41 protein-coding genes (1 of these 41 only partly in view) are annotated in these 57,671 nt (G+C 72.2%); 19 read left to right on the top strand and 22 right to left on the bottom strand.

Annotated elements, in window-relative coordinates; translation table 11 throughout:
• Positions 1 to 271 precede the first annotated feature (271 nt).
• Genes ACWCPW_RS26630 through ACWCPW_RS26650 form a run of 5 tightly spaced genes read right to left on the bottom strand, consistent with a single transcriptional unit; the run spans position 272 to position 7,454 of the window.
• A complete protein-coding gene (locus ACWCPW_RS26630) occupies positions 272 to 466 on the bottom strand; it encodes a hypothetical protein (RefSeq protein WP_449764106.1) in 195 nt (64 codons plus the stop codon).
• 2 nt (positions 467 to 468) lie between these two features.
• Positions 469 to 1,194 (bottom strand): respiratory nitrate reductase subunit gamma, encoded by a 726-nt coding sequence (gene narI, locus ACWCPW_RS26635; RefSeq protein ID WP_449764107.1) that lies wholly within the window; start codon positions 1,192 to 1,194, stop codon positions 469 to 471.
• Positions 1,191 to 1,862, bottom strand: coding sequence for a nitrate reductase molybdenum cofactor assembly chaperone (gene narJ, locus ACWCPW_RS26640; protein WP_449764108.1), 672 nt, complete (start codon positions 1,860 to 1,862; stop codon positions 1,191 to 1,193). Before narJ ends, narI begins: the two co-directional genes overlap by 4 nt.
• Entirely contained in the window at positions 1,859 to 3,544 is a 1,686-nt protein-coding gene (gene narH, locus ACWCPW_RS26645) for a nitrate reductase subunit beta (protein WP_449764109.1), read from the bottom strand. Before narH ends, narJ begins: the two co-directional genes overlap by 4 nt.
• A 1-nt stretch (position 3,545) precedes the next feature.
• Positions 3,546 to 7,454: a nitrate reductase subunit alpha gene (locus tag ACWCPW_RS26650; protein ID WP_449764110.1), complete on the bottom strand. Its 3,909-nt coding sequence runs from the start codon at positions 7,452 to 7,454 to the stop codon at positions 3,546 to 3,548.
• Positions 7,455 to 7,548: 94 nt separating this feature from the next.
• Here ACWCPW_RS26650 and ACWCPW_RS26655 point away from each other — a divergent pair, with 94 nt between their 5' ends.
• Positions 7,549 to 8,844, top strand: coding sequence for an MFS transporter (locus tag ACWCPW_RS26655; RefSeq protein ID WP_449764111.1), 1,296 nt, complete (start codon positions 7,549 to 7,551; stop codon positions 8,842 to 8,844).
• A 67-nt stretch (positions 8,845 to 8,911) separates the two neighbouring features.
• On the opposite strand, the gene ACWCPW_RS26660 is transcribed toward ACWCPW_RS26655, so the two are convergent.
• A complete protein-coding gene (locus tag ACWCPW_RS26660; protein WP_449764112.1) occupies positions 8,912 to 9,859 on the bottom strand; it encodes an EamA family transporter in 948 nt (315 codons plus the stop codon).
• Positions 9,860 to 9,928: 69 nt separating this feature from the next.
• On the opposite strand from ACWCPW_RS26660, the gene ACWCPW_RS26665 reads away from it, so the two are divergent.
• The 3 genes from ACWCPW_RS26665 to ACWCPW_RS26675 all read left to right on the top strand — a co-directional run bounded on the left by ACWCPW_RS26665 (position 9,929) and on the right by ACWCPW_RS26675 (position 13,847).
• Positions 9,929 to 10,831 carry a LysR family transcriptional regulator gene (locus tag ACWCPW_RS26665; protein WP_449764113.1) on the top strand — a complete coding sequence of 301 codons (903 nt, stop codon included), beginning with the start codon at positions 9,929 to 9,931 and terminating at the stop codon, positions 10,829 to 10,831.
• A gap of 259 nt (positions 10,832 to 11,090) precedes the next feature.
• The gene (locus ACWCPW_RS26670; RefSeq protein ID WP_449764114.1) at positions 11,091 to 12,305 is read left to right on the top strand and encodes a serine hydrolase domain-containing protein; all 1,215 of its coding nucleotides are present in this window, start codon (positions 11,091 to 11,093) and stop codon (positions 12,303 to 12,305) included.
• Between the two features lie 276 nt (positions 12,306 to 12,581).
• Positions 12,582 to 13,847, top strand: a complete 1,266-nt coding sequence (locus ACWCPW_RS26675) for an APC family permease (RefSeq protein WP_449764115.1) — start codon at positions 12,582 to 12,584, stop codon at positions 13,845 to 13,847.
• Between the two features lie 37 nt (positions 13,848 to 13,884).
• Here the strand turns inward: ACWCPW_RS26675 and ACWCPW_RS26680 are convergent, their stop codons facing one another.
• Positions 13,885 to 14,175, bottom strand: a complete 291-nt coding sequence (locus ACWCPW_RS26680; protein WP_449764116.1) for a PadR family transcriptional regulator — start codon at positions 14,173 to 14,175, stop codon at positions 13,885 to 13,887.
• 414 nt (positions 14,176 to 14,589) lie between these two features.
• On the opposite strand from ACWCPW_RS26680, the gene ACWCPW_RS26685 reads away from it, so the two are divergent.
• From ACWCPW_RS26685 to ACWCPW_RS26700, 4 genes are all read left to right on the top strand, one after another.
• Positions 14,590 to 14,991, top strand: coding sequence for an SSI family serine proteinase inhibitor (locus ACWCPW_RS26685; protein WP_449764117.1), 402 nt, complete (start codon positions 14,590 to 14,592; stop codon positions 14,989 to 14,991).
• A 296-nt stretch (positions 14,992 to 15,287) separates the two neighbouring features.
• Positions 15,288 to 15,716, top strand: coding sequence for a hypothetical protein (locus ACWCPW_RS26690; RefSeq protein WP_449764118.1), 429 nt, complete (start codon positions 15,288 to 15,290; stop codon positions 15,714 to 15,716).
• Between the two features lie 320 nt (positions 15,717 to 16,036).
• Positions 16,037 to 17,044 carry an NAD(P)/FAD-dependent oxidoreductase gene (locus ACWCPW_RS26695; protein ID WP_449764119.1) on the top strand — a complete coding sequence of 336 codons (1,008 nt, stop codon included), beginning with the start codon at positions 16,037 to 16,039 and terminating at the stop codon, positions 17,042 to 17,044.
• Positions 17,045 to 17,473: 429 nt separating this feature from the next.
• Entirely contained in the window at positions 17,474 to 18,523 is a 1,050-nt protein-coding gene (locus ACWCPW_RS26700; RefSeq protein WP_449764120.1) for a phosphotransferase enzyme family protein, read from the top strand.
• A 99-nt stretch (positions 18,524 to 18,622) separates the two neighbouring features.
• Here ACWCPW_RS26700 and ACWCPW_RS26705 read toward each other — a convergent pair whose 3' ends face one another.
• A complete protein-coding gene (locus ACWCPW_RS26705) occupies positions 18,623 to 19,819 on the bottom strand; it encodes an FAD-dependent oxidoreductase (RefSeq protein ID WP_449764121.1) in 1,197 nt (398 codons plus the stop codon).
• 104 nt (positions 19,820 to 19,923) lie between these two features.
• Here ACWCPW_RS26705 and ACWCPW_RS26710 point away from each other — a divergent pair, with 104 nt between their 5' ends.
• The gene (locus tag ACWCPW_RS26710; protein WP_449764122.1) at positions 19,924 to 20,547 is read left to right on the top strand and encodes a TetR/AcrR family transcriptional regulator; all 624 of its coding nucleotides are present in this window, start codon (positions 19,924 to 19,926) and stop codon (positions 20,545 to 20,547) included.
• A 64-nt stretch (positions 20,548 to 20,611) separates the two neighbouring features.
• Here the strand turns inward: ACWCPW_RS26710 and ACWCPW_RS26715 are convergent, their stop codons facing one another.
• Positions 20,612 to 21,253, bottom strand: coding sequence for a TetR/AcrR family transcriptional regulator (locus tag ACWCPW_RS26715; protein ID WP_449764123.1), 642 nt, complete (start codon positions 21,251 to 21,253; stop codon positions 20,612 to 20,614).
• A gap of 70 nt (positions 21,254 to 21,323) precedes the next feature.
• On the opposite strand from ACWCPW_RS26715, the gene ACWCPW_RS26720 reads away from it, so the two are divergent.
• Positions 21,324 to 22,124, top strand: coding sequence for a TauD/TfdA dioxygenase family protein (locus tag ACWCPW_RS26720; RefSeq protein WP_449764124.1), 801 nt, complete (start codon positions 21,324 to 21,326; stop codon positions 22,122 to 22,124).
• Positions 22,125 to 22,260: 136 nt separating this feature from the next.
• On the opposite strand, the gene ACWCPW_RS26725 is transcribed toward ACWCPW_RS26720, so the two are convergent.
• The 3 genes from ACWCPW_RS26725 to ACWCPW_RS26735 form a co-directional block, all read right to left on the bottom strand.
• Positions 22,261 to 23,670, bottom strand: coding sequence for a GH39 family glycosyl hydrolase (locus ACWCPW_RS26725; RefSeq protein WP_449764125.1), 1,410 nt, complete (start codon positions 23,668 to 23,670; stop codon positions 22,261 to 22,263).
• Between the two features lie 379 nt (positions 23,671 to 24,049).
• Complete coding sequence (locus ACWCPW_RS26730; RefSeq protein WP_449764126.1) at positions 24,050 to 25,054, bottom strand: hypothetical protein; 1,005 nt, start codon at positions 25,052 to 25,054, stop codon at positions 24,050 to 24,052.
• Between the two features lie 123 nt (positions 25,055 to 25,177).
• Complete coding sequence (locus ACWCPW_RS26735) at positions 25,178 to 25,615, bottom strand: Fur family transcriptional regulator (RefSeq protein ID WP_449764127.1); 438 nt, start codon at positions 25,613 to 25,615, stop codon at positions 25,178 to 25,180.
• Positions 25,616 to 26,206: 591 nt separating this feature from the next.
• Here ACWCPW_RS26735 and katG point away from each other — a divergent pair.
• Complete coding sequence (katG, locus tag ACWCPW_RS26740; protein WP_449764128.1) at positions 26,207 to 28,438, top strand: catalase/peroxidase HPI; 2,232 nt, start codon at positions 26,207 to 26,209, stop codon at positions 28,436 to 28,438.
• Between the two features lie 102 nt (positions 28,439 to 28,540).
• Here the strand turns inward: katG and ACWCPW_RS26745 are convergent, their stop codons facing one another.
• Positions 28,541 to 30,391 (bottom strand): hypothetical protein, encoded by a 1,851-nt coding sequence (locus tag ACWCPW_RS26745; protein WP_449764129.1) that lies wholly within the window; start codon positions 30,389 to 30,391, stop codon positions 28,541 to 28,543.
• Positions 30,392 to 31,346: 955 nt separating this feature from the next.
• Between ACWCPW_RS26745 and ACWCPW_RS26750 the strand changes: the two genes are divergently transcribed.
• Together ACWCPW_RS26750 and ACWCPW_RS26755 are read left to right on the top strand one after the other, a co-directional pair.
• On the top strand, positions 31,347 to 34,049 hold the full coding sequence (locus ACWCPW_RS26750; protein ID WP_449764130.1) for an immune inhibitor A domain-containing protein: 2,703 nt from the start codon (positions 31,347 to 31,349) through the stop codon (positions 34,047 to 34,049).
• Between the two features lie 220 nt (positions 34,050 to 34,269).
• A complete protein-coding gene (locus ACWCPW_RS26755) occupies positions 34,270 to 37,026 on the top strand; it encodes a SpoIIE family protein phosphatase (RefSeq protein ID WP_449764131.1) in 2,757 nt (918 codons plus the stop codon).
• A gap of 108 nt (positions 37,027 to 37,134) precedes the next feature.
• Here the strand turns inward: ACWCPW_RS26755 and ACWCPW_RS26760 are convergent, their stop codons facing one another.
• The 9 genes from ACWCPW_RS26760 to ACWCPW_RS26800 form a co-directional block, all read right to left on the bottom strand.
• Positions 37,135 to 38,172 carry a trypsin-like serine peptidase gene (locus ACWCPW_RS26760; protein ID WP_449764132.1) on the bottom strand — a complete coding sequence of 346 codons (1,038 nt, stop codon included), beginning with the start codon at positions 38,170 to 38,172 and terminating at the stop codon, positions 37,135 to 37,137.
• Positions 38,151 to 39,545 carry a JmjC domain-containing protein gene (locus ACWCPW_RS26765; RefSeq protein WP_449764133.1) on the bottom strand — a complete coding sequence of 465 codons (1,395 nt, stop codon included), beginning with the start codon at positions 39,543 to 39,545 and terminating at the stop codon, positions 38,151 to 38,153. The genes ACWCPW_RS26760 and ACWCPW_RS26765 overlap by 22 nt, the downstream gene beginning before the upstream one ends.
• A complete protein-coding gene (locus ACWCPW_RS26770) occupies positions 39,542 to 40,102 on the bottom strand; it encodes an HD domain-containing protein (RefSeq protein WP_449764134.1) in 561 nt (186 codons plus the stop codon). The genes ACWCPW_RS26765 and ACWCPW_RS26770 overlap by 4 nt, the downstream gene beginning before the upstream one ends.
• Positions 40,103 to 40,111: 9 nt before the next feature.
• Positions 40,112 to 41,701, bottom strand: coding sequence for a YcaO-like family protein (locus ACWCPW_RS26775; protein WP_449764135.1), 1,590 nt, complete (start codon positions 41,699 to 41,701; stop codon positions 40,112 to 40,114).
• Positions 41,698 to 43,323, bottom strand: a complete 1,626-nt coding sequence (locus ACWCPW_RS26780; RefSeq protein ID WP_449764136.1) for a radical SAM protein — start codon at positions 43,321 to 43,323, stop codon at positions 41,698 to 41,700. The genes ACWCPW_RS26775 and ACWCPW_RS26780 overlap by 4 nt, the downstream gene beginning before the upstream one ends.
• On the bottom strand, positions 43,320 to 45,278 hold the full coding sequence (locus tag ACWCPW_RS26785) for a RiPP maturation radical SAM C-methyltransferase (RefSeq protein WP_449764137.1): 1,959 nt from the start codon (positions 45,276 to 45,278) through the stop codon (positions 43,320 to 43,322). The genes ACWCPW_RS26780 and ACWCPW_RS26785 overlap by 4 nt, the downstream gene beginning before the upstream one ends.
• 11 nt (positions 45,279 to 45,289) lie before the next feature.
• Positions 45,290 to 45,961: a hypothetical protein gene (locus tag ACWCPW_RS26790; protein ID WP_449764138.1), complete on the bottom strand. Its 672-nt coding sequence runs from the start codon at positions 45,959 to 45,961 to the stop codon at positions 45,290 to 45,292.
• A 378-nt stretch (positions 45,962 to 46,339) separates the two neighbouring features.
• On the bottom strand, positions 46,340 to 47,935 hold the full coding sequence (locus ACWCPW_RS26795; RefSeq protein ID WP_449764139.1) for an amidase: 1,596 nt from the start codon (positions 47,933 to 47,935) through the stop codon (positions 46,340 to 46,342).
• Between the two features lie 169 nt (positions 47,936 to 48,104).
• A complete protein-coding gene (locus tag ACWCPW_RS26800; RefSeq protein ID WP_449764140.1) occupies positions 48,105 to 49,538 on the bottom strand; it encodes a PucR family transcriptional regulator in 1,434 nt (477 codons plus the stop codon).
• 88 nt (positions 49,539 to 49,626) lie between these two features.
• On the opposite strand from ACWCPW_RS26800, the gene ACWCPW_RS26805 reads away from it, so the two are divergent.
• The 6 genes from ACWCPW_RS26805 to ACWCPW_RS26830 all read left to right on the top strand — a co-directional run.
• Entirely contained in the window at positions 49,627 to 50,664 is a 1,038-nt protein-coding gene (locus ACWCPW_RS26805; protein ID WP_449764141.1) for a DUF917 domain-containing protein, read from the top strand.
• Entirely contained in the window at positions 50,661 to 52,013 is a 1,353-nt protein-coding gene (locus tag ACWCPW_RS26810) for a hydantoinase/oxoprolinase N-terminal domain-containing protein (RefSeq protein ID WP_449764142.1), read from the top strand. Before ACWCPW_RS26805 ends, ACWCPW_RS26810 begins: the two co-directional genes overlap by 4 nt.
• Positions 52,014 to 52,214: 201 nt before the next feature.
• The gene (locus tag ACWCPW_RS26815) at positions 52,215 to 53,660 is read left to right on the top strand and encodes a purine-cytosine permease family protein (protein WP_449764143.1); all 1,446 of its coding nucleotides are present in this window, start codon (positions 52,215 to 52,217) and stop codon (positions 53,658 to 53,660) included.
• 39 nt (positions 53,661 to 53,699) lie between these two features.
• A complete protein-coding gene (locus tag ACWCPW_RS26820) occupies positions 53,700 to 55,526 on the top strand; it encodes a hydantoinase/oxoprolinase N-terminal domain-containing protein (protein ID WP_449764144.1) in 1,827 nt (608 codons plus the stop codon).
• The gene (locus ACWCPW_RS26825) at positions 55,519 to 56,595 is read left to right on the top strand and encodes a DUF917 domain-containing protein (protein WP_449764145.1); all 1,077 of its coding nucleotides are present in this window, start codon (positions 55,519 to 55,521) and stop codon (positions 56,593 to 56,595) included. Before ACWCPW_RS26820 ends, ACWCPW_RS26825 begins: the two co-directional genes overlap by 8 nt.
• 9 nt (positions 56,596 to 56,604) lie before the next feature.
• Positions 56,605 to 57,671 carry the 5' portion of a hypothetical protein gene (locus ACWCPW_RS26830; protein WP_449764146.1) on the top strand. The gene runs 433 nt beyond the window's last position, so the window shows 1,067 of its 1,500 coding nt (coding positions 1-1,067); it begins with the start codon at positions 56,605 to 56,607; its stop codon lies off the right edge, out of view.

A 57,671-nucleotide genomic window follows, 5' to 3' on the forward strand; every position in this document is an offset into this window, starting at 1 on the left:
CTCGGCGCTCCCTGCCGAAGTACCACCTCCGGCCAGGCCCCCGAGTCGCCCGCAGCCCGCCCGACCACGCGTGTGGGTGTGTTGCCCGAGACGCCGATCGATGTCGTCCGTCGTCCCTCGGGCAGCCTGTCGCATGCGCCCGATGGTGCCAAGTGATGCAGCCCCAGGATCGGTTGGTGTACGGGTCACGACGTCTGGGCCTGCGTCGATCCGCGTCGGCGGCGCCGAGCACGCGGGGACCGCGCGCGCTCGGCACACGCCGGGCGGCCGCCTATGTGACGTAGAGCGCGACGTAGCCCGGGAGGATGTCGTACGGACGCTTCCAGGTCGAGAAGCCCTCACGCTGGTACTGCCGGCCGGCGTCCACACACTTGTTCCGGGTCGTGGAGCAGTCGATGAACAGCCGACCGACCGGCCGCCGCCTGGGCCGGGCCCGACGCCACGGCCCCGCGAAGTCCGGGCCCACCGCTACCGGTCGACCCGCTCCCAGCCGTGTCGGGGTTGCGTCGCGCCCGGCGAGCGGGAGTCGCGGCTGCGGTAGACGACGTACGGGCGGAAGAGGTAGCCCAGCGGCGCGCTGAAGGCGTGCACGAGGCGGGTGAACGGGAACAGCGCGAACAGCAGCATCGCGAGCACGACGTGTACCTGGTAGGTGGTCGGCGCCTCGGCCATCAGCTCCGTGTTCGGTCGCAGGTAGGACAGGCTGCGGAACCACGGGGCGATGGTCTCGCGGTAGTTGTGCTCGTGCGGGCCCACCGTGTTCCACAACGTCGCGGCGGTGCCCGCGAGGATGGTGCCGGCGAGGAAGACGTACATCAGTTTGTCGTTGCGGGTGGTGGCCGAGAACACCGGGCCGACGGTGCGCCGGCGCCGGATCAGCAGCACGATGCCGGTGATCGTCATCAGCGCCGCGACCAGCCCCAGGGCGGTGGCCGCGACGTGGTAGCTGTGTTCGCCGATGCCTGCCGCGTCCGTCCAGGACTGCGGGATCAACAGGCCCACGACGTGACCGGCGATCACGAACAGCAGCCCGTAGTGGAACAGCGGACTGCCGATCCGCAGCAGTCGCGACTCGTACAACTGGGACGAGCGGGTGGTCCAGCCGAACTTGTCGTAGCGGTGGCGCCAGACGGTCCCGCCGACGAGGACGACCAGGGCGAGATACGGCAGCACCGCCCACACCATGGTGTTCATCGCTCGACTCCGCCCGCTCGATAGCCGTCCAGGCCGACGTCCTCGCGCGGCGGCCCGGTGTGCGCGAGCGCGCGGGCCTGGGCGCGGTCCGCGGGGGAGGCACCGGGCAGCGTCGCGCACACCGCCTCCAGGACACCCGCGTACGGCGTCCCCGCGTCGAGCAACGCGAAGCGCAACAACTCGATGCCGGGGCGGTGTTCGCCCAGCAGCGCCTCCCCGGCCGCGGCCGGTCCCGGACCGCCGGTGGCGGCGAACTCCAACACCGCGGGCAGGAAGTCCGGCAGTTCCTCGCCGGTGAACTCCAGGCCGTGCTCGCGATAGATGCGCTTGAAGGTCACCAGTGCCTCGCCGCGCCGTCGGGTGTCCCCCTCGCGCCACCAACTCAGGTACAGGCTGCGCCGGTTGCGCAGATCGAAGACGGTCACGTAGTGCGCGGCGAGCTCGGCCGCCGGCCACGCGCACACCTCGTCGAGGAAGTCCGTCAGCAGTGTGCCGGCCGGCCTCGGACCGATCTGTGCCAGCGCGCCGCGCACCAGCGGCACCCGGGAGTGGAAGATCTCGTCCGGGTAGTGCAGGCACAGCGCGGCGGCCTGGCGGATCACCGCCGTCGAGTACCGGTCGTCGAACCGGGCCGCCTTGGCCCGGAACCGCTTGGTGAGCGATCTCATCGGTGCGTGTTCCCCTCTTCGCGTTCGGGGAACAGCCCGGCCGGTCGACCGTTGCCGTCCCAGTTGAGCAGGTTCACTCGGGCGCCGGGGCCCGAGGTGTCCGCGGGCCGGTCGGCGGTGCCGCGGTCGCGCAGGGCGTGGAAGTTCTCCACGCTCACCGGTACCGGTCTCCCGGACGCCTCGCCGAAGGGCCCGGAGCCGCCCATGCCCGGCCCGCCGTCGAAGTCCAGGCTGCATCCGTCGGGCAGTGCGGATTCCTCCAGGCGGCGGGCCTCGCCGATCGCCGCGGTGGGGATCACGTAGCGCTCGTCGTACTTGGCGATCGCCAACAGGCGGTACAGGTCCCGGACTTTCCGCCCGGTGAGGCCGGCCCGTGCGGCCACGGCCTCGTCCGGTTCCTCGTCGAGGTTGATCGCCCGCATATAGGAGCGCATGGCCGCGAGCCGTTCCAGCGCGGCGCGTACCGGCGCGGTGTCGCCGGCGGTGAACAACTCGGCGAGGTACTCGAGCGGGACGCGCAGGGAGTCGATCGCGCCGAAGAGGTTGCCGGCCTCCTCGCCGTCGAAGCCGGTCGAGGTCAGCGCGTCGACCACCGGTGACAGGGGCGGGATGTACCAGACCATCGGCATGGTCCGGAACTCCGGGTGCAGGGGCAGGGCGACCCGGTACTCGGCGATCAGCGCGTGTACCGGTGAGCGGCGGGCCGCCTCGATCCAGGCGCGGGTGATGCCGGCCTCCTCGGCCGCGCGCCGCACGGCGGGGTCCGCGGGGTCGAGGAACACGCCCAGTTGGGCTCGGTACAGGTCCTTGTCGTCCTCGACGGAGGCGGCCGCCAGTACCGCGTCCGCGTCGTAGAGGACGACACCGAGGTAGCGCAGGCGGCCCACGCAGGTCTCCGAGCACACGGTCGGCAGCCCCACCTCGATCCGGGGGTAACACATCGTGCACTTCTCGGCCTTGCCGGTCTTGTGGTTGAAGTAGACCTTCTTGTACGGGCAGGCGGTGACGCACATGCGCCAGCCGCGGCAGTCGTCCTGATCGACCAGGACGATGCCGTCCTCGGCGCGCTTGTACATCGCGCCGGACGGGCAGGCGGACACGCACGAGGGGTTGAGGCAGTGTTCGCAGATCCTGGGCAGATAGAACATGAAGGTCTGTTCGAACTCGAAGCGGACCTTGTCGGCGACCTTCTCCCGGGTCTTGGCCACCATCGGGTCCAGGTGCCCGAGTTCGGCCGTGCCACCGAGGTTGTCGTCCCAGTTGGAACTCCAGGTGATCTCCATCGGCTCGCCGCTGAGCAGCGAGCGCGGACGGGCGACCGGGATGTCGTCGCCGAGCGGGGCGTCGGTGAGGTTGCGGTAGTCGTAGGTCCAGGGCTCGTAGTAGTCCGCGATGGTCGGCATTCTCGGGTTGGAGAAGATCCGCGAGAGTCGGTGCAGCCGTCCGCCGGAAGCCAGTCCCAGCCTTCCGCGCCTGTTGCGCCGCCAACCTCCCTGCCACTGCCGTTGGTCCTCGTAGCGGCGCGGGTAGCCCTGGCCGGGGCGGGTCTCGACGTTGTTGAACCACGCGTATTCGACGCCGCCGCGGTTGGTCCAGGTCTGTTTGCAGGTGACGGAACAGGTATGGCAGCCGATGCACTTGTCGAGATTCATCACCATGGCGATCTGGGCCATCACGCGCATCTCAGTACTCCACGTCCTGCGAGCGGCGGCGGATCACGGTGACCTCGTCGCGTTGGTTGCCGGTCGGACCCAGGTAGTTGAACGCCCAGCTCAGTTGCGCGTATCCGCCGATCAGATGGGTGGGTTTGAGCAGGACCCGGGTGAGGGTGTTGTGGATGCCGCCGCGTTTGCCGGTGCTCTGCGCCTTGGGCACACCCACGGTGCGGTCCTGGGCGTGGTGCATGTAGACGGTGCCGGTGGGCATCCGGTGCGAGACCACCGCGCGGGCGGTGACCACGCCGTTGCGGTTGACCGCCTCGATCCAGTCGTTGTCGCGGACCCCGATCGCCCGCGCGTCGGCGGTGCTCAGCCAGATGCCCTGTCCGCCGCGCGAGAGCGAGAGCATGAACAGGTTGTCCTGGTATTCGGAGTGGATCGACCACTTGTTGTGCGGGGTCAGGTAGCGGACCGTCACCTCGTGGTTGCCGTCCGGGCCCAGGCGGGGTTCGCCGAACAGGCGGTGCATGTCCAGCGGCGGCCGGTAGACCGGCAGCGCCTCGCCGAGTTCGTGCATCCAGTCGTGGTCGAGGAAGAAGTGCTGGCGGCCGGTGAGGGTGTGCCAGGGTTTGAGGTGTTCGGTGTTGAGGGTGAACGCGGTGTAGCGACGGCCGCCTGCCTCGCTGCCGGACCACTCCGGCGAGGTGATCACCGGCTCGGGCCGGGCCTGGGTGTCCGCGTAGCCGATGCGCTTGCCCTCGTGTTCGGCGGCCAGGTGCGCCATCGGTTGTCCGGTGCGCGCCTCCAGGGTGCGGAATCCTTGAACGGCCAACCTGCCGTTGGTCGTTCCGGACAGGGTCAGGATCGCGTCGCAGGCCCGTACGGCGGTGTCGACGAGCGGGCGGCCGTCGGCGACCCCGCCGCGCGCGGTGCCGTTGAGCCGGCGCAGGTCCTCGACCTCGGCCCGCACGTCGAAGGTGATGCCCTTGACCGGCAGGCCCAGCGTCTCGGCGAGCGGTCCCAGGGTCGCCATCTTGGCGGCCACCGCGGTGTAGTCGCGTTCGACCACGGTCAGGTTCGGCATGGTCCGGCCCGGTACCGGCGGGCACCGACCGGCACGCCAGTCCAGCGCGATCCCGCCGGGTTGGGCGATCTCGCCGGGGGTGTCGTGCTGGAGCGCGGTGGCCACCAGGTCGCGGCGGGTGCCCAGGTGTTCGCGCGCCAGTTCGCTGAAGCGCGCGGCGATCGCGTGGAACGTGTCGAAGTCGGTGCGGGCCTGCCACGGCGGGTCGATCGCGGGGGTGAACGCGTGCACGAAGGGGTGCATGTCGGTCGAGGACAGGTCGTGCTTCTCGTACCAGGTCGCCGCCGGCAGCACCACGTCCGACATCAGCGTCGTGGACGTCATTCGGAAGTCCAGTGACAGCAGCAGGTCGAGCTTGCCCTCCGGGGCCTGTTCGCGCCAACGTACGCTCCGCGGCCGGGCGTTCGCCGGCGCCTGCTCGGCGCGCAGCGAACTGTCGGTGCCCAGCAGGTGTTTGGTGAAGTACTCGGCGCCCTTGGCGGAGGAGCCGAGCAGGTTGGAGCGCCACACGGTGAGCACTCGCGGCCAGTTCCGCGGCGCGTCCGGGTCCTCGCACGCGAAGCCGAGTCTCCCGCCGCGCAGGGCCTCGACCGTGTGCTCGACGGGGTCGGCGCCGGCCCGGTCGGCCTCGTCGACCAGGTCCAGCGGGTTGCGGTCGAAGGTGGGGTACGAGGGCATCCAGCCCAGCCGGGCCGACGTCGCCAGGCAGTCCGCGCCGGTCATCCCGGTCAGGTCGCCCGCACCCAGCGGCGAGGCCAGCACGTCGGCGGTGAAGCCGTCGTAGCGCCACTGGTCGGTGTTGAGGTACCAGAACGCGGTGCCGATCATCTGCCGCGGCGGCCGGGACCAGTCGTTGGCGCTCGCGAGGGTGGCCCACCCGGTGGCCGGCCGGCACTTCTCCTGACCCACGTAGTGCGCCCAGCCGCCGCCGTTGCGGCCCTGGCAGCCGGTGAGTTGCAGCAGGGCCAGGAAGGTGCGGTAGATCGTCTCGGAATGGAACCAGTGGTTGGTGCCGGCGCCCATCAGGATCATGCAGCGGCCCTTGGACCGCTCGGCGGTGTCGGCGAACTCGCGGGCGATCTTGACCGTGCGCGCGGCCGGCACCGAGGTGAGCGTTTCCTGCCACGCGGGTGTGCCCGGTTGGGTCGCGTCCTCGTAGCCGGTGGGCCAGGTGCCCGGCAGGCCCTCGCGAGGCACTCCGTACTGGGCGAGGAGCAGGTCGAACACGGTGGTGACCAGGGGACCGTCGGGGGTGAGTCGACGGGCCGGTACACCCCGGCGCAGCACCTCGCCGCGCCCTTGGCCGTGGGCGCCGCCCTCGGTGTCGAAGCGGGGCAGCAGCACCTCGACGCCGTGTGCGCCCGGATCCCGGTGCAGGGTCAGTCGCGGGCGGACGCCGGCCAGGTCGAGGTTCCAGCGGCCCTTGCCGGACTCGGTCCAGCGGAAGCCGATCGAGCCGCCGGGGACGACCGGTTCGCCGGTGCGCTCGTCCAGGAGCACGGTCTTCCAGTCCGCGCCCTCGTCCGCCGGGCCGGCCCGCCCGCCCGGGTGCGCGCCCGCCGCGATCGGGTCGGCGAGATCGGCGGCGCGCAGGAACTTGGCGGGGGTGTACGCGCCGGGCTCGTCGGCGCGTTCGGTCAGGGTGACCAGGAACGGCAGGTCGGTGAACTGCTTGACGTAGCCGTCGAAGAACTCGACGGTCCGGTCGACGAAGCACTCCTTGAGGATCACGTGGCCCATCGCCATCGCCAGTGCGGCGTCGGTGCCCGGGTGCGGGTGCAGCCATTCGTCGGCGAACTTCGCGTTGTCCGCGTAGTCCGGCGCGACCACCACCACCTTCTGCCCGCGATAGCGCGCCTCGGCCATCCAGTGCGCGTCGGGCGTACGGGTGACGGGCACGTTGGAGCCCCACATGAACAGGTATGCCGCGTCCCACCAGTCGCCCGACTCGGGCACGTCGGTCTGGTCGCCGAACACCTGCGGCGAGGCCACCGGGAGGTCGGCGTACCAGTCGTAGAAGGACAACATCGGCGCGCCGATCAGGCTCATGAAGCGCGCGCCGGCCGCGTGCGAGACCATCGACATCGCCGGGATCGGCGAGAACCCGGCGACCCGGTCGGGGCCGTGGGTCTTGATGGTGTGCACGTGCGCGGCGGCGACCATCTCGACCGCCTCGTCCCAGGTCGCCCGGACCAGACCGCCCCGGCCCCGGGCGCGTTGGTAGCGCCGGCGGCGTTCGGGGTCGCCGACCACGTCGGCCCAGGCCAGGACCGGGTCGCCCAGGCGCTGTTCGGCCTCGCGGTACATCCGGAGGAGCACTCCGCGCACGTAGGGGAAGCGCACCCGGGTGGGGGAGTAGGTGTACCAGGAGAACGCGGCACCGCGCGGGCAGCCGCGCGGTTCGTACTCGGGGCGGTCGGGACCGACCGAGGGATAGTCGGTGGCCTGGGTCTCCCAGGTGATCACGCCGTCCTTGACGTACACCTTCCAGCGGCACGAGCCGGTGCAGTTGACGCCGTGGGTGGAGTTGACGACCTTGTCGTGGCTCCATCGCTCGCGGTAGAAGACGTCGCCCTGTCTGCCGCCTTGAAGGTATTGGGTGCGCAGGTCCGGCGAGACCACCGCGTTGCGCCGGAAGAACCGGCCGGTGCGCAGGAGCAGGTCGCTCGCGGGACCGTCCAGGCCGGGTGTCGGGGGCGGGTCGAAGGGCGGTGGGCCGATCGGCGGCGGGTGTGCGGGCGGGGCGTCCCAGGATGGCGGGTCTGCGGGCGATCGGTTTGCGGGCGGGGGCGAACCGTTGTCCATGACGACCCTTCGAGGCGACTGCTCCACGTCCTGAATGCGAGTCAATGTCCTATATATAACGGTTCAGTCATGGGATTCGGGTGCATAGCTCACCGTGTCCGGCCACCTGGGCGCAGAACACGCGAAGGGACCATCACACGTGGAGCAGACTCGGCCCGCGGCTCGGGCGACGGGTGCCCGGGTGCCCCGCGCCGCCTGGGTCAACCTCGCGGTCGCCACCTTCGGCATCCTGATCAACTTCTGGGCCTGGGGCCTGATCAGCCCGCTCGGACCCACCTACAAGGAGGACCTCGGGCTGAGTTCGTTCCAACAGTCGTTCCTGGTCGCGGTGCCGGTCCTGGTCGGCGCGCTCGGACGGATCCCGGCCGGCGCGCTGACCGACCGCTACGGCGCGCGGATGATGGTGCCCGCGATCAGCTTCCTGACCGTGCTGCCGGTGCTGGCGCTGAGCGTGTTCGACTCGTTCGCGATGCTGCTGGTGGTCGGGTTCGTGCTCGGCGTCGGCGGCAGCTTCTTCGCGGTCGGCGTGCCCTACGTCAACGCGTGGTTTCCGCCGGACAAGCGCGGCACCGCGATCGGTGTCTTCGGCATCGGCACCGGCGGCACCGCGATCGCCGCGTTCTTCACGCCCAGGCTGCTGCGCTGGGTGGACGACCCGAACTTCCAGTTCTACCTGGTCGCGTGCGTCCTGGCCGGGTACGGCCTGATCGCCGCCCTGGTGGTGCGGGACGCCCCCGGGCGCACCGTGCCCGATCAACTGTTCGGTCCGCGCTTCACCGCCGCGCTCGAGCAGCCCTCGACGCTGCCGATGGCGCTGCTGTACGCGGTGTCCTTCGGCGGGTTCGTCGCGTTCGGCGTGTACCTGCCGACGTACCTGCGCGAGGTGTACGCGCTGAGCCAGGACTCGGCGTCCACCCGCGCGGCGGGCTTCACCGTGGTCGCGGTGTTGTGTCGGCCGATCGGCGGCGCGCTGTCCGACCGGATCGGGCCGGCGAAGGTGCTGATCGGTTCGTACGCGGTGCTCGGCGTCGCGGCCGTGTGGCAGGCCTTCACCCCGGGCCTGATGCCGCAGGCCACGATCGCCTTCCTGGTGATGGCCGGCATGCTCGGCGCGGGCAGCGGCGCGGTGTTCGCGCTGGTCGCCAACCTGACCCCGAAGGACAAGGTCGGCACGGTCACCGGTCTGGTCGGTGCGGCGGGCGGTCTCGGCGGCTTCGTGCCACCCCTGATCATGGGCTCGGTCTACAGCGGGACCGGCTCGTACGCGATCGGCCTGATGCTGCTGTCCGACGCGGCCTTCGCGGCCATGGTGTACTGCGCGGCGCGGCTGTTGGGGCACGATCGTCGACCCGCCGAATCGACCGAGTCGACCGAATCGACGGAGTCGGGGAAGTCGGCGCAGTGGCGGGCGGGGACGGGCGCCGAGACCCGCTAGCTTCCGGATCCGGCTCGGCGCGCGCGGATCGCCGAACGTGCGCCCGCCGGCCGGTGGTTCGGCCCGCTCAGCACGCCTCCCGGGCGACGGGGCACGGATGTGGCGGGTCGGGCTGCGGGGCCTGGGGTTCGGGGCCGGTACGGGCGCCCGTGCGGGTGGCGCCGATGCCGGCGATCACCACGAAGACGACGCCCGCCGCGGGCACCGGACCGGGTATCTGGTCGAGCACCAGCAGGCCCATCAGGAGCGCGATGGCCGGCTCCAGGCTCATCAGCGTGCCGAAGGCGGACGCGGTGAGTCGGCGCAATGCGAGGAATTCGAGGGTGAACGGCAGTACGGCGCTCATCGCGGCCAGCCCCAGCATGGCCGCGAGCAGGGGCCAGGTCAAGCCGCCGAACCCGGTGGGAGCGGCGACGAGGACGGCGAGAAGGCCGGCCACGGACATCGAGACGGCCAGCCCGTTCAGCCCGGTGACCCGATCGCCGATGTGTTGGGTCAGCAGGATGTACGCCGCCCAACAGGCCGCGGCGGCCAACGCGAAGCCCACACCGACGAGGTCGGTGCCCGCGTGCCAGGGTTCGGTCAGCAGGAGCACGCCCGCGCCGGCCATGGCCGTCCAGCGCCTGCGTCCGCCTCCCGATCCGTACAGGGAGACGGCCAGCGGCCCGAGGAACTCCAACGCACTCGCGGTGCCGAGCGGCAGGCGGGCCACGGCGAGCATGAAGAAGAGCATCATGCCGCCGCTCACCGCGCCGAGCACGACGCACGCCCACAGGTCCCGACCGGTGAAGTCGCGACGGCGCGGGCGGACGAGGACCAGCAGCAGCACGCCGGCCCACGCCAGGCGCAGGCCGGCCGTTCCCAGCGCGCCGAGCCGGTCGATCAGCGGTACCGAGAGCGCCAGCCCCAGTTGCACGGTGGACATGGAGACCACGGCCATCAGGGCTCCGGTCGCCGGGTCGGGCAGGCGCGGCCGGGCGATCGCGAGTCGGGTGCGTGATTGCGGCGTGCTCATGGGATCAAGTAGATGACCTCGACATCGTTCGTGTCCACGTGCCGATTCGAAACATATCGTTCGTGAATCGTGGACAATGAAGGGGTGGAGACCCGACGGCTGCAGATACTGGTGGAACTGGCCCGGCTCGGATCCATGCGCGCGGTCGCGGACATGCTGGAAACCACCACCTCGACGGTCTCGCAGCAGATCGCCGCGCTGGCCCGTGACATGGGCGCCGCCCTGATCGAACCGCAGGGGCGCCGGGTCCGGCTCACTCCGGCGGGGCGTCGACTGGCCGAACACGCCGTGACCATCCTCGCCGCGGTCGAGGCGGCGCGGCACGACCTCTCGCCCGGCGCGGAGCCCAACGGCACCGTGCGCGTCGCCGGGTTCGCCACCGCCATCCGGACCCGCCTACTGCCCGTGGTCACCGACCTCGCCGTCGCCCACCCGCGGGTCCGGGTCCTGATCCGCGAGCACGAACCCGCCGAGGCACTGGAACTGCTGGCGGAGGACGGCACGGACCTGGCGCTGACCTACGACTACAACCTGGCGCCGGCGGCCGAGGATCCGAGCGTGCGGGCCACCGCGCTGTGGACCGCGCGATGGGGGCTGGGCGTCCCGGCGCACGGCGACACCGGCGAGGGGAGGGCAGCGGAGGTGTTCGCCCGCTTCCACACCCACTCCTGGATCGTCAACTCCCGCAACACCGCGGACGAGACCGTCATCCGCACGCTGGCTTCGACGGCTGGGTTCACCCCGCACATCACGCACCAGGCCGACAGCCTCGACCTGGTGCAGGGCATGATCGTCGCCGGTCTCGGGGTGGGTCTGCTCCCTATGGACACCGTGCCGTTGCCGGGTGTGCGGCTGGTCCCGCTCGCCGGCCCCGAGGTGGAACAGCGCGTCTTCGCAATCGCCCGCCACGGTCGGCTGAACTGGCCCCCGCTCGCCTTGGTGACCGACCTGCTCCTGCGGCGGACCGGGTGAGGCGGCTTCCGGCGGACCGGGCGGAGTGTCCTCCGGTGGGGCGAGACGCCCGTTCCGGCGACGCGTGACGCGCGTTCCCGGTCGCGCGTGACGCCTCGTCCGGTGGACCGCGTGACGTCCGCGCCGCCGCCGGCGGGGGCCGGTGCGGCCGTACGGGTGGAATCGCCGGGGCGTGTTCGTGGGCGCGGGGGCCGGGACCGGAGCGGATGGTGATCCTGGCCGGACAAGGTCCCCGTACTCCCGGAAGAGACATCCCGCCATGCGTCGTGCCCCCGCCCGCCGACTCGTCACCGCACTGTGCGCCCTCACCGCGCTGGTCCCGCTCGCCCTGACCGCGCCCGCGGCCCAGGCCTCGCCGCCGACGGCCGCCGTGGTCGCCGCGGACCCGCACAACGACGACCGCCCGCCGCACCACGATCTCGACCCGGCACTCGTGGCCCGCCTCGACGAGGCGATCGAGCGCACCCGCCAGGAGGCCGGCGTGCCCGGCGTGACCGTCGGGTTGTGGCTGCCCGGACGTGGCAATTACGTCCGGTCCACCGGCGTGGCCGACAAGGCGACCGGCGCGCCGATGACGCCCGACCTCAACATGCGGATCGGCAGCGAGACCAAGACCTTCACCATCACCGCCCTGCTGGAACTGGTCGACGACGGACTGGTCGGGCTGGACGACCCGATCTCCGACTACATCGACGGCGTCCCCGACGGCGAACACATCACCATCCGGCAGATGGCGGAGATGCGCAGCGGCCTGTTCTCGTACACCTTCGACGAGGAGTTCGTGACCACCCTGCTGAGTGACCCGACCCGCCCGTTCACCCCGCAGGAACTGCTGGCGTACGCCTTCCGCCACCCGAACGTCTTCGCCCCGGGCACGCAGTTCCAGTACTCCAACACCAACACCGTCCTGCTCGGTCTCGTCGTGGAGAAGCTCGGCGGGATGCCGCTCGCCGACTTCATCCACCGACGCGTCACCGGCCCGGCGAAGCTGCGCCACACCCTGTTCCCGGAGGGCGCCGAGTTCCCGTCGCCGCACGCGCACGGGTACACCGACCAGACGCTGTCCGGCGAGGTCGTCGACGCGACCGACTGGAACCCGAGTTGGGGCTGGGCGGCGGGCGCGATGATCTCCGACCTGCATGACCTGCGCCGCTGGGCCAAGGTGGTGGCCACCGGCACGCTGCTCTCCCCGGCCACCCAGGCGGAGCGGGAGAAGTTCATTCCGGTACCGAACTTCGACGACGCCGGGTACGGCCTGGGCCTGTTCCGGACCCACGGCTGGGTCGGGCACAACGGCTCGCTGCCGGGCTACGAGAGCGTGACGATGTACCTGCCGGAGCAGGACGCCACCATGGTGATCCTGCTCAACACCGACATCCTGCACGACGGTTCCGAGCCGAGCACGCTCTTCGCCAAGGCGATCACGTCCATCATCACTCCGGACCACGTCTACGATCTGCCGCCTCAGGGCTGATCGCGGCGCGGTGGGTGCGACGTGGTGGGTGCGACGCGGTGCGGTGAAGTGCACCGCGACGCAACCCGATGCGCCACGGCGCATCGCACCGCACGGTTCGCACGGCAGCGTGTGCCGCGAGTCGCCCGGATCCGGGGGCTCGTGGCCGCGCCGCCGGCCGCGTTTCGAGGTTCGCACCGCTGTTCGGGCTTTCTCGGTGGCCCGACGGCGCGGTCCTATATCGTGATCCGATATCGGGGTCCGTAATGGATGTGAACCGCGGTGGGGGAGCGAGCGATGGGGATGTCGGCGGCGTCTGCCGAGGCGGGGGAGCTGAAGCGCCATCTGGGCGTTTTCGACGCCGTGGTGATCGGGCTCGGGTCGATGATCGGCGCCGGCATCTTCGCGGCGCTCGCGCCGGCCGCGGGCGCGGCGGGGTCGGGTCTGCTGCCGGCCCTCGCGCTGGCCGCGGTGGTGGCCTACTGCAACGCCACCTCCTCGGCCCGGCTGGCGGCCCGCTACCCGCAGTCCGGCGGCACGTACGTGTACGGACGCGAGCGCCTCGGCGACTTCTGGGGCTACCTGGCCGGCTGGGGCTTCGTGGTCGGCAAGACCGCCTCGTGCGCGGCCATGGCGCTGACCGTCGGCTCCTACGCGTGGCCGGGCCAGGCGCACGCGGTCGCCGTGGCCGCGGTGGTGGCGCTGACCGCGGTCAACTATGTCGGGGTACAAAAGGCCGCGTGGCTGACCCGGGGGATCGTCGCGGTCGTACTCGCGGTGCTCGCCGCCGTGGTCACCGCCTGCCTCGCCGGCGACACCGCGGACGACGCGCACCTGCGGATCGGCGCGGACGCCACGTTCGGCGGGGTGCTCCAGGCGGCCGGTCTGCTGTTCTTCGCGTTCGCCGGCTACGCGCGCATCGCCACCCTCGGCGAGGAGGTCCGCGACCCGAAGCGGACCATCCCCCGAGCGATCCCGACCGCGCTGGGCATCACCCTGGTGGTGTACGCAGCGGTCGCCGCGGCCGTGCTCGCGGTGCTGGGACCCGACCGCCTCGCGCACACCGCCGACCCGCTCGCCGAGGCCGTACGCGCGGCCGGCGTCCCCGAACTCGCCCCGTTGGTACGCGTCGGGGCGGTCGTCGCGGCGCTCGGTTCGTTGCTGGCGCTGATCCTGGGCGTCTCCCGGACCACGCTGGCGATGGCCCGCGACCGGCATCTGCCGCACGTCCTGGCCGCCGTGCATCCGCGCTTCAAGGTGCCGCACCGCGCCGAGCTCGCGGTCGGCGCGGTGGTGGCCGTACTGGCCGGCACGACGGACGTGCGCGGCGCGATCGGGTTCTCCTCGTTCGGCGTGCTGGCCTACTACGCCATCGCCAACGCCAGTGCCTGGACGCTCACTTCGGCCGAGGGCCGCCCGCCGCGGATCGTGCCGATCCTCGGCACGGCCGGTTGCCTGGTGCTGGCCTTCGCGCTGCCCGTGGCCTCGGTGGTGTGGGGGGCCGCGGTGCTCGCGGCGGGCGCGGCCGGCTATGGCCTGCGCAGGAGGTTCGCCCGCGTCTGACGGGTCGTCGGGTCGCCAAGGGCGAACGGCCCGCCGGCTACAGGCGGGACCGGTCCGCTTCGGGCAGCACCTCGCGGGCCAGTTCCGCCAGTGCCCGCCGGTCCTCGGCCAGCGCGGCCCGGCCCGCGTCGGTCGCCCGATACACGCGGCGAGTGCGGCCCTCGACCACCCGCTGCTCCGAGGTCAGCAGTCCGTCCGCCTCCATGCGGTGCAGCGTCGGGTAGAGCGTGCCCGGGCTGATCCGGTAGCCGTGACCGGCCAGTTCCTCGGCCATCCACGCACCGTGGATCTCGTCCTCGGCCGCGTGGTGGAGGATGTGCAGCCGCACCGCACCTCGTTGGAACTCCCGCACCCGTCGACCACCCCTTCCCGGGTCACCCGCCAGGTGACGCATCCGATATCGAACTCCGATACTACGGGCGGTCGGTGGCGGTGTGCGTCGGGTCGTTCGCGTCGCCGTTCGGCCCGGTTTCGGGAGGGGTCGGGCGGGTGCGGCGGCGACTTTCGGCCGGGCCCGGACGCGGTGGTGTGCTTCCGGTTGCGTGGGAACCGTGAAATCCGATTACTCGACGTGTGCGATCGACTACGTTGAGGACATGGGTGGATCCGGAGCGACTCCGGAGCCGCGCGCCTGGGCCGCGTCGGTCGAGGCGGGCCCGTCGGATCCAACCCATCCGTTCGTCGTTTTCCTCACCCTTTCGACCCGCGCGCGATGCCGCGCGCCCCATCCCGGGAGCAGCCCGTGTTGATCCGTCGCCTCGTCGTCGCCGCAGTCGTGGTCGTCGCCGTGCAATGCCCGATTCCCTCCGCCGTCGCGCGCACGGTGGACCACCTCACCGTGACGGTGGCCGACAACCCCGAAGGGGTGATCACGTACACCCTGGCGTGTCACCCCGCGGGCGGCAGCCATCCCGAGCCGCGGGCGGCCTGCGATCGACTGGACGCCACGACCACCGGCGGCCGCGACCCGTTCGCGCCGGTCCCGGCCGGCGCGCACTGCACGATGATCCACGGCGGACCCGCCACCGCGCGCGTCACCGGCACCTGGGCGGGCCGTTCGATCGACGCCACCTTCAACCGTGCCGACGGATGCGAGATCTCCCGCTGGGACAACCTCGTCCCGGTCCTGCCCGAGGCTCGTTGATCCCGCCGCACGCGCGCCCCCGGCCGATCCCGCCCGCCTGCCTCGGGGCATCCGTCGTCCGAACGAACTCCGCGACCGCATAGGAGTGGTGCGCGCCGGCGACGCCCGCGCGGCGGTCGTCTCGGCCTGGGGGAATGCGGCATTAGTGGCAATGTCGCCGCCCGTTCGGCGCGCTCCGGGCGCGCCGGCGGCCGGGGCGTGGTGGAGTCGACGGCGAGCCGGGTCGTGGGCGCGAGGACGAACGCGCCCACGATCCGGACGAAGCGTCGGCGTGACAGGCCCGGACAGGAGCGGTGATGACTCCCGACATCCACATCGAGGACCAGGAGGACCGGGGCGGACGGTGTCCGTTGGGCACATGCTCGTCGCACGCGTGCGGTGGACCCACCGACGAGCGCGGCGTGCCGATGCTCGGCCGGGTGCCCGGGATCGCCGAGGTCGACGACAGTCCGCCCGGGTGCGGCGTGCATCTGGGGGAGGCCCTGGTCACGCGGGACCCGGAGTTGTGGGTCGGCCTGGTGTTCGAGACGCCCGCCGGTGACACCGATCCGGACCGGGACGCGCGGTCGGCGGTGACGGAGTTCGCCGAACACGTCGCCCTGGACGTCCTGGACCAGCGTGCCGAGGCGGTCGAGGACCCGGACGAGGCGGTGCTGCGGCCGGTGGACGCGGACGAACTCGCGCGGGCCGTGGAGTACGCCCTGGCCGCGGTCGGCGTCGCGTAGGACACGTCACCGGCATGTCGAGCGCGTGGTTCCGGGTCGGACCGGGCCTGCCGGCGCCCCGTTCCGGAGCGTCCAGGGGCCCGATCCTCGCCCTGGCCCACCGGTCGCTTCCCCACACCCGGTGATCACACCCGCCCAACGAGCCGGCGACCGGACGGTGACGGGTCGAGGTGGTTCGCGGCCGTGCCCGTGCGCGCGCCCACGCGTGACCGGCGGCCGGTCGGAAGCGCAGGCCTGTGCACGATGGCCGTTGCTGAATTGGCAACGAACTTTGCTGTTCTGCCGGTCGTGGACGCACGCTCGGGGTGGAGGTGATCGCCTTGAGCGATACGACGAACGATGTGCGCGCCACCTTGACCGGCGACGACGATGTGTACGACGTGGTGATCGTGGGTGCGGGTGCGGCGGGGCTGAGTGCGGCCCTCGTGCTGGGTCGGTCCCGCCGCCGGGTGGCGGTGGTCGGCGCGGGCGAGCCGCGCAACGCTCCCGCGGCGCACATGCACGGATTCCTGTCCCGGGACGGGATGGCGCCGGCCGAGCTGTTGGCGGTGGGTCGGGCCGAGGTCGCCGGTTACGGGGTGGACCTGTTCGAGGGCCGGGTGGATCGCGTCGACCCCGGTTTCGTGGTCGGGCTGGACGGCGGCGCGGTGTTGAAGACCCGCCGGGTGGTGGTGGCCACCGGGCTGCGGGACGAGCTCCCCGAACTCCCCGGCGTACGGGAACGGTGGGGCAGGGACGTGCTGTTCTGCCCGTACTGCCACGCGTACGAGGTACGTGACGCGCCCATCGGCGTGCTGGGTACCCACCCGGGGGCGGTGCGGCACGCCTTGTTGTTGCGGCAGTGGTCGCACGACGTCGTCCTCTTCGCGCACACCCTGGACCTCGTCGCGCAAGAGCGCGAACGGTTGGCCGCGCGCGGCGTCACCGTCGTCGAGGGGGCGATCAAGCGCCTGGTGGTGCGGGAGGACCGGGTGCGCGGCGTCGAGTCGGTCGACGGCCGGGTCTTCCCCCGAGGCGCGGTCTTCGTGGTCCCGCGGATGGTGCCGCACGACACGCTGCTCACCGAACTGGGCTGCGCGCGGGACGAGAACGGCTGGGTGAGCACGGACGACGCGGGCCGGACCAGTGTGTTCGGAGTGTGGGCGGTCGGCAACGTCCGCGACCCGAAGGCGCTGGCGATCACCGCCGCGGGGCAGGGCGCGGCAGCCGCGTTCGCCCTCAACCTCGACCTGGTCGCCGAGGACGTCGAGCGCGCCGTGGCGGACCACGCCCCCGCCGAGCACCGGGACCGCTCACACCCGGCTCCCCAACCCGCCCTGTCCGACTGAACATCGGGCGGCGGTGCGCGTGCCGCCGGAGTTCGCGGCAACGCCCGTCATTCCGGTGGAGCCTCTGGTCCACCGGGGAAGTCGCGGCCCCGCACCGGTAGTCGGACCCAGGTCACGGCGTCGGGAGCGGTGCGATGTCGGGTGGGTGGAGTGGCGGTGTCGGTGGTCGCGTACGCCGGCACCGGCGTCTCGGGAGAAGGGGCCTTCGTGACGTGAGGGTGGCGCGGCCGAGAGCCCGGCAAGGGCAATGCTCTTCCCGGAGCGGCGGCCGGGTGCCGGGCAGGAGCCGACACGCCGGAGGCGGCTCGGGCGCCGCGGGCACGGGTGGAGCAGGGCGAGCGTCGATGGTGAACCGCGTCGTCGGGTCGGTGGCGTCCGCTGCCGAGGGCGGCGCGGGCCGCGGTATGCCGGGCGTGATCCAATATGGCGGTGACGACGCACGATGGCACACCCGGCCGTTTCGAGGATGTCGTGGCGGATCGGCTCGTGCGGGCGTACGGCCTCGATGTGGCTGTCGTGGAGCGTGTCCCGTTCGGAGCGGAGACCGACAACTTCTCGGTCCGACTGACGGACGGCGGTCGGGTCTTCGCCAAGGTCTACCGGGACGGCGACGACCTCGATCGGCACGCGGTGCGCCTGGAATCCACGCAATTCGCCCGTACACAGGGCGTACCCACTCCGGCCGTCGTCCCCGACCGCGCCGGACGCACGCTCTCCCGTGAGCCCGGACCCGCCCTGTCCGTCTGGGAGTTCGTCGCCGCGAAGACGTCCACGCGACCCTGGTCCCCGCGGCTCGCCGAGGACCTCGGTCTGACGCTGGGGCGCCTGCATCGCGCCTTCGCCCGGCACCCCGTGGCCCGCCGACTCGTCGCGGTCCGACCACTGTGGTGGGAGCGGGACCCCGCACGCGCGCTCGACATCGCGGACGCGCTGCTGCGCCGTATCGGCGAGCCCCGCACGCAGGCCGACGCCGCGCGACGCGACCAGGTCGCGGTACGCCGGGCGGACCTGGCGGCGCACGCTCCCGGGTTGACCGCGGGACTGCCCCCGGTGTCGACGCAGCCGGTGCACTACGACTTCACCCGTCCGAACGTGCTCGTCGGCCTCGACGACACGGTCGCCGCCGTCATCGACCTGCACGACTGCATCGCCCCACCGGCGTGGGAACTGGGCCGGATCGCGTTCGACCCGCTCACCGTGGCCACCACCGACGACTGGCCCGGCACCGCGCTGACCCTGGTCGCCGCCTACCGCTCGGAGAACCCCGACCTGCCCGCCGACCAGGTCGTCGCGTGCGCGCGGATGGCCCTGCTCCAGGCCATGCAATCGTTCTACGGCGTCCGGGAGCACTACGAACGACCCGATCCCGTGCACCAGAGGGACCTCGACGGCTACTGGCACCGCCGTTGGCAGATGACCCGCCGCCTGCTCGACACCCTGCCCGACATCGAGACCGCACTCCGGACATCCATCCACTGAACGCGACCGTCGCGCACGGCGTGTTCGTCACGTCCGGCGGCTCCCCACCGGCGTCGGCGGCGGCGGACGCGCTCCGGCGGGCGATCCGAACGGCGCGGGTCAGGTGGTGGGTCGGGGGAGGGCGCCGCAGTCGTGGGTGTAGAGCCAGGAAGTGGCTCGGCCGTGGAAGAGGGGGAACGCCACCGGCATCACCAGGTCGCGGACGCGGCGGGCGAGGGGGCCGGCGGTCTTGGCGTCGCGGTTGGCGGAGGCCGACTTGACCATCTTGGCGACGCGGTGCGAGCGGGCGGCGTCGTACGCCGAGAGCGCGGCGGCCGGCGAGGGCCGCGCGGCCAGGCACTGGGCCAGGACCAGAGCGTCCTCCAGGGCCATCGACGCGCCCTGGCCCGCGCCGACGGGGTGTGCGGCGTCGCCGAGCAGTGCGATGCGGTCGTTGTGGCGCAGCGGGATCGCGTCGAGCCGGTGCGTCAGGGTGGGGCGGTGCAGTTCGGCGGTCGCGGCGAGGATCGCGGTCGGGACGCGTTCGTGCCGGTAGAGCCCGGCCAGGCGGTCCAGCCACTCCCGGTCGGCGAGCGCGAGGTCCGGCGGCGCGGGGCAGGAGACCTGGGCGGCCCACCAGACGCGGCCGTCGGGGGCGGTGAGGTGGATGAAGGCGCCGTTGCGGGCGAACGTCATGTTGAAGGCGCCGGGTTCGAGGTCGATGCCCCGGATGGCGCCCGGGGTGACACCGCGGGTGATGCCGTCCGCGATGCCCGAGATGCTGTAGAGGCCGGCGTACTCGGGGATGGGCGCGTGCGGGTCGAGCAGTGAGCGGGTGGTCGACCGGAGGCCGTCCGCGCCGACGAGCAGCGACGCGTGCGCCGTACGGCCGCCGGCGAAGACCGCCCGTACGCCGCTCTCGCCGGCGACCGCGTCGACCAGGCGCTCGCCGGTGACGACTGTCGCTCCGGCCGCCAGCGCCTCCGCGCGCAGTGCCTCGACCAGCGCGCCGCGCATCAGGGTCACGCTGTGCAGGTCGTCGTCGCCGAGCCGACCGCGCGGGACGTCGCCCAGCAGCTTGCCCGAACTCGACCACATGCGCTGGCGCGGCACGGCGAAGCCGGCCCGCTGCACCCGCTCCAGCACGCCGAGGGAGCGCAACACCCGCAGGCCGTTGGACGCCAGGCTCAGGAACGAGCCCACCCGGCCCGCCGGTTCGGCGTACGCCTCGTACACCGTGACGTCCAGTCCCAGCCGGCGCAGGGCTATCGCGCTCGCGGCCCCGGCCACCCCGCCGCCGATCACGATCACGTTCATGCCAACTCCTTGAATTCGGATTCAGTGAATCTCAATTCACCGAACTGGGGTTCACTATGATGACGGGCAGGCCAGACGTCAAGCCCGGGAAGGAGCGCCGGTCGATGGGTGTGCGCAAGGAGAAGGCGGCCGAGACCGAGGCGGCGCTGAAGGACGCGGCACGGCGGTTGTTCGCCGAGCGCGGCTATCTCGACACGAAGATCACCGACATCACGCGCGAGGCCGGACGCGCCACCGGCTCCTTCTACGCCCACTTCGCGGACAAGAACGCCCTGCTCCAGGCCCTGATGCGGGACCTGAACACGCGGGCCGACGCCGAGATCGGCGTGGCGGACCACCCGGCCGATCACGACCTGACCGACCCCGACCAGTTGCGTGAGCATCTGGCCGTCACCTGGCGGGTGATCCGCGAGCATCTGCCGGTGGTGGTGGCGCTGATGCAGACGAGCTTCGCCGGGCCGCCCGGCGAGGGTCGCGCGTGGGCGGGTTTGGCCCGGGAGACCGGCATCCTGCGCGAGCACCTGGAATGGCTCCGCGGGCGCGGTCATCGGCTCCCGGGTGATCCCGAGGTGGTTGCCGCGGCCATGGGCGCGATGGTCTCGATGCTCGGGTTCGCGGTGGTCACCGCGGGCGAGGACGGACCGCGAGCCGGCGACGCGGAGATCGTCGACACTCTCACCGCCCTGCTCCTGCACGGCCTGGCGGGACCCGCGTCCGACGCGGGGTGACCCGCCGCCGATCGGCCCGGACGCCGGCGGCCGAGTGGGCGCGCGGGTCGCGGGCGGGCGTGGTTCAGCGGCCGGGAGCGCCGGCGCGGGTCAGGACGCCGACCGCGGCGGACTTGAGATCCTCCAGCGATTCGTCGAGTGGGAGCGGGAGTTCGCCGGTTTCCGCGAGGCCGCGTTCGGCGTCGGCGAGCGCGGCGGTGACCAGGAGTTGCATCAGGCGCAGGCGGGCGGCGCGGTGCGGGGCCGGCACGTCCGGGGCGCTCGCCGCCAGGCCGGCCGTCAGGCGCGCGACGACCTCGCGGATGCCGCCGGTGACGTCGGCGTCCAGGGGCGGGGCGAGCGGGGTGCCCTCGAGCGTGAAGCGGTGCACGAACCGCGCGTAGTGGCTGTCCCGAGAGCCGGCGCGCACGCGCTCGGCGAGGGGTCGCAGGTAGATGTCCACGAGGGCGTCGAGGTCGTCGCGCCGGTCCTCGGGCAGGTTCGCGAGCAGTTCGAGGCGGCGGTCGTTGAGCGGTGCCAAGCGGTCCTCGTACAGCGCCCGCACCAGCGCGTCGCGGCCGCCGAAGTGGTACTGGACCGCGGAGTTGTTGCGCTGGCCGGCCGCCGCGCCGATCTCGCGCAGCGAGACGGCGGCGACGCCGCGCTCGGCGAACAGGCGCTCGGCCGCGTCCAGGATGCGTGCTCGGGTCTCGGTCTTGACATCCACGCGAGCAGTGTAAGACATTGCGTCTCAACCGATTAAGTCAGAGTGTCTCACGATCATGGCAGGTGTGCCCGTGCTCGACATACGCCCTCTCACCCCCACCATCGGCGCCGAGGTGCGAGGCCTCGACCTGCGCCGCGATCTCGACGCGTCGTGCCACGCCGCGCTGGCGGACGCGCTCCACGAGCACCAGGTGCTGTTCTTCCGCGACCAGCGGATCACCGCCCACCGGCAGCGCGATGTCGCGGCCGGATTCGGCACCTTGCAACACTTCCCGTTCGGCGAACCCGCCGCGCCCGACCTGCCCGAGGTGATGGTGCTCGCCACCGGCGGCGAGGGACCCAAGATCTCCAACGCCGACATCTGGCACAGCGACGCCACCTTCCTGGCCCGGCCTCCGCTGGGCACGATGCTGCGCGCGGTGTCGCTGCCGCCGAGCGGGGGCGACACGCTGTGGGCGGACATGGAGAGTGCGTACCTGTCCCTGTCCGCGCCGATGCGCGCGATGCTCGACGGGTTGACGGCCGAACACGACTTCGCCAAGTCCCGGTCGCATCGCGGCGGCGACAAGGACGCGCTTCCGCCGGTCGTACACCCGGTCGTGCGCACCCACCCGGTCACCGGCCGGCGCTGTCTCCACGTCAACCGCATCTTCACCACCCGGATCCTCGAACTCGGGGAAAGGGAGAACGAGTTGCTGCTGCCGTTCCTGTTCGACCAGGCGACTCGGCCGGAGCACCAGGTCCGGTTCGCCTGGCGGTCGGGCGACATCGCGCTCTGGGACAACCGCAGCACGCAGCACTACGCGGCCTACGACTATCAAGGGCCGCGCGTCATGCACCGCATCGTGATCGAGGGCGACGAGCCCCGTTGAACCGCGAGCCGCGCCGGCCCGTGAGCCGCGTCGAGCCGCGAAGCACGCCGGTCGCGAGCCGCGACCTCGTGCCGGACGGCCGACGGCGCCGCCCCCGGTTGGGAGGGCGGCGCCGTGGACGGCGCGGTGAAGCCGGTCAGGACAGGACGAGTTGGGTCACCGACGGGCCCGGCAGGGTGATCGACAGGCGGCCGTCGACGAGCTGTCGGGGCGCCAGCGGCGTCGGCTTGGTGTAACTGGTGGTCGAACCGTCCTTGAGGTGGCCGGTCGCCTTGGTCACACCGCCCGTCACGGCGATTCGGGCCTCCTGCGGAGTGGTGGACTTGTTGACCAGGACGACCACGTTCGGGTTCGACGACGCGAACACCTCCACCCCCGGCAGGGTGGTCGACGAGCGGACCAGGTTCGCCCCGAAGTGGGCCAGCGCGGTGCCCTCCTGGCCGGTGAAGAAGCCCGCGCCCTGGTAGACGGGCATGCGCTCGTTCAGACCCGCGCCGTTGCGCAACGACGGCTCGCGGTCGGCGTTCGCCTTGTCGTACAGGAGCCCGAGCGCGCCGTTCTTGTCGCCGTAGACATAGCCGCGCGCGCCGGTGCGGGCGAGGTGTCCGAACACGCTCGCCGACCACCAGATGGCGGTGTTGCGGTACTGCACGGGCTCGGTGCCGATGTTGCCGCAACCCGCCGGGTCGGGGTGGATGCCCCAGTCCGAGTTGGTCTCGCCGATCTGGATGCCGATCCGGTCCGCGCGGGCGGGGACGAGCTCGCGCAGCATCGCCCGCACCGTCTCGACGTCCGCGCCCCACCCCGGGGTCGCGGCCAGCAGCGCGGAGTCGCAGGCCGCCTGCTCACCGGCGCCGTACTTGTGGAAGTCGACGAAGTCCACCCGGGACCCGCTCGCCGTCAGGAACGGGCGCAGATAGTCCCAGTTGGGGTCGGACATCGCCGGCCCGCCGACGGTGATGCTCGGGTCGACCGCCTTCATGGCGTCGTAGGCGCTGTTGAACCTGGCCGCGTACACGGTCGGATCCTTGGTCTCCGGCTTGGTGTTGGGCTCGTTGCCCACGATCCAGCGCTTGACCGGGTCGGCCGCGGGGCCGGTGTTGAAGTGGCGCACGATCGCGGCCGCCTCGACCGGGTCCACGGGCACGATGACCACCGGTTGGGACCCCGCGTCCTTGATGGACCGGATCCAGGCGTTCGCCGACACCGACGTGTCGGCGCCGTCCCCGTTGGCGACGATGGCCGAGGTGACGTCCCCCGGGACGGCGAATTTCAGACCCATGCGCATCGAGCCGTAGCGCCCGGCGAGCATCGCGCGGACCTGCGGGTCGTTGGTGAGGTACGAGTGGTAGCCGTAGCCGGTCACGTCCGCGCTGAACGTGTCGGCCGGCACCGGTCGTTGGATGGAGGTCAGGTCGACGGACACGTTGTCGTCGGCGGCCCGCGCGGTCCCGGCGGACAGCGTGCCGGCGGTCAGGGCGAGTACCGCCCCTGCGGCGATGGCTATCGGAATCCTGCGGCGTCGTTTGTCGCGGTGGATCGACACGGAGCATCCTTCGGCGGTCGGAACCGGGCATCGATGTCGCCGGACGCGGGCCGGCGGTCCGCCTCCGGGCCCGGCCGGAGCCTCGCGCCGACGTCTTCCAATCTATGGCCGATCCTGGTTCCACAGATGTTCGCGCGGGCCGCGCGCGAGCGGTCGGGGCCGCCAATCGCTGGGCCTCGACGGCCGATTCGGCCGGCCTGGTCGCGCACGGCGCCGCCGATCGCGAAGTACGGGCCGATTCGGCCCTGTTCGCGAAGACGGGCGTCGGGATCGACCTCGACCGCGGGTGTCGACCCGCCTGCCTCGACCCGCCCGCCTCGACCGGCCCGGTTCGCGCCGGGTCACGATCCGGAACCGACCCCGACCGGCGAGGCCCCCTTCATTCGCCGCGACCGGCACGGTTTCGTTCGAGGTCGCGGAGCCCGGCCCGGGCGGTGTTCGCGGCGGTCTTCCTCGTGCGTGCCCGTTCGTCGGCGTCCTCGTGCGCGCGTCGTGCGTCCCGGGCCTGCCGGTCGAGCCGGCCGGCCGTGTCCCGGGCCTCGGCGAGGCGGCGTTCGAGGTTCTCGGCGTCGGCGAGCGCCTGCCGGTGCCGGTCGCGGGCGGCGTCGGCCCGCTGCTTCAGGGTCCGCGCGGCTTCGCGGGCTTCCTCGGCCGCGGTGTCGGCGGCCTCCAGGTCGGCGCGGGCGCGGGTGAGTCGGGCTTCGCGACGCTCGTGTTCGGCGGCGCGGCGGGTGGATTCGCGGGCGCCGGCGGCGTCGTCCCTCGCGTGACGGGCCCGTCCCTCGGCGCCCTCGCGTGCGGGCGCGCTCGTGCCCTTCGCGTTCGCGCCCTTCCGCGGGCGCGTGGCCTCGGGCGGGGTCGACGTGGTGAGCGAGCCGAAGTCCCCGGTGGGCTCCAGCGCGCCGGCGAGGGCGCCGGACGCCAGGGCCCGGGCCGCGTCGGGGTCGGCGAGGGCGGCGGCGAGGGTGTCCCGGAGTTCACGGCGGGTCGAATCGCCGACGACGGGATGTCCGCGCGTGGCGGCGAGAGCCTGCGCCTGCCGCCCGAGGGCGTCGATCACCTGATGGCGTCGACGGGAGAGTTCGCGCAACTCGGGGCCCTGGAGCTGCCCCTGGGCTTGCCGCATGGCCGCGCCGAGTTCGAGGAACGCGTCGATCTCCGCGCGCTGTTCACGGACGAGCAGGTTCGCCAACCAGGCGGCCAGTACGGGACGCCGCAGCTTGCCGATCCGGTCGGCGACGGCACGGTTCCCGGCCTTGCGGGCCCGAGCGGCGTACGCGTCACGGGCGGCGGTGAACTCGTCGGGCGAGAGCCCGTACAGCTCCCGGGCCACCGCGTCCTCGTCGACGGCTTCGGGCTCGGCGTCGGACCGCTTCGTACTCACGACACCCCTATTGCCGTTTCCGGCGCCCGTTCATCCCCGCCGCATCCCCGATGGCCGATCCGGGCACCGGCTCCGGCGGTCGTCGTGGACCGCCCCGGGCCGGGCGGGAAGGGTGGTCGGTGCCTACGCGCCGGAGTCCTCGCCGGTCCCCCCGACGCACGACGGGCACAGCCCGCGGTAGGTGACCTCGACCTGGGACACCGTGAAGCCGAATCGCTGGTCCGCCGGGAGGTCGGCCAGCGGGCTGCCGGTGGGGTGGACGTCGCGGACGGTTCCGCAGGAGGAGCACACCAGGTGCTGGTGCGGGTGGTGCGCGTTGGGGTCGTAGCGCTTGGCCCGGCCGTCGGTGGAGACCTCGATGACCTCACCGAGGGAGACCAGCTCGCCCAGCGCGTTGTAGACGGTCGCCCGGGAGATCTCGGGCAGCCGCCGCGCCGCGCGGGCGTGCACTTCGTCGGCCGTCAGATGTACGTGGTCGCCGTCGAGGACCTCCGCAACGACACGCCGCTGGGAGGTCAACCGCCAGCCGCGCTCTCTCAGTCGCTCCAGCAGGTCGCTCATATGGGTTCACCTATTCGATTCGGTGGGGTGGCCGAAGTTTACCGGTGGACGTACGGACGTCCGGATTCCGGTTGGGTATGGGTCTGGCGTACATCTTGACTTGGACTCTGTCCATCGTAGGATCGGTTCCGGCGGCAGCCAAGGGGTAGGAAGACCTTAGGGACAAGGGGTACGAAGACCGCATGACGGCAGGAGACACGGACGTGACGCGACCACTACCGAGCAGCCGTGCGGTGCCGGCCTGCGGGTGAGGATCGATCATGTCGCGCTGCTCCGGACCGTCGGGGATGGTGACCGCCTCGATATCGGGACGATCGTCGTCACGGTGCGTGACGGCAGTCCGTATCCGCCTTCGCGCCGTCCACGCCGAGGCTTCCTGCCGGACCGCCCGGACCTGCCGGCCGTGCCGGCCCTGCCCGACCCGTTCGACCGCGCCCCACGAGCACGGGTCCCGGTCGACGAGGCGGACGGGGCAGCCGGGTCGGACGGGGCAAGGTCGTCCGTCACGAGGTCTGTACCCCGACCACTCCACCGCCCACCACCGCCCACAGCTCCTGAGCACCGCGATCCGCCTGGTCCGGAAGGGATCCCATGTCTGAGAACCATGATGCAATCGTCGTAGACGCGAAGACTGAGGGCGGAGGTGGTTGCCCGGTCGCGCACGAGCGGGCCCCGCACCCGACGCAGGGCGGTGGAAACCGCCAGTGGTGGCCGGAGCGGCTCAACCTGAAGATCCTCGCCAAGAACCCGGCGGTGGCCAACCCCTTCGGCGACGAGTTCGACTACGCCGAGGCGTTCAACAGCCTCGACCTCGCCGCCGTGAAGCAGGACATCGCGGAGGTGCTGACGACCTCGCAGGACTGGTGGCCGGCCGACTTCGGCAACTACGGCCCGCTGATGATCCGGATGGCGTGGCACAGCGCCGGCACCTACCGGATCAGCGACGGCCGCGGCGGCGCCGGGTCCGGTCAGCAGCGCTTCGCCCCCCTCAACAGTTGGCCGGACAACGCGAGCCTGGACAAGGCCCGCCGGCTGCTGTGGCCGGTCAAGCAGAAGTACGGTCGGAGCCTGTCCTGGGCCGACCTGATGGTCCTCACCGGCAACGTCGCCCTGGAGTCGATGGGCTTCGAGACCTTCGGCTTCGGCGGCGGTCGGGCCGACGTCTGGGAGCCCGACGAGGACGTCTACTGGGGCCCGGAGACCACCTGGCTCGGCGACGAGCGCTACACCGGTGACCGGGACCTGGAGAACCCCCTCGGCGCGGTGCAGATGGGCCTGATCTACGTCAACCCCGAGGGCCCGAACGGCACCCCGGACCCGCTGGCCGCGGCCCGCGACATCCGCGAGACGTTCCGCCGGATGGCGATGAACGACGAGGAGACGGTCGCCCTGATCGCGGGCGGTCACACCTTCGGCAAGACCCACGGCGCGGGCCCGGCGGACAGCGTCGGCCCCGACCCCGAGGCGTCGCCGCTGGAGCAGCAGGGCCTCGGTTGGAAGAGCAGCTTCGGCACCGGCGCCGGTGGCGACGCGATCACCAGTGGCCTCGAGGGCATCTGGACCAACACCCCCACCACGTGGGACAACAGTTTCTTCGAGATCCTGTTCGGCCACGAGTGGGAGCTGTTCAAGAGCCCGGCCGGCGCGCACCAGTGGCGGCCCAAGGACGGCGGCGGCGCGGGCACCGTCCCGGACGCGCACGACCCGTCGAAGAGCCACGCGCCGACCATGCTGACGACCGACCTCTCGCTCCGGGTCGACCCGGCCTACGAGCAGATCTCGCGGCGCTTCCTGGAGAACCCCGCCGAGTTCGCGGACGCCTTCGCCCGGGCGTGGTTCAAGCTGACGCACCGCGACATGGGTCCGGTCGTGCGCTACCTCGGTCCGGAGGTCCCCAGCGAGACACTGCTGTGGCAGGACCCGCTTCCGGCGGTCACGCACGAGCTCGTCGACGCCGAGGACGTCGCGTCGCTCAAGAGCCGGGTCCTCGAGTCGGGCCTGTCGGTGTCCCAGCTCGTGTCCGCCGCGTGGGCGTCGGCCTCGTCCTTCCGCGGCAGTGACAAGCGAGGCGGCGCCAACGGTGCGCGGGTTCGCCTCCAGCCGCAGATCGGGTGGGAGGCCAACGACCCGGACGAGCTGGCGACGGTGCTGCGCGCGCTGGAAGGCATCCAGGAGGCGTTCAACGCCGATCGCACCGACGGCAAGCGGATCTCGCTCGCCGACCTGATCGTGCTCGCCGGTGCCGCCGCCGTCGAGCGGGCCGCCGAGGTCGCCGGGTTCGACGTCGAGGTGCCCTTCACGGCGGGTCGTGTGGACGCGGCGCAGGAGCAGACCGACGTGGAGTCGTTCAGCGCCCTGGAGCCCACCGCCGACGGCTTCCGCAACTACCTCGGCAAGGGCAACCGGCTGCCGGCCGAGTTCCTGCTGATCGACAAGGCGAACCTGCTCACCCTGAGCGCCCCCGAGACGACGGTCCTCGTCGGTGGCCTGCGCGTGCTGGGCGCGAACCACCAGCAGTCGTCGACGGGCGTGTTCACCGCGACCCCCGGTTCGTTGACCAACGACTTCTTCGTCAACCTGCTCGACCTGGGCACGACGTGGAAGGCGACGTCCGAGGACGCGAGCACGTTCGAGGGTCGCGACGCGGCCACGGGCGAGCTCAAGTGGACCGGCAGCCGGGTCGACCTGCTCTTCGGGTCGAACTCCGAACTGCGCGCGCTGGCCGAGGTCTACGCGAGCGACGACGCGAAGCGGAAGTTCGTCGACGACTTCGTCGCGGCGTGGGTCAAGGTGTCGAACCTGGACCGGTTCGACGTCGCGTGATCATCACGTCCGGGTCGGCCCGCGCGGGCCGACCCGGACGTGCCCGCCCGGTGCGGACGACGGGTCCCGCTCGCGCGGATGGCGCGGGTGACCCGGACCGGGTCAGGGCGTGTTGCGCCCGCAGAACCTCCTTTCGGCCTCGAACGGATCGGCCGGGATGGTGAGGTGGGTGCGCCGCCAGGAGCCCTCGAGGTTGTCCAGGAAGCGGCCCGCGGTCATCGGCGCGCGCGTGGACGCGGCGAGTTCGGCGAGTTCGCCGCAACCCAGCGCGTGCCGCGCGGCCGTGACCTGTTCGGGGGTGACCGGCTCCGGCCGGGCGAAGTTGCCGGCGGGATTCACCGGCGCCGCCGGATCCGCGTACGCCGCCAGGAGCCACGCGTTGCTCAACGGTTTCGAATGCCCCGGCTTGGTCACCGGAAGCTCGAACCGCGCCCCGATCGGGTTCACCAGGCCCCAGTAGTCCACCAGCCGCACGTCCGCGGGTGACAAGGCGCCGGCGGTGCCGAGGTAGACGCCGATGACCGCGACCCGCGCCGGGATGTCCTCGCGCAGCGGCACGGTGATGATGTCGCCTTCCAGGCGTGGCCCGTAGTAGATCAACGACCGGCGGCCGGAGGCGAGTTCGGCCTGCACGGCGGCCTTGGTCAGCGGGTGGGTGCGCAGGAAGTCGCGGGCCGACGTGGGGTGCGACGAGCCGGTGAAGCGCGCGTAGAAGGCGCGTTCGTCGCCGACCATCGAGGTGGGCGAGGGACTGTACCGCAGCAGGATCCCGCTGATCGCGGACCATACGGCCAGAGCGAGGGCGGGCGCCGCCACGGCCCTGGACAGCGGCAGCACGGCGACCGGCAGGAGGAGCAGGAACAGGATCGGTACGAGCATGCGCGCGTGCATGTAGTCGCCGCCGACCTTGACCACGTAGCCGAACAGGATCGCCGCCGCGGCCGGTGGGGCCAGGACGACGATCGTGTCGCCGCGCCGCTCGTGGATGCCGCGCAGCGCGTACCCGGCGCCGATCACGATCGCCGACAGCGGGGCCCACAACAGGTAGGGACCGGAGAAGTCGGTGACGTACGCCCAGCCGCGCTCCCACAACGACCCGTCGGCACCCTTGGTGAGCGCCGGCATCGGGAAGACGATGCCGTAGTAGCCCATGCGGAAGATCTGATACGCCGTCGGCACGGCGGCCGCGACGCCCGCGAGGGCGAACGTCCCGCGGATCGTGGGCCGTCGGATGAGCCACAGCGCGAGCAGGAACACGACGGTGACGGCCGCCGCCTCCGGGCGGACCAGCGGGCCGAGGCCGATGACCGCCGCCGTGGCGAGCGCGCGGCGACGGGATCCGCCGGCGCGCAGCCGTACCAGCAGCCACCACGAGCCGGCCGTCCAGCACATGTTGAGGCCGGTCTCCAGGCCGGATGTCGCGTACTCCCACATCGGCCGCAGACCGAGCGGGATCAGGATCCCGAACGGGACCAACAGGCTCTCGGTCCGCCCGGCACGGGTGTGCAGCCGTCGGGCGGCGTCCACGGCGAACAGCACGGCGGCGCAGGTCAGGAACAGGCCGAGCAGCCATGACAGGGCCGTGGTGTCGCTGCGGCGCAGGACGAATCCGAACAGCGCGAGCAGCCACTGCCACAGCGTGCTCGTCGAGGCCTCGGCGCGTTCGCCGGGACTGGAGACGGGACCGTTGCCGGCCAGGATCTCGCGGACCGCGCGGGTGAAGATCAGCGCGTCGTCGCACACCCAGCGGGCGTGATAGCCGAGCATGCCGATCGCCAGGGCCGCGACCGGGGCGAGGGCTCGGTTCCAACGCGGCCGAAACCCGGGTGCCTCGGCGGCCGGCGTTTCGGGTTCGCGCTCCGCGGCGGCTCCGGGCTCGTGCGCTCGTCCCGGGTCTCGGCTCCCCACGGTTCTGGAAGCGGACGCGGGCTCGGGGGCGGCGACTGGGGTCATGCGGGCTCACCTACGGATCTCGGGTCGGGGGCGCGGCATCGGCGCCGCGGGGTTCGGGGCATGGCGAAATGGCGGCTCGGCCGCCGACGCCGGGTGGGGCGTGAATGGGGTGTGACGGCATGCCGACAGAGCCCCTGGCTCGGCGGCGGGCGCGCGTTTGTGGGTGGGGCCGGGTTGTCCCGGGAGGGCGCGACGCCTCCGCGACGCGGCCTCGTCAGAGGAACGCGATGAACCCGGCAGGCTGTTACACCCACTCCGGCGACGCACCCCGACGACATCCGAACGACCGGGTCGAGAACCATCCATGCGCGGCGCGCGGAGGACAACATTGGTCGGCCGACGCCTCGCGCGGTCACGCGCCCGTCGCACCCGAGCCCGCCGCACCCGAGCCCGTGTTCCGGCCTCGCTCGCCGCCCGTCGGGCGAGGACGACCGAAGTCCCGAACGGGCCCGAGTCCCGTCGGGTGGGGGCTTTCGGTCGTTGCCGGCCCGAAGCACGGTGCCGGCCGGCCGGCTCGTGGGGGAGCTACGAAAGATGTGTGTTCGGGGGCGAAGGGTGGGGGCGGGAGATACGGAAGTCGACGGCTCGTCGGGGCGAAGCGGAACCGATCACGCCAAGTGCATAGCCCGGTTCCGCACGTCCCGTCGGGCGTTTAGTAAAGAGATCGTAAAGAAACCTTGGTGTCCTCTGTCTCTGCCGTCACTTGCGCCTCTAGTGTCCGGGACGCCCGGCCCCAACTCCCGGCGCCGCCGTGACCCGACGGTCGGTGGGAGGCAGGCGTCGGGTTCTGCCGAATCAGCTCGACGTCGTGGGCGCGTACGGCACCACAGCACCCTGATCGGCGTCGCTTCGCGTCCGGGATCACCTTCCGGGCGGAAGGGGGACCATCTTGAGTCGAGCGATACCCGGACGCGGCGGAACACCGCCGCAAGGCATCCGGCGTTTGCGTGGCCCGGTGACGTTATTGTCCGTCTCGCTCCTCGCGGTCACGGGACTGACCGCAGCGCCGGGCGTCACGTCTTCCGCGGCGGCCGCACGCGTGGACAACACCAAGGCCGTGTGGAATCCCGGCCCCGAGGATCAGTACTTCAATCCCGTCGAGGCCGAGGACGGTCAGGGCGGCGGGATCGACGCCGAGCAGGGCGGTGCCGACAAGGCCCGCAAGGCCAAGGAAGGACCCGGCCGCAAGGAGCGCGAGGGCAATCCGCGCGCGGCAGCGCAACTGCGCCTGCTGGAGGCCGAGTCCCAGCGCACGGGCAAGAGCCCGGAGCAACTCAGGGCCGAGAAGGCCGGCTTGGCACCGGGTTCGAAGCAGGATGCCAAGCTGCTGACGGTTCTCGTCGAGTTCAACGAGAACGCCAACGACGACTTCTCCGGGTTCAACCGCCGGGCGAGTGTCACCGACCCCTCGTGTGTGCTCGAACCTCCGGGCACGATCAAGAACGGGCCGCTGCACAACAAGATCCCGGACCCGGCGCTCACCGGGCGGGACAACAACTCGCAGTGGGTCAAGGACTTCAGCCCGGAGCACTTCAACAAGATGCTCTACACCAAGCAGGGCCTCACCGAGCGTATGCGGCTGGACCTGACCGGTCCCGACGGCAAGCCGGGCATCGACGTCTCCGGCTACACGATGAAGAACATGTACGAGGAGATGTCGGGCGGCAAGTACACCGTGTCCGGCACCGCCACCCCGTGGATCAAGGTCCGCCACTCCGAGGCGTGGTACGGCGCCGGCCGCTGCGGGCAGCGCGAGCAGGACATGGGCGGGCACCCGGACAACCCGGCGGGCGCCAGCCGGTTGGCGATCGACGCGGTGGACGAACTCGCGCGCAGCCAGCCGAACTTCCCGTGGGCCGACTACGACAAGGAGGACACCGGCGACGCGGACGGCGACGGGAACCTCCTCGAACCCGACGGCGTGGTAGACCACTTGGTCCTCGTGCACTCGGGCAAGGACAAGTCCGCCGGCGGCGGCGCCGAGGGCACGTATGCCATCTGGGCGCACTCCAGCGCCGTGGCGGGCGGATACACGGTCCCGGGGACGCAACTGAAGATCGCCAACTACATCGTGCAGCCGGAGGACTCCGGCGTGGGCGTGTTCGCCCACGAGTACGGCCACGACCTCGGTCTGCCGGACCTGTACGACAACTTCAGCGGCGGCCAGTCGGACGTCAACTTCTGGGACCTGATGGCCAGCGGGTCGCACTCCGGGCCGCTGTTCCAGTCGATGCCCGCGCACATGAGCGCGTGGTCCAAGTACTCGCTGGGCTGGCTGACGCCCGAGGTCCTGAAGGTGGGTGACAAGCCCGCGCTGGTCACGCTCGGACAGGCGGCCAAGACACCCAAGGGCACCAAACAGGCGGTGCGGGTCAACCTCCCGGACAAGGTGATCAGGTTCAGCACGCCGCACAGCGGTCAAAAGGCGTGGTACTCGAACAACGACCAGGACTGGGCGGACGTCAAGCTGGTTCGCGACGTCGCGGTCCCGACGGGCACCGACGTGAAGTTCCGCTGGTGGACCGACTATGTCCTGGAGGAGGACTGGGACTTCGGCTTCGTCGAGGTGTCCACCGACGGCGGCACCACCTGGACGCAGCTCCAGGTGCGTGACGAGGCCGGCACGCTCGTGTCGACCCCGCCGGACTACCCGGACCCCAACGGCAACCTCCGAGCGTTCGGCAAGAGCACCGGGCTGACCGGCGACAGCCACGGCTGGCGCCACGACCAGGTGGACCTGACGCCGTACGCGGGGCGGAACATCAAGCTGCGCATCGGCGTCGACACGGACGCGGCGACGCAGGAGAAGGGTTGGGTCGCCGACGACTTCTCGCTCACCAACGGCACCACCACCGTGTGGTCCGACGATGTCGAGCAGGGCGCCAACGGCTGGACCCCGCAGGGCGGTTCGTCCGGGGGCGGCACCCGGGGCGCGGGCTGGATCGTCACCGACGGCACGTTCAGTCGCGAGCAGTACTACCTGCTCGAATGGCGCAACATGTCCGGCTTCGACCAGGGCCTGAAGTACACCTACACGTTCGGCGAGAACGGCAAGCGCGAGAAGCTCGCGTACAACGCGCCGGGCCTGCTGGTGTGGCTGCGGGACAGCTCGTACGAGAACAACGGCGTGCTGTTCAACATCGACAAGGCCCCCTCGTGGGGCGCCAAGGGCGAGTTGCTCCTGGTCGACGCGCACCCGGAGCCCTACCGCTTCCCGGACGCGCCGTCGAACCAGGCGGCCAACCTCGAATCCCGCGTGCAGTCGGCCAACGCGGCGTTCAGCTTCAAGGACACGTCCGGATTCCGGGCCTGCCGCTCGGCCGGCGACCACTGCGCGCAGTTCGCCAAGACGGAACCGGTGCGGTTCTTCTCCGACACGCTCGGCTACGCGCCGGGCGCGGAGGCCAACGGCACCGGCTTCGCACCCAAGGACCGCAACGGCTCCACCGTGGTCCCGGCGCGTGCTCCGTACTCGACCAAGGTCACCAAGACGGACGGGTCGCCGGACTACGCGAACTACGGCAAGCCGTTCTTCTCCTCGGTGCTCGGTTCCGGAAACCCCGGGTGGGAGAAGGCCTACGGCGTGACCGTGTTTCCGGTCCTCCCGCTGTCCGGTGACCAGGGCGCCGTCGTCTGGATCGCGCCCGCCCGCACGTAGGCATCGGTCCGCACGTGTGCGACCTCGGCCCCCACGACGCGCTTCCGGTCGTGGGGGCCGAGGGGGCGGTGGCGTACGGCGCGGAGGCGGTGGACCAGGTGCGCGCGATCTTCGCGTGAGGCGACGACCGGAGGGGCCTCGCGGCGTACCACACGTGGTGGCCCCGTCCCATGGGTCCCAGGAGTGGTCCCGTGACGCCCCGGTGGGTACAACGGTAGACATGGCCGATGATTCCGGCCGATTTCGGGGTGCATCGGTTCAGTCACCGTCCGGTAGGCGCCGGCGAAGCGTTGCCGGGCAGGTCTTCGTCCTGCAAGTCGCCGTGGTGTTCCTGCTCGTGGCCGGCGCCGTGCTCGCGCTCGTGGTGCAGTCCCGGCACGACAGCGACCGCGAGGCCCGCCACCGCGCGATCGCCGTCGCGCAGACGTTCGCCCACTCGCCCGGGGTCATCGCCGCGCTGCGTTCACCCGACCCGTCCGCGGTGTTGCAACCGCTGACCGAGGCGGGGCGCATGGCCGCCGATGTGGACTTCATCGTGGTGACCGACACCCAGGGGATCCGCTACACGCACCCCAGACCGGAACTGATCGGGCAGCCCGTCGTCGCCAACATCGAACCCGCGCTGGCCGGACACATGCTCGTGGAGAGCGTGAACGGCCCGCTCGGCCGCGAGGTACAGGCGGTGGTCCCGGTCACCGGCCCCACGGGCACGGTCGAGGGTGTCGTCATCGCCGGGCTGCGGGTCAAGAACGTGACCGGCGTGGTCGACCGGCAACTGCCGATCATCCTGGGTACCGGCGCCGCCGCGCTCGCCCTGGCCACCGGCGGTACCGCACTGGTGACCCGGCGGCTGCGGCGGCAGACACGGGGCCTGGGCACGGCCGAGATGACCCGCATGTACGAACACCACCACTCGGTGCTCCACGCGGTTCGCGAAGGCGTGCTCATCGTCGGCGCCGACACCCGGCTGGTGCTGGCGAACGACGAGGCCATCCGACTGCTCGACCTCCCGCCCGACGCCGAGGGCAGGCGGATCGCCGACCTCCCCGGCCTCGAACCGGGCACGGCCGAACTGCTGATCTCGGGTCGCGTGGTCTCGGACGAGGTACATCCCGCCGGGGACCGATTGCTGGCGGTCAACCAGCGGTCCACGGATCGTCACGGCGGTCCGCGCGGGACGGTCGCGACCCTGCGTGACACGACCGAGCTGATGACGCTCTCCGGCAGGGCCGAGGTGGCGGGCAGGAGGCTGAAACTGCTGTACGACGCCGGGGTGGCGATCGGCACCACCCTGGACATGGTGCGCACCGCCGAGGAACTCGCCGACGTCGCGGTCCCGCGCTTCGCCGACTTCGTCACCATCGACCTCTCCGCCCCGGTCCTGGACGGAGGGGAGCCGACCGGTACCGGCGCGAACATGCGCCGCAGCGCCGTCGCCGGCATCCGCGACGATCACCCCCTGTACCCGCTCGGCACCCTGATCGATTTCGTCCCCTCGACCCCGCAGGCCCGCGGACTCGACAGCGGGCGGTCGGAGATCGTGACCGATCTCGCGGCCGCGGACGACTGGCACGCCCAGGACCGGGAGCGGGCCGGAGCGATCGTCGAATACGGCATCCACTCCCTGATCACGGTCCCGGTCCAGGCGCGCGGCGCGGTGCTGGGCGTGGCCAACTTCTGGCGGAAGGAAAAGCCCGAGCCGTTCGACCGGGACGACCTGTTCCTCGCCGAGGAACTGGTCGCGCGCGCCGCGGTCAGCATCGACAACGCCCGCCGCTACGCCCGCGAACACACCCTGGCGACGGCGCTGCAACGCAGTCTGCTGCCGCGCGCGCTGCCTGCGCAGAGCGCGCTGGAGGTGGCCCACCGCTATCTGCCCGCGCAGTCCGGGGTGAGCGGCGACTGGTTCGACGTGATCCCGCTCTCCGGCGCCCGGGTGGCGCTGGTCGTCGGCGACGTCGTCGGCCACGGGCTGCACGCCGCGGCCACCATGGGCCGGTTGCGTACCGCGGTGCACAACTTCTCCACGCTCGACCTGCCGCCCGACGAACTCCTGAGCCACCTGGACGACCTGGTCGGCCGGATCGACCAGGACGAGGCGGACCCGGACCTCGGGGCCGGCATCATCGGCGCCACCTGCCTGTACGCGATCTACGACCCGGTCTCGCGGCGCTGCGCCATGGCCCGGGCCGGGCACCCGCTGCCCGCGCTGGTGCACCCCGACGGCACCGTGGAATTCCCCGACCTGCCCGCCGGGCCGCCGCTGGGCCTGGGCGGCATGCCGTTCGAGACCATCGAACTGGAACCGGCCGCGGGCAGTTCGCTCGTCCTGTACACGGACGGGTTGATCGAGGACCGCACCCGCGACCTGGACGTCGGGATGGGGTTGCTGCGCCGAGCCCTGGCCCACGCCGGCCGCACCCCGGAGCAGAGTTGCGCGGCGGTCCTGGACGCGCTGCTGCCCGAACACCCCAAGGACGACATCGCGCTGCTCATCGCCCGCACCCGCACCCTGTCCGGCGACCGGGTGGCCGAGTGGGAGGTGCCGTCGGACCCCGCCGCCGTCGGCCGGATGCGCGAGGCGATCGCCGTGAAACTGGACGAGTGGGGGCTGGGCGAACAGCTCTTCGGCACCGAGTTGATCCTCAGCGAGCTGATCACCAACGCCATCCGCTACGGTTCCGAGCCGATCCGGGTACGGCTGCTGCGCGACCGGAGCCTGATCTGCGAGGTGGCCGACGGCAGCAGCACCGCACCCCACCTGCGCTACGCGGCCACCATGGACGAGGGCGGCCGGGGCCTGTTCCTGGTCGCCCAGATCGCCGCGCGCTGGGGTACGCGGTACATCCCCGAGGGCAAGATCATCTGGGCGGAACAGCCCCTGCCCGACGTCGTCGAAGCACACGATTCCCCGGAACCCGCGGACCCCGATCCCGCGGACCGGGCGGCGGCCCCGGCGAGCGTACGGATTCCGTGATGACGCGGCGGCCCGCCACCGCGAGGTGTGCCCGCGGCGAGGACACCGCGGAGGCCGCGTCCTCGCCGCGCCCACCGCGGTGGCGGAATTCCCGCGGGCGACCGCCGGTCACCGGCCACCGTTCGCGCGCGCGGCGGCTTGGATGTCCCCGATCAGATTCTGGGTGGAGATCCCCCAGTTGGTCTTGAGGTACCGCCCGCGAAAGTGCACGCCGATGACCCGATTGCTGGTCAGGTCGACGACGCACGATCCCGAGTTGCCGCCCATCGTCGAGCAGTCGTGCTCGAACAGGTTCGCGCCCGTGTCGACGGCGGTGATCTTCCCGGGAAGCAGCCGCTTCACATTGAAGATGCCGTTGAAGATCCGCTGGATGTCCGTCTCGCCGCTGCGTCGGGAGTCGGCCGCCGGGTAGCCGACGATATACACCAGGCGCTCCGGCTCGACCTCCAGCCGGGGTCCGGCGAACGGCAGCGGCGGCGGCGGGTCGTCCCCGGGTTCCATCCGCAGCAGGGCCAGATCCAGATCGGGATGGATGGCGATGATCTCCGAGATCCGGTGCTCGCGCTCCGGCGTTCCGCCCAGTTGCTCGGCGAAGTCGATGTTGACGGACATCTCCGGTGCGATTTCCCAATGCGATTGATCCTGTTGGAACGCCATGAACTCCTTGACGACGTGCCGGTTGGTCAGCACGGCGTCGTCGGCGACCAGGAATCCGGTGCCGATCCAGTCCGCCATCGGGTGCCCTCGGACCTCGATGCGGCCGACGCTGAGCATGGTGGCCTCGATGGCCTCGCGATGGTCCTCCAACGTCTCCCAGGGATGCGGAGGCGGGAGGAAACGGTCGTCCTGCACCAGAATGGCCGGCCGGCCCATCACCAGGACCACGGCTTCCAGGCCCTGCGACTCGGCGTCGGTGAGCACGGCGCGCGTGCCGTCACGGGCGACCTTCTCCAGAGCCCGCGCGCCCAGGGCCAGCGTCTGTTGCCGCGCGCCCTCCATCCCGTCGGCGTTCGCGCCGGGTCCCACGTTGCTCTCGAGGTCGCTGTCGGCGCCCGCGGTCAGATTCCGGTTGAGCTCACCGGTGACGGAATCGAGGTCGGGGAACATGCGTTGAACGGTTTCGATCAGATCGGTGTTCGCTGCCACAGGGGCCTCCTCCATCGCGGGCGTACGGAACGTTCCGCTGCCGTGGGTGTCGCCGGTCCGGGGGTGTCTCCCGCCACCTCGAGGACGCCCTGCCGGAGGAGGAACGCCACGAGTCGCACCACCTGCACGATTTCCGTCCGGTTCGGGTGCTCGGCGGGACATGCGCCGTCCACCGTTTCGGCGAGCCGGGAGAGGAAGCGGGCCGGGCCTCGCGGCACGGTCGATCGGCGGCCTCCGGAAAGCAGCAGGTACGTGCCGTCGGCTCCGGTCTCCATCCGGATCAGGCCACCCGGCCGCAGCCGAACCCGTATGCCGGGGGTCAGCGATCGCGCCGCGATGCGATCGAACCAGGCCCCACCGTCCGTGTAGTCCCGCGGACGGGACATCAGCAGGGCCCGGGCGGGGCCGTCGGCGAACGCGTCGACGAGTTCCCTGCGGATCGTCTCCGCGATCCCGGACGCGACGTCCGCCGCCAACCGCGCGTAGTCCGCGCCGCCGTACACCGCTTCGCGAGGGACCGCCCGGCGCAGCGCCGCGTCGTCGGCCAGCCGGGACAACGAGCCCTCCACGGCGGCCCGCGCCATCGCGTGCCAGGTGACCTCCCGGATCCCGATGGTCACGTGCAACGACGCGGACCGCGACGTCCGCGCGACATGCGGGGTACCCCGAGGCATGTACAACACGTCCCCGGCACTCAGTCGCGCGTCCCAGGCGCCGGTGAGCGGCGTCCGGGGCAGCTCGTCCAGCAGTTGGCCCGCCACCGGATCCGCGATCACGGGCCGGTACAGCGTGAACTGCTTGGTGCCCGCCAGCGACAGGACCAGTACGTCGTGCAGGTCGTGATGGACGTCGAATCCCTGGGCCGCGGCGGGCGTCAGGTACGCGGTGGCCTGACACGGACTGCCGAGGAACATTTCCAGATCGCGGCAGAAACGGCCCAGCGGCGGCCAGTACCGGTCGACGAGTTGCAGGGCGATGCTGGCTCCCTCACCCACGAGTCCCCACACCGCGTCGGCGTCGACCACGTCGTCCGCGCCGCCGCCCGCGCGCCCGCGATCGCCGCCCGCGATGGTGTAGCGGGCCGGGTCCACCGCTTCGAAGCCGGCCTCGGTCGTACGCACGATCCGAAGGTCGTGCCGGCCCACCCGCAGCTCGCGCCCGCGGATGATCCCGTGCAGGCTCCGCTCGTCGAACAGATCGGCGAAGTCGTCGTTGTTCGGGCGGCGGATGTGGACGGGCCCCTGGGACCAGTGCTGCGCGAAGAAGGCGTCGACGTCGCCGACGCAGCGGGCCAGCGCGTGCAGCCCCCGGGTTCTCCCGCTGCCGGCGTGCAACACGGCGGTGCCGGAGCCTTCGATGGCGGGCGCGCTCACGGCGTTCTCCTTCCGTCGGGCGGCGCGTGGTGCGCGACGCCTGCGGTGTGGGGCGGATGCGGTGTCTGCGGATGTGCCATCAAGTGCCGCACCAGCGGCTCGAAGTGGGCCAGCGGTGCGGGAACACGGCGCGGATCGAGGGCGAGTCGGTCCCACTCGGCGAAGGCTTCGGCGGTCGCGAACCACCGCTCGTCCCGGTAGGCGAGATGGGCCCGTGGGTCCACGCCGGTCCATCGGGGCATGTCCCGGTAGCGGAACTCCTCGTGGTGCAGCAGGATCGCGCAGGTCTGCGGACTCACGTACGGGCGCAGGATCTCGGCGGCGACGGCACCGTGGTTGTGGGGTGCGACGACCTTGCCGATGTCGTGGCACAACGCGGCCAGGACGAGTTCGTCCGACGCGTTGGCGCGTTCCGCCAGCGTGGCCGTCTGAAGGGCGTGCTCGAGTTGGTCGACGGGCAGATGCGCGCGGATGCCGCGCAGTACGTCCAGCAGTCCCAGGACCCGGTTCGCGGTGTCGTTCGTGGTCCGAAACTGTTCGAACACCACGGTCGCCATGGTGCTCTCCTAGGCCAGGGGGTGGGGCGTGGGGTCGCCTGCCAGTCGGGGCCGTGTGGCGTCGGTGTCCAAGCCGACGTAGCCGTCGATCACGACCCTCGCGACCCGGCAGCCCAGCGCCGCGGCATCACGGGTGGTCATGTCCACGTAGGCCGTCGCGGGCAGGCGGTGGACGACGTCCGACCAGGCGACCGTGCGCGACGGGTAGTCGTGCTCCGGGTGCACCCAGCGCCGGCGGGCCCGGTACAGGCGGGCGTCCACGGCGTGCACGTACCGGTGATAGGCGGGTGTCGTCGGCGGGTGCCGCCGCGCGTCCGCGCCCGCGGCCAGCATGCGCTCGGTGAAGATCCGCGTGGCGACCGCCTCGCGGGAGGCGGCCTGTGCGGCCTCGGTCACGGACAGGCGTGCCGCCAGTCCGACGGCCGTGTACGGAGGCACGTCCTGTTCGAGGAAGGCCACCGCGACCGGGACCCCGCAGGCGGAGGTGAGGCCTGCCACCGAAAGCCCCGGCATGTCCGGGACTCCGGCGCGGATCCGGCCGACCGGGGTGCCTCCCCGCCAGGCACGCATGAACGCGTCCCGCTCGATCATCTCCAACGTCGCCCGGCGCAGGGCGAACGCGGTCGACGGGCCGGCGGCCAGCCCCTCGGAACTGGTGTGGCTGGCCGGAGGTTCCTCGTCCGCGCAGCGGTAGGGCAGGTGCACGGACGCCGCCGCCGCCCAGATGGGTCCTCCGGTGCGCGGGTCGACGCCCGGGATCCACCGCAGCGGTGTGCGATCCGAGACGTGGTGGCCGCCGTACGCGGCCTCGTCCGCGGGCACACTCGGTCCTTCGAGGTCCTTGCGGGCGGCGATGACGGCCCCCGGGACGGCGAAGCCGGCGCAGTACCGCTCGAGGCATTCGCCGATCGCGCTGCGGCGTGCGGTGTCGGGGTCCGGCGCGCAGCCGGAACCGTGGCTCCAGCCGAGGCCGTCGTGCAGCGGCCCGGTCCGGCACCCGACCGCGTCGACGAGGGTGTGGCCGGAGCGGTCGTCGACGGACGTGGTGAGCGAGTGCACGATGCCGACGCGGTCGCCGACCGCGGCCTCCAGGGGATGCGACGTCGGGCCGGCCGGGCAGGAGCACCCCGGCACGGCGAGCAGGGTGTGCCGCCGCAGCGTTCCGTCCCGGGAGATCTCGATGTGCGCGTCGTCTCCGTGTGCCCCCGCGATCAGCTCGCGGGCGACCTCGGCGGTCCCGCGCAGCAGGGTGTCGGACCCGGTGAGCGGCACCGGCACGGGCCGGCCGTTCGCCGCCAGTCGTCGCAGGTAGCACAGCAGGCAGGGGCCGGTCGGGCCGAACACCGGGCCCAGCGCGGCGCCCTTGCCGGTCGCCTCGACGAGAATCCAGCGCTGCCCGGCGAGTTGCGCGGCCAGGCCGAGCAGGTGTACCCGGCCGGCCCAGGACGCCAGGATCTGTACGTCGGTGGAGTGGGTGGGGCCGCCGACGGCGGGGACGGCGAGGTGGGCCGCCAAGTCTGCGGCGGCGGCGGAGCGTCCGATCACGCGGACCGGTACGGAGCCGGTGCGGGCGACGCGCAGCGCGGACGGCGCGGTCATCGCGGTGCCTTCGCGCCGGAGGCGACCCGTTCGCCGGCGAGACCCTCGAACAGTGGTGCCAGTCCGCAGCACGTGGGTGCTCCGGCCCCGGCGTCCGCCGTGGCCGCGGCGACGTAGCGTTCGTGCGGGCACCAGCCCCGGCACTTGTCGAACCACGGGCAGCCGTGCAGCCGCTCCAGGGCGAGGTCCTCCGCCGCCGTCAGCGCGCGCAGTCGCGGCGACCGGCGCATCGCCGACAGGTCGTGGGTGAGGATGTTGCCCAGGGTGTAGCGGTCGTCGCCGACGAACTTGTCGCAGTGCGCCACCCGGCCGTCGGGTTCGACGAGGAAGTAGCGTCCCAGGCAGCCGCCCTGGAGTTCGCAAAAGCGCGAGGAGCCGCCGGCGAGCAGGTCGATGGCGGCATCGAGTTCCCGGACCCGGGGCAATCCGTCGCCCAGGCGCTCTCTGGCCCGATGCACCTCCAGCAGGAAGTCGCAGAACCGCGCGACGGGCAACGACGCGCCGGTGACGGTGCCTCCGGGCCCGGACTGCGGACGCATGGCCAGCAGCCCGATGTTGGTCGCCCCCAGCGCGCGCACGCTCTCCAGCAGGCGATCCGCGCCCGCGTCGATCACCTCGGGCGTGACCACGACCAGCACGCCGGCCAGCACGCCGTGCTCGCGCAGGACACGGACACCGCGACTGACCTGCGACCAGCTCCCGCGCTGGTCGACGGTCTTGCGTTGGGCGTCGTGGACCTCGGGCGGGCCGTCGACGCTGACCGAGCAGGAGATGCCGAAGTGGGCGAACAGGGCGGCCAGTTCCGCGGTGAGGAGGGTGCCGTTCGTTTGCAGCGAGTTGCTCACCCGGCTGCGATCCCCGGCAAGCCAGGCCTGCGCCGCGAGGACCCGCAGAATGCCTTCGCGGCGCAGCGTGAGCGGCTCCCCGCCGTGCCAGATGAAGCGCAGGAACCCGTGTTCGCCCGACGCGCGGTGCAGCAGCGCCGCCAGGACGGGCATGGGCATGCTCTGATCCGGTCCGGCCCGCCAGTCGTGGCAGTAGCTACAGCGCAGGTTGCATTGGCGGGTGAGCTTGACGATGACCGTGGCGTCGAGCAGTTGGGGCCGAGTGTTCGCTCCCGCGGCGCGCGTGCCACGCATGCGGGTGATGATGCCGGTGTCGACGGCGGAGAAGAACGCCGACGGCGGGACGGTGGCCAGGGCGCGCATCGGGTCGGTCCCGCGCCGTACGAGCGCCTCCAGGGCGGTTCGTCCGTCCTCGTCCAGGCCACGGGCCAGTTCCCAGAGTTCGTCGACGGCGGAGGCGGGTGGCGGCCCGGGGTGATCGACGTCCGGTTCGACACCCGCGTGTGCCCGGGTGCCCAACGGCTTGAGCGCGGCCGCGAGCGCCCCGCGCGAGCGCAGCGCCGAACGGCTCGTCACGCAGACCGTCGCCGACGCGGGAAGGTACGCGGACATGTCGGCGGCGCGGCGCAGCAGTCGCTCCAGGGTCGCGCCGTCGGCCGAGGATCGGGCCGCGGTCGACACGCGTGCGCGTACCTCGTCGTAGCGCTCGCGCGGGCACGAGAGCGTGCCGGGGGGCAGGGGTTCGGTCGGTCGCGGGTCGGCTGCGATGGTGCTCACCCGGTGCTCCTGCCTGCGGGGATGGCCAGTGCCAGGTATCGGTCCCCGTCGCGCATCATGAGGCCGAGGCCGCACAGCCGGTTCAGGACCGACTCGGCCTGGTCGGGGCCCAGGCCGGCCGCGCGCGCCGCGGCCTTCAGACCGCGGGGGCGTTCGTTGCACGCCATGTGGAGCGACGCCAGCGGGCCCTCCAGCGTGTACGTCGACTCGTCCTTGGGGTCGCGGGTGTCGACGACGTGGACCAGGCCCGGCGAGTGGTAGAACTCCAGGCGGGGCGGCGGTTGGTCCGGGTCGGGCGGGGTCAGCCAGCGCTGCACGGCTTCGATGACGGCTTCGTAGGTTTCCGGGCCGGGCGTGTTCTCCAACTCGTAGTCGAAGAAGTACGCCAGCCGGTCCAGCTTCACGTGCTCCGGATAGACCAGGCTCAGGCTAGCCTCCGGGGTGAGGAAGCGGGCCGGGAAGGCGGCACGGTCGGTGAACAGCGGGCTGAAGCGTTCCATCCACAGGCGCCCGGCGCCCCCCGGCGCCTGAAGGTGTGTCAGCAAGGGGATGAGCGCGGCCTGTTCGGCGTAGTCCTCGGGCGATTCACCGGGGAAGCCCCACAACAGGTTCCAGGACACGGACACCCCGTAGTAGGCCGCCCAGCGCAGCAGGTTCACGTTGTCGGCCGCCCGGACACCCTTGCGCATCAGCCGCAGCACGTTCGAGCTGAGCGACTCGATCCCGGGCTGGATCCGGCGGATACCGGCCGCGCTCAGGGCCGCCACGGCATCGCGGTCGAGGTTCGCCTTGACCTCGTAGAAAATGTCGTAGGTGGTGCCGAGCCGGGAGAGTTCCGGCACCAGGGTGCGCAGGTAGGTCGGTTCGATGATGTTGTCGACCGCCTCGAAGCGGTACGAGCGGTAGCGGCGCGCGAGTTCACCGAGCTCGCGTACGACACGTTCGGCGGACTTGGCCCGGAAGGCCATGGTCTGGCCGTTGAGTCCGCAGAAGGTGCAGTGGTGCTTGGCGCCCCACCAACAACCCCGCGCGCTTTCGAACGGCAGGTCGATGTTGCGCCGCGCGGCGTCCGCGCGGATGAGACCCAGGCGCTCGGCGCGGGCGAAGTAGTCGTCGTAGTCGGGGATCGGCAGGTCGTCCAGGCCGCGGACCTGGGGCGCGGGAGCATTCGCCCGGACCCGGCCCTCGCGTCGGCGCAGCAGGCCCGGAACGTCGTCGAGCGAGCGTCCGTCGGCGATGCGATCCAGCAGCATCGGAAAGGAATGGTCCGCCTCGCCGCTGAGCGCGTAGTCCACGGCGTCGAAGGCGGCCACGAACTCGCGCCCCATCGGGCCGTCGAGATTGGCCCCGCCGAACAGGGTGATCACCGCGGGGTGGTCCCGCTTGATCCTCGACGCCAGTGCCAGGGACGCGGCGTTTTGTTGGAACGTGGACGTGAAGCCCACGACCCGGAAGCGGGACCAGTCCGTTGCGACCGCCAGCCCCTCGACGAACGCCGGCGCCACGACGCGGCGCAGGTGACGCAGCCATTCGAGGGGAGAGCGGTCCCCGCAGACGCGGGCCAGCTTCGATTGCTGACCGGCATTCAGGCGCAGCGGGAGCAGGCCTTCGGCGTCGGGTGTTTCGGCGCCGAAGGCCGCCTCGGCGAACACCCATTCGCCCAGCGCGGTGCCGCGGTGCTCGCACAGCAGGTCGTACAGCTCCTCGCCGAGCACGGCCGCGAAGTCCAGGTTGAGATGGAAGATCTCGGCCCGGTGCCCGGCATCGCGGGCGATCGCACCGAGCAGCCCGAGTTGCAGCGAGGGCCGGCGGTGGGATGCGAACGGCATGTTCACCAGGGCCAGGGCCAAGCCGGCGGCGGGTGGCGCGTCGACCGATTCGCCACCCGCCTGCTCGGCCGGGCCCGATGACGACGCGGCGTGGCCGCCTGCCGTCGCGATGGGCGTAACCGACATTTTGCGCCTGCTCAGCTCTGGGGGCCGGTGGCGAAGCCCGAACTCCCGGGCTTGCCGCCGGGCTTGGTGCCGGGCCTGGTGCCGGGCCGCTCACCGGGGGTGTCGAAGGGCGGGCCGTCGAAGGGGTAGCCGCCGGGGAGGCCGCCGGGAATGTCGGTGTACGAGCCCTGGCCGGTTCGCCAGGTTCCCAGCTCACCCGGGGTGACGGAACCCTCCATCTCCGCCGCCAGGTCCTTGCTCCAGTCGCCGTGGACGCAGATGGCGTCGGCCCCGACGCTGATCGAGTCCTCGAGTTCACCCTCCATGCCGGCCTGGGTTCCGTGGTCCACCTTGCCCAGGGCCGCCAGCGCCTCTCCGAGGCCGACCTCCTTCAGCTGCCCTTGCGCGAAGATCTCGACCCCCTTGGCGAAGGGCGAGCTGCCGTCGCTGCCGCCGGCCTCCTCGAACTTGACCGCCGCGGCCCCCAGCACGCTGAGCAGGGTGGCCCTCTCCGCGTCGTCGAGACGCGCGCCGAAGGCGTCCAGCTTCTGGGCCAACCGGGTCAACTGGACGTCGTTGAGCGCGTACCGACGACGACCGGCGCCGGATGCCGCGCCGGTCGCCCCGTCGAAGCCGATCGCTTCGATGAGCCGGCCGACGGTGCGTTCCAGGGAGGTGAGGCGGGCATCGATGGATGGAGGCATGGGAGGACTCCTGTCGAGAGCAGCGACGTGCGTCCGCGCGTTGCGGAACGACGACGCCGTGGCGGCGCGCGGGAAGTGCACCGCGGCGCGAGTCACGGCAACGAAGAGTGAGTGGGACGGTCACCGTATGTGGATGACCCTGTATGAAAGTAGGCATATTCGACAGGGGCCGCAAGCAGAAGGGAGCAGCCGGACCACGTTGTTGGTGAACGCCACTCGAACGGGCCAGTATCCGGTCCGCACCGCGCCGGGCGGCACTGCATCGCACCGCACTGGACCGCACTGCACCGCCCTGCACTGCACCGCACTGCACCGCGCGGCGCCGACAACGGCGACGGGACCGGCCGGGGTGCCCCGGCCGGTCCCGTCGCGTGCGGTTCAGCGGGAGGTGCCGGGTCCCACGGTCGGCAGGTAGCGCGGCGCCCGCCAGGCGTCGAGCCGGTGTTCGACCGCAGCCCCCAGGGACAGCAGTTCGCCGTCGCGGTGGTCGCCGGACATCAGTAGCAGGCCCACGGGCAATTGGTTCACCAGGCCGGCGGGCACCGACAACGACGGGTACCCGGCCACGGCCGCCGGGGTGGAGGACGGGATCACGTCGTTGTCGCCGCGCGCGCAGTCGGTCGTCCAGGCGGGCGGGTTCGTCGGCGAGGCGATCGCGTCCAGGCGATGGGCGGCCATGGTCTCGTCGATCGACCTACGGGACAGATCCTTCAACTCGGCGCGCGCGGCCCGGTATTGCGGGTCGGTGGTGGGCGGCGCGACCAGGGCCTGTTCGAACAACTCCTGACCCGCGAAGCAGGTCTGCTCGGCCGGGTGGGTGCGGTTGAACGCGATCAGTTCGGCGAGGTCGCGCGGTCCCCGGCGGGTGGCGAGGTAGGCGTCGAGGTCGCGGTGGAACTCGCTCAACAGTGCGGGGAACTCCAGTTCGGCGAGTCGCTCCTGGTAAGGGAGACGCACCTCGACGACCTCGGCGCCCGCCGTGCGCAGGCTCTGTGCCGTACGCGTCATCAGGGCGTCCACCTCCGGCCCGAGCGAGGGCAGCCGCCACAAACCGATGCGCTTGCCGCGCAGCGCGTCGGGCCGGGTCGACGCCCGCGCGACGTCGAGGGAGGCGGTGAGGTGCGGGGCGCCGTCGCTGATCACCGCGAGGGTGAGCGCGGCATCGGTGACGTTGCGCGCCATCGGTCCCGCGGTGTCCTGCTCGGCGGAGATGGGCACCACGCCGGCCTGGCCGACCAGCCCCAGGCTGGGCTTGTGGCCGACGACACCGTTCGCCCCGGCCGGACACACGATCGAGCCGTCGGTCTCGGTCCCGATCGCCACCTGCGCCAAGGACGCGGCGAGCGCGGCGCCGGAACCGGACGAGGAACCACACGGGTTGCGGTCCAGCACGTACGGATTCCGGGTCTGGCCGCCCACCGCCGACCAGCCGGAAGTGGGCTTGGCCGCACGGAAGTTGGCCCACTCGGACAGGTTGGTCTTGCCCAGGATCACCGCTCCCGCGTCGCGCAGCCGGGTGACCAGGGCGGCGTCGGCGTCCGGCGGGCTCCCGGCCAGCGCCAGTGACCCGCCCGTCGTCGGCAGGTCGCGGGTGTTCACGTTGTCCTTGAGCAGGACGGGAATGCCGTCGAGCGGGCCGCGGGTCTCGCCGCGTCGATGCCGGGCGTCGCTGGCCGCCGCCTGGCGCAGGGCGGTCGGGTCGGTGCGCAGCACCGCGTGGATCCTGGGGTCGACGGTCTTGATCCGCCACAGATAGGCGCCGGTCAGTGCCGACGAGGTCAACGAACCGCGCGCCATGCGCGCCTGTAACTCGGGGATCGTCACCGTGTCCAGATCCACGCCCAGCCTCGGCGGCGAGTCCGCGGCGGTCGGCGAACCGCCGGTGTCGGCCGCTTCCGCGGGTGAACTCGGCGCGGTCACAAGGCATCCCGCGACGAGGGCGGCGATCAGCGTGGCAACGCTTCTCTTTGTCATGGCAGTCATCGCACTACACGGCCGGCATCCCGCACAAGGACACCGGGACACCGGGACACCGGGACGCCGGGGCTCGGGGCTCCGGGACGCCGGGACGCCATCCGGCACGGCGCGCGGCGCACCGGTGGGTCGGTGGGGTGCGGTTGCCTCGTCCGTCGGGTGCTTCGTGCTACATCAGGTGGGCGCGGCAGGCCAGTTGTACCGCGAGGCGTTGTTGGGGGTCCTCCAGGTCCGCGCCGATCAGTTCGCCCACCTTGCGGACGCGTTTGGTGACCGCGTTGCGGTGCAGGTGCAGTTCGTCGGCGGCTCGGGCGGGCGAGCCCTGGTGATCGAGGTAGGCCTGCAGCGTACGCAGCAGCGGTGCGGCGCGCTGTGGGCCCAACGCCAGGACCGGGGCCAGGAGTTCGTGCACCGCCTCGCGGGCCGCGTCGGAGGAGTACCAGTCCAGCAACATCCGGTCCAGGCCGGCCGCGTCGTGCGCGGCGATCGGGCCGGACCCGCCGCCGCCCGAGCGCAACAGGGCGGTGCGGGCCTCGCGGGCGGACCTGCGCAGGCCCAGCACGCCGCGATGGGCCGCGCCCACCCCGCAGCGCAGGTCCGCACCCGGGTTGCGCTCGCGCAGCACCACCAGGAGCCGGCCGGCGTCGGCGAGCGTCGCGCGCATGCCGTCGCGGCCCGGGTCGGTGGGCTGGGATCGGGTCAGCACCAGCGCCTCGTCCACGCGCGCGGCGTTCCAGGCGACCGGGCCCAGCGAACGCAGCAGGCGCAGCGCGAGCGGCCCGGCGGCCTCCAGGAGGCGGTACCGGTCGGTGCCGGCCAGGGCGATCGGCTCCACCCGCAGGGCCAGGTGCCAACTGTCCACCGGCAGCCCCAGGGCCCGGCCGCGACTGCCCAGGCGCAGCGCCTGGGCCTCGGGCACGGCCAGCAACTCGGCCAGGAGCTGGCCGCGCGAGCGCACCGGGACATCGTCGGTCGGGCCGGCCGCCGCGGCCAGCGCGCCCAGGGCGAGCACCGCACGCACGGCGCGGCCCGTCGCATCCGGTCGGTCGGGCGCGCTGAGCCAGACGTCGCCGTCGGGCCCGAGCGCCGACGCGCCGAGTTCGCCCGGCTCCGGCGCGCGCAGATCCACCGGCAGCCCCAGGACCCGGGACGCGGCTCGGGCCACCCGCTCCGGGTCGCCCGCCACGGTCGGCAACTCCCGGGCCGCCGCGTCCACCCGGGCCAGGGCGTCGGCCGCACCGCCGCGGACCGCTCGATCCACCGCCAGCACCAGCGCGGCCAGGTCGCCGTCGGTGTGCAGGATCGCGACCCGGCCCCGGTCGGCCAGCGCGCGGGCGGTGGCCGGGACCGGCGAGTCGGGCGTGACGGCGGTCAGCACCAGGCCCGCCGCGCCGGTCGCCGCGAGATCGCGCACCGCCACGTCGAGCCGATAGCCGCTGAGCGGCGTGGTCAGCACGACCAGGCAACCGGCGGGCGCGTGCGCGAGGCGATCGGCGCGCGTCTCCAGCCGGACGTCGGTCAGCGGGACGGCGTCGGTCGGTCCGGCCACGACGACGATCTGGTCGGTGTCGGGGCCGGAAAGCAGGTCGGCGAGTGTGGTCACGGCGCCCAGTGTGCCGGCAGCACATGTTTCGCTCGATCGGGTGCGTGTGGCACATGTCCGACGTGCCGCCTGTTCGTACCTTTGACCCATGGAACTCGACGCCGGACTGCTTCCGGACTTCGCACGCGGCTGCGCCGTCCTGGGTTCGGGCGGCGGTGGTGCCACGTCGATCACCCTCGCGGGTGCCCGGCAGGCGATCCTCGAGCACGGGCCGGTCCGGGTCCTGCGCCCGGGGGACCTGCCCGAGGACGCGCCGGTGATGACGGTCGGCACCGTCGGCTCGTCCCCGGTGATGGCCGAGCGGGTCGGCGGCGTCGCCGAGGCGCGGCGGATGCTGGACCGGGTCGAGAAGGTTCGGGGCGGATCGCCGGCCGCGCTGATGTCGAGCGAGATCGGCGGTTCCAACGGCTGCGTGGCGGTCGCCTGGGCCGCCCGCCTGGGCCTGCCGCTGCTGGACGCGGACAGCATGGGCCGGGCCTTCCCCCGGATGGACCAGAACGTGCTCGAACTCGCCGGGATCCGGGCCACCCCGGCCGTGCTCGCCGACGAACGCGGCCGCACCGTGGTCGTCGACCACGCCGACGGCCCGTGGCTGGAGCGGGTGGTCCGGGCCGCGCTGGACGCGTTCGGCGGTCAGGCCGCCTGTTCGGACTACCCCCTGACGGCCGGTCAGGCCGCGCGGCACGCCGTGCCGGGCTCGATCCGCCGGGCGCTGGCCGTGGGCGCGGCGCTGGCCTCGGGCGTACCCGACAACCCCGCGCCGCCGGCCCGTCGGGTGGTCACCGGCAAGATCGCCGCGATCGAGCGGGTCTCGCACGCCGCCACCGGGATCCTGGTCGAGGGCCTGGGCCGGGACCAGGGCCGGCTGCTGCGGGTCGAGGCGCAGTCGGAGTATCTGGCCGTCCTGGAGAACGGCCGGCCGATCGTGGTGACGCCGGACATCATCGCGCTGGTGGAGACCAGGACGGGTGAGGCCCTACAGGTCGAAGTGCTGCGCTACGGGCTTCGTGTGTCGATCCTGGCGTTGGACTGCGCCCCCGCCTGGCTGACCGAGCCCGGCCTTCGCCTCGGCGGCCCGGCGGCCTTCGGGCTGGACCTGCCCGATCCCGCGGAGGCCGCCCGATGAGCGCCCTTCGCACGATCGGCGTGGACGTGGGCCCCACCCACACCGACGGGGCACTGCCGGCCGGCGACGCGCCGGCGATCACGGTCAAGGTGCCCTCGGCGGAGCATCCGGTGGACAGCGTCCGGATCGCGGTGGCCGCGCTCCTGCGGGACGCCCCGCGCTTGGTGCGGGTGACCCACGTGGCCATCGCGCTGCGCGGCGCCGCGCACGCGGTCACCCGCCGCGAGGGGCTGACCCGGGTCGGCGTACTGCGCATCGGCGGGCCGGTCTCGGACGCGGTGCCGCCGCTGGCCGACTGGCCCGCCGACCTGCGCGCGGCCGTGCACGCGGGCAGCGCGATGGTCGAGGGTGGCGCCGGCCTGACCCGCGCCGACACCACCTTGCTCGACCGGGACGCGGTGGCCCGGTTCGCGTCCGGCCTCGCGGGTCGCGCCGACGCGTTCGCGGTCTCCGGGGTGTTCTCGCCGATCGACGACGCCCAGGAACACGAGGCCGCCGAGATCATCCGTCGCGAGGCGGGCCCCGACGTGTTCGTCGGCCTGTCCGCGGGATTGGGCGGGTTGGGCCTGATCGAGCGGGAGAACAGCACGGTGCTGGACGCCGCGCTGTCGCGGCACACCGCGGCCCTGGCCGACGCGTTGACCTCCTCGCTCGGCGCCCTGGGTCTGGCGTCCGCGACGATCCTGGTCACCCGCGGCGACGGCACCCTGACCGCGCTGGACTACCTGCGGCTGCACCCGAGCCTGGCGTTGGGCAGCGGACCGGCCGGCGCGCTGCGCGGCGCCGGGCTGCTGACCGGGCTGAGCGACGCGGTGGTCGCCGACGTCGGGGCGCGACGGATCAGGGTGGGCCTGCTGGTCGGCGGCTTTCCGCAGGAGAGCAGACCCGGGGAGGTCGTCGGCGGCGTGCCGGTGAGCTTCCCGATGCCCGACCTGATCCGGGTCCCGGCCGAGGACCGCGACGCGTTCGAGGAGGCGGTGGACCGGATGCAGCCCGGCGCGGCCCGGCTGCCGCTGATCGTGGTCGGCGGCGGCTCGGCCGCGCCCGCCGCGACGACGGCTCCGGCCGCACACGTCGTACGGCCCGAACACGGCCCGGTGGCCGGGGCGTTCGGGGCCGCACTCAGTCCGGTCGGCGGCGCCTACGAGCAGTTGGTGCGGGCCGGGGAGGCGGCGGAGGCGGACGCGGTGGAGGAGGTCCGCGAAGGCGCGCGCCGCAGTGCGGTGCGCGCGGGCGCCGATCCGCGCCGGGTTGTCGTACTCCCGGTCGAACGGGTTCCCGTGCCCTATCTTCCCGGTCCCGCGTTCAGCCTGCGGGCCCGAGCGGTGGGTCCTCCCGCGCCGCTGTGAGCGGCCCCCGAAACGAACACCGGAGCACCACCCGTCCCGGTGCACCGCGGCACGACACCACGCACACCCGCCGGTCCCAGGGCGGGTCTTCGCTCCCCCGCCGAGCCGCACGACGCCCGGCACCGCACACCTCGCCGCCCCGGCGACGTCCCCTTCCGCTCCCAGGAATTCGTGCCGGTCCCCAGGAATCCGAGGAAACGCATGACCACAGACAGCAGAACGACCGGCGCGGGCACACCCTCGGCCAAGGCCGTCGACGCGGGTGCGCCCGACGCGTCGGGCCTGGACGAGGACTACCCGCTCGAGCGGGTGCCGCAGTCCGCGCGCTACTCGTGGTTCAACGTCGCGATCCAGCGCTTCGGCCAACTCTCCGACCTGACCCAGTTCCTGCTCGGCGCGACCCTGGGTGCCGGGCTGAGCTTCTGGGGCGCGTTCTGGGCCTTCACGCTCGGCTCGGTGATCCTGGAGGTGGTGTGCATCTTCGTCGGCATCGCCGGGATGCGCGAGGGCCTGACCACTTCGGTGCTGGCCCGCTGGACCGGCTTCGGCCGGTACGGGTCGATCCTGATCGGCCTGGTGATCGCGATCAGCCTGTTCGGCTGGTTCGGCGTGCAGACCGCGGTGTTCGCCGCCGGGCTGCACTCGCTGGTCTCGGGCGTGCCGTTGTGGAGCTGGTGCCTGATCACCGGACTGGGTGTCACGCTCCTGGTGCTGCGCGGGTTCCGCGCGATGGGCTGGACGGCCTTCGTCACGGTGCCGGCGTTCCTGGGCCTGGCCGGCTGGGCGATGACCGTGGAGATCTCCCGGCACAGCATGGGTGACCTGGTCGCCTCCCCGCCGTTCGGCGAGCACATATCGATCGCGACCGGCGCGACGATCGTGGCCGGTTCGTACATCGTCGGCGCGGTCACCACACCGGACATGACCCGGTTCAACCGATCCACCGGAGACGTCGTCAAGCAGACCCTGGTCGGCATCTCGCTGGGCGAGTACGTGCTGGGCCTGGCCGGTGTGCTGCTGGCGTACGCGGTCAAGTCGTCCGACGTGATCGCCATCATCACCGCGTCCTCGGGCGTGGCGGGCGTGCTGATCCTGGTGTCGGCCACCGTGAAGATCAACAACTGGAACCTGTACTCCGCCGCCCTGGGCCTGATCAGCGCCGTCGAGTCGACGATCGGGGTGCGCCTGAACCGCACCGCGGTGACGATCGCCATCGGCGTGCTCGGCAGCCTCGCGGCCGCCGCCGGCATCCTGGACCGGTTCACCGACTTCCTGACCGTGCTCGGCGTGGTGACCCCGCCGATCGCCGGAATCATGGTCGCCGAGTACTTCGTCACCAAGCGCTGGCGTCCGCAACTGGACGCCTCCCGCGCGATCGGCCGACTCCCGGAGACCGAACCCTCGTGGGTGCCCGCCACGATCGTGTTGTGGACCGCGGCCTCGGTGTTCGGTTGGTTGTGCGAGCACTACCAGTGGGCGGGAGTGCCGGCGCTGAACTCGCTGCTGGCCGCCGGGCTCGGATACATCGTGGCCGGCCGCCTGAACCTGGTGCAGCCGCACCGCGAACTGCCGGTCGAGCAACCGGCCCACCCGGCCGCGGCCCGCGAGATCGCGGCCGCCGGCGAAGCCGCCGCAACCCCCGCCTGAGCACCCCACCCCGCCCGTTTCGGCAAGAGGAACCAGCACATGCGCATCGGAATCGACGTCGGGGGCACCAACACCGACGCCGCCCTGCTGAGCGACGACAACCACGTCGTCGCCGGCGCCAAGTCACCCACCACCGCCGACGTCACGTCGGGCGTGGCCGCGGCCGTCGCCGCACTGCTGGCCGCACCCGGCGCGGACGGCCGGCCCACCGATCCGGCCGCGGTGAACGCGGTGATGATCGGCACCACACACTTCCTGAACGCGCTGATCGAGGGTGAACGGCTGGCGCGGGTCGCGGCCGTCCGGCTCGGCCTGCCCGCCACCGAGGCGCTGCCGCCGATGGTCGACTGGCCCGAACGGCTGCGCGCGGTGGTCGGCGGCGGCACCTACCTGTGCCACGGCGGGCGCGAGTTCGACGGCCGGATGATCTCGCCGCTGGACCCCGACGAGTTGCGCCGGGTCGCGGCGGACATCCGGGCCCGGGGGCTGACCACGATCGCGATCAGCTCGGTGTTCTCGCCGGCGGCGGCCGAGGACGAGGTCCGGGCGGCGGAGATCCTCACCGGCGAACTCGGCGACGTACACGTGTCCCTGTCGCACGAGATCGGCCGAGTAGGCCTGTTGGCGCGCGAGAACGCGACGATCGTCAACGCTTCGCTGCGGGATCTGGCCGAACACATCGTGGACGCGTTCGGGGCGGCGCTGGTCGGTGCCGGGATCGGCGCGCCGTTCTTCATATCGCAAAACGACGGCACGCTGATGGACATCGCACACGCGCGGCGCTATCCGGTCGCCACCTTCGCCTCCGGGCCGACCAACTCGATGCGCGGGGCGGCGTTCCTGTCCGGACTCACCGACTGCGCGGTCGTGGACGTGGGCGGGACCACGGCCGACGTGGGCATCCTGGTCGGCGGCTTCCCTCGGGAGGCGGCGGGCGAATCCGAGGCGGCCGGGGTGCGGACCAACTTCCGCATCCCGGACGTGCTCTCGCTCGGCATCGGCGGCGGCTCGCTGGTCGCCGCCGACGGCGAGGTCGGGCCGCGCGGCGTGGGCTACCGGTTGACCGACGAGGCCCTGGTGTTCGGCGGCGACACGCTGACCGCCACCGACCTGGCCGTGGCCGCGGGCGCCGCCGACATCGGCGACACGAGCGCGGTGGCCGGCGTGGACCGCGCGTTCGCCGAGCGCGCGCTCGCCCGGATCGCCGAACGGCTGGCCGAGACGGTGGACCGTATGCGCACCTCCGCCGCGCCGCTGCCGGTGGTCGCGGTCGGCGGCGGCAGCGTCCTGGTCCCGGGCGGCCTGCCCGGCTTCCCGGACGTGCGGCGACCGGCCCACTTCGATGTGGCCAACGCGGTCGGCGCGGCCATCGCGCAGGTCGGCGGCGAGGTCGACCGGGTCTTCCGGGTCCCGGAGGGCAAGCGTGACCAGGTGCTGGCGACGGCCCGGGAGGAGGCGGTGCGCCGGGCCGAGGAGTCCGGCGCGCGGCCGGGGACGGTGCGCGTCGTCGACGTCGAGGAGGTGCCGTTGGCCTATCTGCCGGGCGGGGCGACGCGCATTCGGGTGAAGGCGGTGGGGGATCTCGACCTGGGGCGACCGGTCTCGGCGTACCGCGTGTCCGGTGCGGGGGACGACGGTGCGGCGCTGCGCGATGACGCGCCGAGCGAGGGTGCGTCGGACGAGGGCGCGTCGAGCGAGGGCACGTCGAGCGAGGGCACGTCGAGCGAGGGCGCGGGGAGGCGTGGCGTGTCGAAGCTCGGCGCGGTGATGCAGGGCGCGTCGGACGAGGGCGCGGAGAAGCAGGGCGCGTCGAACGGCGGCGCGCTGGACCACGACGCGCGGAACGGAATTCGCACGCATGCGTGAGATCGGGATCGAGCAGTTGGCGGATATCGCGCGCGGCGCGGGCATTTTGGGTACGGGCGGCGGTGGGGACCCGTACGTGGGCCTGCTGTTGGCCCGCGAGGCGGTGCGGCGGTACGGCCCGGTGACCGTGCTCGACATCGACGAGGTGCCGGCGGACGCGACGGTCGTACCGATCTCGTCGATGGGCGCGCCGACGGTGTTGCTGGAGAAACTCCCCTCGGGGCGCGAGGAGATCAATGCGTTGCGCGCGTTGGAGGCGGTGCTGGGCCGTCGGGCCACCCACCTGGTGCCGATCGAGATCGGTGGTGTGAACTCGATGATCCCGTTGGCCGCCGCGGCGCACACCGGGCTGCCGATCGTGGACGGCGACGCGATGGGACGCGCCTTCCCGGAGGCGCAGATGGTGCTGCCCGGCCTGATCGGGGTGCCCAACTCACCGATGGCGCTGGCCGACGACAAGGGCAATACGGTCGTCGTCCAGGCGGTGGACAACACCGAGGCCGAACGGATCGCCCGAGCCGTGTGCGTCGAGCGCGGTTGCCAGATCTCCTGCGCGGACACCGTCCTGCGCGGCGACCAACTGCGCGACGGACTGGTCCCGGCGACGCTGACCCTGGCCGAGAACCTGGGCCGCGAGGTCCGCCGGGCGCGCGCCGAACACCGCGATCCGGTCGCGGCGGCCCGCGAACTCCTGGGCGGCGTACACCTTTCGGCGGGAAAGGTGGTCGATGTCGAACGCCGTACCGAGGGCGGGTTCGCGCGCGGTCGGGCGCGTCTGGAGGGAGCCGGCGCGGTGTTGGAACTGGACTTCCAGAACGAACACCTGCTCGCCCGCCGCGACGGCCGGGTGGTCGCCACCACCCCGGACCTGATCTGCGTTCTGGACACCGAGACGGGAGAACCGGTGACCACCGAATCGTTGCGCTACGGACTGCGCGTCACGGTCCTGGCCGCCCCGTGCGACCCGCGCTGGCTGACCCCGGCGGGCCTGGCCCTGACCGGGCCGCGCTATTTCGGGTACGACCTGGATCACCATCCGCTGACCGGTCGAGCGCGCGTGACTTCGTAGGATGTCGGGATGACCTCCCTGGATGTTTGGTTGCGCGCGGTGCCCACGCCGGTCGGGATCGCGCCCGGGGATCCCCTGTTCGAGGCCGTCGTAGTGGCCCACGACGTGGGCGAGTCGGCGCGGTTGACGCGGTTGGGCATCAAGGCCGCCACGGGCCGTGATGTATTCGTCGACTTCTCGCACTTCGACCCGAGAACGGCCAAGGACACCGCGGTCGCGGTGATCCACTGGGCCCGGATGTATCCGGACAGTGAGGCGCTCGTCTCCATAGGAATGCGGGAACTGGGCACGGGCGGTGAGGAATCCCCCGCGGCCGTCGTATACGCAACGGAGGACGGCGGGAGGTTCGACTTCGGTGACTTCTACTACGGGAGTGACTACAACCTTCGATTCACCGACCTGTACGGGGCATTGATCGGGGCACCGGGCTTCTTCACGCCGGGCGGGCGAGCCGACCTGTTGGCGGTGACGGCAGACCAGTTGGAATCCCGGATTCCGGAGGTCTCCCCATGGGGGGCGGTCCCGCTCGTCCTGCACGAACTCGGGCACATTCGGGTGATCGATGCCCTGAGGCAGGGCCGATCAACGCTCCCGAACATCGGTCCGGACGACCGTGAGGCGGCCGGCGCGACGCACTGGAGAGTCCCGCTGCCCTTGTTGTCGCGCCGTCCGCTCGGCCGCGATGCGGCCGGCAAGGTGCGCTGGAGCGCCACGCTGTCCGCTCCGTCGCGCAGGCCGGTCGGCTTGGATACTCCGCAGGGCCGATGGGCGGTGCGCGAGGGTCGTCGCGCGATGTCGAACGTCGTCGCCGGGGCACAGAACCAGAATGCCCACGTCCCACCGGGGATGACCTGGGCACTCGACGACCGGGTCCGCGCCGGCGCGTTTCGACCACATGCCGCCGCAACCAAGCTCGAGGCATATCCGGACGCGCTGATGACGCTGATGATGCAGGGCGAGGCCGCCGGCCGGCAGGTTCGGGCGATGGCCCGTTCGCAGGCCGGGTCGAATGTGGACACGCTCCTCGCGGGCGCCCCCGGCCTGCGTGCCGCCGTCGCCGAACTGCGCGAACGCAC

Source organism: Embleya sp. NPDC001921 (assembly GCF_053594475.1).

Coding starts and splice junctions, on each gene's coding strand:
- katG (WP_449764128.1), top strand. CDS start 26,207: ATGTCTGAGAACCATGATGCAATCGTCGTAGACGCGAAGACTGAGGGC.
- ACWCPW_RS26675 (WP_449764115.1), top strand. CDS start 12,582: ATGGGGATGTCGGCGGCGTCTGCCGAGGCGGGGGAGCTGAAGCGCCAT.
- ACWCPW_RS26690 (WP_449764118.1), top strand. CDS start 15,288: ATGACTCCCGACATCCACATCGAGGACCAGGAGGACCGGGGCGGACGG.
- ACWCPW_RS26710 (WP_449764122.1), top strand. CDS start 19,924: ATGGGTGTGCGCAAGGAGAAGGCGGCCGAGACCGAGGCGGCGCTGAAG.
- ACWCPW_RS26805 (WP_449764141.1), top strand. CDS start 49,627: ATGGAACTCGACGCCGGACTGCTTCCGGACTTCGCACGCGGCTGCGCC.
- ACWCPW_RS26745 (WP_449764129.1), bottom strand. CDS start 30,391: ATGACCCCAGTCGCCGCCCCCGAGCCCGCGTCCGCTTCCAGAACCGTG.
- ACWCPW_RS26660 (WP_449764112.1), bottom strand. CDS start 9,859: ATGAGCACGCCGCAATCACGCACCCGACTCGCGATCGCCCGGCCGCGC.
- ACWCPW_RS26820 (WP_449764144.1), top strand. CDS start 53,700: ATGCGCATCGGAATCGACGTCGGGGGCACCAACACCGACGCCGCCCTG.
- ACWCPW_RS26795 (WP_449764139.1), bottom strand. CDS start 47,935: ATGACAAAGAGAAGCGTTGCCACGCTGATCGCCGCCCTCGTCGCGGGA.
- ACWCPW_RS26755 (WP_449764131.1), top strand. CDS start 34,270: ATGGCCGATGATTCCGGCCGATTTCGGGGTGCATCGGTTCAGTCACCG.
- ACWCPW_RS26815 (WP_449764143.1), top strand. CDS start 52,215: ATGACCACAGACAGCAGAACGACCGGCGCGGGCACACCCTCGGCCAAG.
- ACWCPW_RS26775 (WP_449764135.1), bottom strand. CDS start 41,701: ATGACCGCGCCGTCCGCGCTGCGCGTCGCCCGCACCGGCTCCGTACCG.
- narJ (WP_449764108.1), bottom strand. CDS start 1,862: ATGAGATCGCTCACCAAGCGGTTCCGGGCCAAGGCGGCCCGGTTCGAC.
- ACWCPW_RS26790 (WP_449764138.1), bottom strand. CDS start 45,961: ATGCCTCCATCCATCGATGCCCGCCTCACCTCCCTGGAACGCACCGTC.
- ACWCPW_RS26770 (WP_449764134.1), bottom strand. CDS start 40,102: ATGGCGACCGTGGTGTTCGAACAGTTTCGGACCACGAACGACACCGCG.
- narI (WP_449764107.1), bottom strand. CDS start 1,194: ATGAACACCATGGTGTGGGCGGTGCTGCCGTATCTCGCCCTGGTCGTC.
- ACWCPW_RS26825 (WP_449764145.1), top strand. CDS start 55,519: ATGCGTGAGATCGGGATCGAGCAGTTGGCGGATATCGCGCGCGGCGCG.
- ACWCPW_RS26735 (WP_449764127.1), bottom strand. CDS start 25,615: ATGAGCGACCTGCTGGAGCGACTGAGAGAGCGCGGCTGGCGGTTGACC.
- ACWCPW_RS26810 (WP_449764142.1), top strand. CDS start 50,661: ATGAGCGCCCTTCGCACGATCGGCGTGGACGTGGGCCCCACCCACACC.
- ACWCPW_RS26705 (WP_449764121.1), bottom strand. CDS start 19,819: ATGAACGTGATCGTGATCGGCGGCGGGGTGGCCGGGGCCGCGAGCGCG.
- ACWCPW_RS26785 (WP_449764137.1), bottom strand. CDS start 45,278: ATGTCGGTTACGCCCATCGCGACGGCAGGCGGCCACGCCGCGTCGTCA.
- ACWCPW_RS26670 (WP_449764114.1), top strand. CDS start 11,091: ATGCGTCGTGCCCCCGCCCGCCGACTCGTCACCGCACTGTGCGCCCTC.
- narH (WP_449764109.1), bottom strand. CDS start 3,544: ATGCGCGTGATGGCCCAGATCGCCATGGTGATGAATCTCGACAAGTGC.